At 72.6% G+C, this 57,671-nt stretch carries 25 protein-coding genes (2 of these 25 only partly in view); 18 read left to right on the forward strand and 7 right to left on the reverse strand.

The annotated features are described in order from the left end of the window. A protein-coding gene (locus tag ACG83_RS00890) for an NAD(P)-dependent oxidoreductase (RefSeq protein WP_054564256.1) crosses the window boundary here: on the forward strand, positions 1–391 show its final stretch. It extends 686 nt beyond the left edge of the window; 391 of the gene's 1,077 nt are visible here — the last part of the coding sequence; the start codon falls outside the window, past its left edge; it ends in the stop codon at positions 389–391. 210 nt (positions 392–601) lie between these two features. Continuing rightward, a complete protein-coding gene (locus ACG83_RS00895) occupies positions 602–1,429 on the forward strand; it encodes a TetR family transcriptional regulator (protein WP_235497488.1) in 828 nt (275 codons plus the stop codon). A 120-nt stretch (positions 1,430–1,549) separates the two neighbouring features. On the opposite strand, the gene ACG83_RS00900 is transcribed toward ACG83_RS00895, so the two are convergent. After that, positions 1,550–2,029, reverse strand: coding sequence for an Rrf2 family transcriptional regulator (locus tag ACG83_RS00900; protein ID WP_054564257.1), 480 nt, complete (start codon positions 2,027–2,029; stop codon positions 1,550–1,552). 73 nt (positions 2,030–2,102) lie between these two features. Between ACG83_RS00900 and ACG83_RS00905 the strand changes: the two genes are divergently transcribed. Further along, a complete protein-coding gene (locus tag ACG83_RS00905) occupies positions 2,103–3,365 on the forward strand; it encodes a CynX/NimT family MFS transporter (RefSeq protein ID WP_083472948.1) in 1,263 nt (420 codons plus the stop codon). A gap of 69 nt (positions 3,366–3,434) precedes the next feature. On the opposite strand, the gene ACG83_RS00910 is transcribed toward ACG83_RS00905, so the two are convergent. Next, positions 3,435–4,298 carry an SDR family oxidoreductase gene (locus ACG83_RS00910; protein ID WP_235497490.1) on the reverse strand — a complete coding sequence of 288 codons (864 nt, stop codon included), beginning with the start codon at positions 4,296–4,298 and terminating at the stop codon, positions 3,435–3,437. A gap of 269 nt (positions 4,299–4,567) precedes the next feature. Between ACG83_RS00910 and ACG83_RS00915 the strand changes: the two genes are divergently transcribed. After that, complete coding sequence (locus ACG83_RS00915; protein ID WP_054565323.1) at positions 4,568–5,290, forward strand: alpha/beta fold hydrolase; 723 nt, start codon at positions 4,568–4,570, stop codon at positions 5,288–5,290. A 75-nt stretch (positions 5,291–5,365) separates the two neighbouring features. On the opposite strand, the gene ACG83_RS00920 is transcribed toward ACG83_RS00915, so the two are convergent. The 3 genes from ACG83_RS00920 to ACG83_RS00930 form a co-directional block, all read right to left on the reverse strand. Continuing rightward, positions 5,366–5,593, reverse strand: a complete 228-nt coding sequence (locus tag ACG83_RS00920) for a type II toxin-antitoxin system HicA family toxin (protein WP_054564258.1) — start codon at positions 5,591–5,593, stop codon at positions 5,366–5,368. Further along, positions 5,593–5,799, reverse strand: coding sequence for a type II toxin-antitoxin system HicB family antitoxin (locus ACG83_RS00925; RefSeq protein WP_054564259.1), 207 nt, complete (start codon positions 5,797–5,799; stop codon positions 5,593–5,595). Before ACG83_RS00925 ends, ACG83_RS00920 begins: the two co-directional genes overlap by 1 nt. A gap of 97 nt (positions 5,800–5,896) precedes the next feature. Then, complete coding sequence (locus ACG83_RS00930) at positions 5,897–6,505, reverse strand: TetR/AcrR family transcriptional regulator (RefSeq protein ID WP_054564260.1); 609 nt, start codon at positions 6,503–6,505, stop codon at positions 5,897–5,899. Positions 6,506–6,669: 164 nt separating this feature from the next. On the opposite strand from ACG83_RS00930, the gene ACG83_RS00935 reads away from it, so the two are divergent. From ACG83_RS00935 to ACG83_RS00960, 5 genes are all read left to right on the forward strand, one after another. Continuing rightward, complete coding sequence (locus tag ACG83_RS00935; RefSeq protein ID WP_054564261.1) at positions 6,670–6,852, forward strand: hypothetical protein; 183 nt, start codon at positions 6,670–6,672, stop codon at positions 6,850–6,852. 542 nt (positions 6,853–7,394) lie between these two features. After that, positions 7,395–8,516: an RICIN domain-containing protein gene (locus ACG83_RS41825; RefSeq protein WP_054564262.1), complete on the forward strand. Its 1,122-nt coding sequence runs from the start codon at positions 7,395–7,397 to the stop codon at positions 8,514–8,516. Positions 8,517–10,139: 1,623 nt separating this feature from the next. Further along, on the forward strand, positions 10,140–11,309 hold the full coding sequence (locus tag ACG83_RS41830) for a ricin-type beta-trefoil lectin domain protein (RefSeq protein WP_054564264.1): 1,170 nt from the start codon (positions 10,140–10,142) through the stop codon (positions 11,307–11,309). A gap of 96 nt (positions 11,310–11,405) precedes the next feature. Next, positions 11,406–12,557, forward strand: coding sequence for a hypothetical protein (locus ACG83_RS00955; RefSeq protein WP_054564265.1), 1,152 nt, complete (start codon positions 11,406–11,408; stop codon positions 12,555–12,557). 185 nt (positions 12,558–12,742) lie between these two features. Continuing rightward, on the forward strand, positions 12,743–13,393 hold the full coding sequence (locus tag ACG83_RS00960) for a response regulator transcription factor (RefSeq protein ID WP_054564266.1): 651 nt from the start codon (positions 12,743–12,745) through the stop codon (positions 13,391–13,393). A gap of 1,291 nt (positions 13,394–14,684) precedes the next feature. Here the strand turns inward: ACG83_RS00960 and ACG83_RS47835 are convergent. Together ACG83_RS47835 and eccCa are read right to left on the reverse strand one after the other, a co-directional pair. Beyond that, a complete protein-coding gene (locus ACG83_RS47835; RefSeq protein WP_054564268.1) occupies positions 14,685–15,866 on the reverse strand; it encodes an ATP-binding protein in 1,182 nt (393 codons plus the stop codon). Between the two features lie 9 nt (positions 15,867–15,875). Then, positions 15,876–19,952: a type VII secretion protein EccCa gene (gene eccCa, locus ACG83_RS00975; RefSeq protein ID WP_054564269.1), complete on the reverse strand. Its 4,077-nt coding sequence runs from the start codon at positions 19,950–19,952 to the stop codon at positions 15,876–15,878. Between the two features lie 62 nt (positions 19,953–20,014). Between eccCa and eccD the strand changes: the two genes are divergently transcribed. The 9 genes from eccD to ACG83_RS45195 all read left to right on the forward strand — a co-directional run. Continuing rightward, entirely contained in the window at positions 20,015–21,475 is a 1,461-nt protein-coding gene (gene eccD, locus ACG83_RS00980) for a type VII secretion integral membrane protein EccD (RefSeq protein ID WP_054564270.1), read from the forward strand. Between the two features lies 1 nt (position 21,476). Next, entirely contained in the window at positions 21,477–22,967 is a 1,491-nt protein-coding gene (gene eccB, locus ACG83_RS00985; protein ID WP_083472950.1) for a type VII secretion protein EccB, read from the forward strand. 22 nt (positions 22,968–22,989) lie between these two features. Then, a complete protein-coding gene (locus ACG83_RS00990) occupies positions 22,990–23,304 on the forward strand; it encodes a WXG100 family type VII secretion target (protein ID WP_054564271.1) in 315 nt (104 codons plus the stop codon). A gap of 55 nt (positions 23,305–23,359) precedes the next feature. Then, complete coding sequence (locus ACG83_RS00995; protein ID WP_054564272.1) at positions 23,360–23,656, forward strand: WXG100 family type VII secretion target; 297 nt, start codon at positions 23,360–23,362, stop codon at positions 23,654–23,656. 1 nt (position 23,657) lies between these two features. Continuing rightward, the gene (locus tag ACG83_RS01000) at positions 23,658–24,095 is read left to right on the forward strand and encodes a hypothetical protein (protein WP_054564273.1); all 438 of its coding nucleotides are present in this window, start codon (positions 23,658–23,660) and stop codon (positions 24,093–24,095) included. 4 nt (positions 24,096–24,099) lie between these two features. Further along, the gene (locus ACG83_RS01005; protein WP_054564274.1) at positions 24,100–27,075 is read left to right on the forward strand and encodes a hypothetical protein; all 2,976 of its coding nucleotides are present in this window, start codon (positions 24,100–24,102) and stop codon (positions 27,073–27,075) included. Positions 27,076–27,157: 82 nt separating this feature from the next. Then, the gene (locus ACG83_RS01010; RefSeq protein WP_054564275.1) at positions 27,158–27,598 is read left to right on the forward strand and encodes a YbaB/EbfC family nucleoid-associated protein; all 441 of its coding nucleotides are present in this window, start codon (positions 27,158–27,160) and stop codon (positions 27,596–27,598) included. Then, complete coding sequence (locus tag ACG83_RS01015) at positions 27,595–27,936, forward strand: hypothetical protein (RefSeq protein ID WP_054564276.1); 342 nt, start codon at positions 27,595–27,597, stop codon at positions 27,934–27,936. Before ACG83_RS01010 ends, ACG83_RS01015 begins: the two co-directional genes overlap by 4 nt. Positions 27,937–27,975: 39 nt before the next feature. Further along, positions 27,976–57,671 carry the 5' portion of a hypothetical protein gene (locus ACG83_RS45195; RefSeq protein ID WP_054564277.1) on the forward strand. 5,476 nt of this gene lie beyond the right edge of the window, so only the first 29,696 of its 35,172 coding nucleotides appear in the window; its start codon is at positions 27,976–27,978; its stop codon lies beyond the right edge, outside the window.

Below are 57,671 nucleotides of genomic sequence, written 5' to 3' on the forward strand. Positions count from 1 at the left end.
CGTGCACCCCGACGGCCCCAGCCGCTACCAGCTGATCCACGACGACGACATCGTGGCGATGGCACCCGCGCTGCTCGCCGCGGCCGACGTCCCGGCGACGCTCGTGAACTGGGCCGGCGACGAGGCCGTCAGCGTCGAGGAATGGTGCGCCGAGCTGGCCGCTCTCACCGGCCTGACCCCGGTCATCGAGCCGTCGCCGGAGAACCTGCGCGGGGTCGTGCTCGATCTGACGACCATGCACACCCTCGCCGGGCACGCCCGGGTCGACTGGCGGGAGGGGCTGCGCCGCAGCGTGGCCGCGCGCCGCCCCGACCTGCTGCGCCCCGAGCTCGAGTCGTCGGCGCACCCCGGTCCTGGCCCCGCACCCGCTGACCGGCCCGCGGCCACCTGATCCGGCATTCGGCCCGTTGATCCCGGCGTCGCCCCCGGCCCCGGGCGCGTCCGGCGTGATCCGGCCTCCCGGCGCCGTCGCCGGCCGCCCCGGAGCACGAGATCGGCGCACAGGGTGGCTGGCGTCACAACACGAATCTGACGGGTCGCCAGAAACCGCCAGTACGCTTGCTACGTGCGCAGAGCTGACGCTGCCGTCGCGGTCCCCCCGGTGGTCGAGACCCCGGTGCGCGAGACCCCTGCGGTCGCCACCGCGGCGATCAGGACCACACCGGCGCCCATCGCCGACGCGAGCACCGGCACCGGCATTGCAGGCGTCGGCGCTGCAGTCGTCGACACCACGGGCATCGGCACCACGGGCATCGACACCACGGGCATCGGCACCGCGGTGAACACACTTCGCGCCTCGGACGGGCGGGTTCCTGGCCGGCGCGGCATGGCGACCCGGCAGCGGCTGCTCGACCAGACCTACGAGCTGCTGCGCACCACGCCGTACCGGGAGCTCACGGTCGCCGACATCGGCCGCGCCGCCGGCACCTCGGCCGCCACCTTCTACCAGTACTTCGTCGACATCGAGGCGGCCATGCTGACGCTGGCCGACCAGGTCGCCGCCGAGGGCGCGAAGCTGTCGGAGCTCGTCGACCAGCGGCCGTGGCGGGGCGCCGCCGGCTGGCAGAACGCCAGCACCCTCGTGGACGGCATCCTCACCTTCTGGGCCCACCACCAGCCCGTGCTCCGCGTCGTCGACCTGCTCACCGAGGAGGGCGACCAGCGCTTCCGCCGGGTGCGGGTGGCCATGCTCAACGAGATCACCCGCGCCCTCGCCGCGGTCATCGCCGAGGCGCAGACCCGGGCCGGCCGGGTGACGGAGGTCGCCCCGATGGCGATGGCCGGGGCGCTGGTGTCCATGCTCGCGCACGTGGCCTCGCACCGCGCCGGCTTCGAGGCGTGGGAGATCCCGATCGACGAGATGCGGGAAGCCATGACCAGGCTGGTCTTCTGGGGCGTCACCGGCCCGCGCGTCCCCAAGCACCTCTGACCACACTGCACCTCTGACCACGCTGCACCTCTGACCACAGCGCCGCCGACCAGCACGGGCGCCTCCGACCGCACCGGGCCACGGCGGGCCACACGGCGCCGCCGACCGCACTGCATCCGGCTATCGCGCGTCGGCCAGCCACTCCCGTACGGCGCGCATCGCGGTGCCCGAGCTGTCCTCGTCGATGCCCCGGCCGAGGTCGTCGATGGTGACGCCGGCCAGCGCGTCACGCCACGCCTGCTCCGCGGCTGCCATCGCCCGGGCGATGGCGCACTGCCCGGAGCACTGATCATCGGGCACGGCCAGCGGGCCGTTCCGGCGGATCTCGGTGCAGCGGAACGCGGGCTCGGGGCCGTCGATGGCCTGCACGACCTGCAGAACAGTGATCTGCGCGGCGGGTCGGGTGAAGGCGTACCCGCCGGTCGGACCCGGAGTGGATCTCACGATGCCGGCCCGTGAGAGCGCCTGGAGATGCTTGGCGAGGTAGGCCGGCGCGACGCCGTGCAGCTCGGCGAGCCGTGCCGCCGGCACCGGGGCCTCGCTCTGCCCGATCGAGACGCAGCAGTGCAGCGCCCACTCGACGCCGTTGGACAGCTTCACGGCAGCCAGCCTACCTATCCCGGATAGAAACCATCCGCGACTCTGCTATAAACGCGGACAGGAAATATCCGAGATGGAGGTCCAGCTGGTGTCCGAGATCCAGGATCGGCCGAAGGTAACGACCGCCGCCCCACCTCGACAGACCCGGAACACGCTTGGATTCACGGTGATCGCCCTGTTCGTGGCCGCGGTGAACCTCCGCCCGGCGATCGCCGCGCTCTCCCCCCTCGTCGACCGGATCCGCACCGATCTGGGCCTGTCGGCGACGGAGGCGTCGCTGCTGACGACCATCCCCACACTGGCCATGGGGCTGTGCGCACCCCTGGCCGTCACCGTCGGGCGCAGATGGGGGCTGCACAGGGGCGTCCAGCTTGGGCTGGCCGTCGTCGGCCTCGCCACCGCGGCCCGCGGGCTCAGCCAGTCCGCCTGGCTGCAGCTGGTCTGCGCCGCCGCGGTCGGCATGGGCATCGCGCTCTCCCAGACCCTGCTGCCGGCCGTGGTGAAGGCACGCTTCGCCGACCGACCCGGTCTGGTGACCGGCATCTACACCACCGGCCTCGGCCTCGGCGGCGCGGTGGCGGCGGGGGTGAGCACACCGCTCGCCGACGCCTTCGAATCGTGGCCGGCCGCACTGGCCTGCTGGGCCGTCCTCGCGGTCGCGGGCCTGGTCCTGTGGTCCGCGGCAAAAGGATCGCTTCAGCTGGAGCAGGCGGGTGACCCGAGGCGCATCGTCACCTCCGGCCTGCCCTGGCGCTCCCCACTGGCGTGGCGGATCACCGCCGTGTCGGCCGGTAACTCGGCGCTGTACTACTGCGAGCTGGCCTGGATCGCACCCCTGCTCCACGACGACGGCGGACGGAGCGAGTCGCAGGCCGGCCTCATGCTGACCACCATGATCGCCATTCAGGTCGCGGCGATGCTGGCCGTCCCGGCACTGCACGGCGAACGGCAGGACAGGCGCGCCGGCCTGGCCGCCACCACGGTGCTCACCGCGATCGGCTTCCTGGGTTTCGCCCTCAGCCCGGGAGCGGGCGCCTGGCTCTGGATCGTCGCCATCGGAGTCGGGCACGGCGGCCTGTTCACCCTGGTGATGACACTTCCGGTGGCTGCCAGCCGGGACGCCACCCAGGCCGGGCGCTTCAGCGCCATGGCGTTCTTCATCGGCTACGCCTGCGCCGCCGCCGGCCCGGTCGTCGTCGGCGGTCTGCGTGACGCCACCGGCGACTTCCAGCTCGGCTTCGGCCTGCTGGCCGCCGTCGCGACGCTGATGCTCCTGCCCATCGCCCGCCTCTCACCGAGACGGATCGCCCAGGCCCAGCACCACCCATCCGCCTGAACGACGCGCCGCACCACGCTCCTGGCGTCCTTTCGGGGCACAGGACCTGCGAGAACAGCGTGCGAGCGGTCAGTCGGCGGGGTAGGCGGAACGGCCCTGGCGGAGAAGGTCGGCTAGTGAGGTCGCCGGATGGCCGGTCAGCTCTGGCACGTCCGAGGTGACGGTGGCGAGTTCACCCGCGGCGATGGCCGTGTACGTCGACACCCAGGCGTCGACCTGCCACCTGGGTGCCCCGTAGCTGGCGCGGGAGGCGTACGCCTCGCCGACTGTCTCGGGACGGTAGACGATCCGCCGACCGGCTGCTTCAGAGATGACAGCGGCCACTTCATCAAGGGTGAGTGCCTCCGGGCCGGTCAGTGAAAAGGTCCGGTCGGCGTGTGGGAGCGGGTTGAGCAGGATCGCCGCGGCGGCGTCGGCGATGTCGTCCTGGGCAACGGGGGCCACCTTCCCGTTCCCCGCCGGGCCCCGTATGACGTCGTCCGAGCCGACCAGCGCGGTCATGAAATCGGCGTAGAGGTTGTCGCGCAGGAAGGTGAACCTCATGCCTTTGCCCGCGTCGCGGATGTACTGCTCGGTGGCGGCGTGGTCACGCCCCAACGTGAACGTGCAGGTCGGCGTCGCGCCGTAGAACGAGACGTACACCAGGTGCTCAACGCCGGCGGCGGCCGCCGCGTCGACGAACGTCTGATGCTGCCGGAACCGGTCCGAGGTCTCCGCGGCGGACACCATCAGCAGCGTCGTGACCCCGGCCAGCGCGGCGCGTGCGATGTCCGGCTCGTCGAACGACGCCCGGGCGACAGAGGCCGCGGGCAGACTTGGTGCGCGCGCCGGATCCCGGACCACCAGGCGCTGCGCGACACCTGCCGCGGCCAGCCGGCGCGCGACGCGACCGCCCAGCCGCCCGGACGCGCCGGTCACGGCGATCAGGCCCACGCCGGCTGTGCCTTCGGCGTCGGTTGGCAGCTCTGCACCGACCCAGCCAAGCACTGTGCGACGAGGTCCGCATGGAGGTCGGATGAATTCCGGGCGATGGTGGCTCCCGCTCGGGTGCTTAGGTGGTCATCGCCTGGGTACGGGGCGACCTTCTCGCCACGCGCCCCATCCACGCCCGATTTCCGACTTCGCCGCTCCGCACCGATGATTCGCGCCCCCAGCAGGGGTCTGACAGATGAGGCGAGGAAGGTGTGGACAACATGGCGGAGATGAGCGAGATGACCGGGATGGACGAGCGGGTGCCGGGACGGCGGCGGACGTTCGCGCTGATCCCCGGGGCCGGTGGTGCGGGGATCTACTGGCACCGGGTCGTGCCGTTGCTGCGCGCGGCGGGCCATGAGGTGGTCGCCGTCGATCTGCCCGGGGGCGACCCGGGCGCCGCTCTGCCGGAGTACGCCGCCGTCGTCGAGGCGGCGATCGGCGCGACGGTAGAAGGGCGACCTGACGTGGTGCTGGTCGCGCAGTCGCTCGGCGGGTTCACCGCGCCGCTGGTCGCCGAGCTGGTTCCGGTGCGCGCGATCGTGTTCGTGAACGCGATGATCCCCGTTCCCGGCGAGACCCCGGGCGCCTGGTGGGACAGCACCGGGCAGGCCCAAGCCCTCGCCACCGCAGCCGAGCGCGGCGGCTACAGCCCCGAGTTCGACCTCGAGACGTACTTCCTGCACGACCTGTCCGCTGACGACGCGGCAGCGATCTCGGCGGATCCTCGCCCCGAGGATGACGTCGTGTTCGGTTCCGTCTGCGAATTCGGCGGATGGCCACCGGTCCTGATCCGCGTGGTCGCCGGCGCCGACGACCGGTTCTTCCCGGTGGAGTTCCAACGCCAGGTGGCGCGGGACCGGCTGGGCATCGATGCCGACGTCCTGCCAGGCGGCCATCTGCTCGCCCTGTCACAGCCAGAGGCGCTCGCGCACTATCTGCAGGAGATTTGATCATCGGGCAGCGAGTCGCGACCGACTGGGGTCGAGGCGTTCGAGCTGGACTGACGTCGTGGTCACGCTGGACCTTCAGAGCGCGGCGACGAACTCCTCGACCGACAACCCGGTGTCACGGATGATCCGACGCAATGTCCCGGCGGCGACGTCGCGACCTGGGTGAACGGGCACAACCGTGAAACGCCCGTCTGCCGCGCTCCGCATCATGTGGTGGCTTCCCCTGACGCGGATCACCTCGAAGCCGAGCTTCTCCAGAGTCTTGACCACATCCCCGCCTGGTAGCACGGGAAGAGGTGGCATCAGGCGACGTCCTGCACGATCGTCAGGACCGGTGGAACACCGAGCTCCTCGATGACCAGGCTGACCGCCTCGTAGAGATCAGCGACCGCCTCCTCGGGAGAAGCACCGAGCCCGTGCGCACCACCGCTGGGGAACGACGCGTGCGCGGCCCAGGTGCCGTCCTCCTCCTGCTCCAGCTCATAAGGGATCTGGACCATCCGCTTCATGGCGCTCACTGTACGCCGTAGGCCACAGGGCTCGCAGTAGTCACGATCACGTCCCAGATCCACGACTGGGGGTGTTCGCCTCGGGGATCAGGCTGGACTAGACCAGTAGGCCGGCCCAGCTGTCGACTAGTTCGTCGAGCATCTGGTCGCGGGTGATCTTCCAGTCGGCGTCGCCCCAGTTCTGGGCGACATAGTCGAGCTGGGCCATGGCCAGGACCCCTTTGAAGTGACGCCGGTGCGGTGCGAAGCGACCGGCCTGCGCAAGGCCGTCGGCGACGTCACTGATGGCCTCCTCCATCCACTTCTCCACCAGGTGGGCGAGCTCGGGTTCGATCACCGCGGCGTCGCGGCCGATGCGGATGATCGGCCGGATGTCGGGCCAGGACTGCGCGGTGCGCCGGACCCAGGCGTCGATTGCCTCGCGGGTGCCGGCGGCGACGGTCGCCACCAGGTCGTGGGCGGTCGAGCCGTGCTCGGAGGACCGTTCCCGCGCCAGCGCCTCGTTGAGCTGCTCGTCGATGAGCGCCTTCATCAGCGCTCCCCGGGACGGGAAGTAGGCGTAGAAGGTCACCCGGGTCGTGCCGGCCGCGTTCGCGATGTCGTCGACGGTCGTCGCGGCGTAGCCCTTCGCCTGGAACTGCTCGAGGCCGGCACCCAGGAGCAGCTGACGGGTCAGGCGCTTCTGTGCTTCCCGGAGCTTGGCCATGACCGAAGCCTAGCGTGGTCGTTCGTTATCCGGCCGTCGACACCGTTTTTTATACATCACGAACAAAAACTTGATCCACCATAAATCTGGCGCGAGCATCCCTACCCGCAGGCGACAACGGGCACAGTGATCACCATTGCAACGGAGCACTGACGAGTGCCCCAATGCGGGCGCAGGCGCCGACACAGGCGCCGACACAGGCGCCGACACAGGCGCCGACCCGCTTCGTCCTCACCCTGATCGCCGGCTGTCTCGGAGTGCTCGTCGCCCAGGTGGCGTACCCCCTCCCCGCGTTGATCCTCGACATCCCGAACTTCGGGCTGCCGTTGCTACCGAGCAGGACGTGAACAGCCACGCCGCCGATCAGGCCACGACACCCGGGCGCGACAAACCAGAGGTGAACCCCATGGAAAACTGTGGCGTCACCGCCGGAGGCCGACCGGACGCCTCAACCTTCATGCTTGCCGTTCGACCTGGTCAGTGCTTTCAAAAGCCGGCTCTCAGTGGCCGGCCTCAGCCACTGGCAGCTCGCGGGCACGGATCCACTGCCCGTAGGCCCACGACACACGGTGGGCTCGGCTATTCTTATCCGCGCACATCGGGGAACGAAATCACCCGAAATCAGATGTACCGCGCTGGCTCCGTGGCGCCGGGGAACACGACAGGACCGTCAAGGAGGTCTCCGCGTGATCTCCCGACGACCCGCGCACCCGGCTCCTCACGGCGACGACGAACGACGACCAGTCATCGAACAGCGAGATCATCTACCCGGTGCACCGGGCTCTAAATCGGTGGTCCGCCTGACCGCGAACCACCGCAGGCTGCCCCGCTCCGCGGGAACCCGGATTCCTCCCCTGCCTGCGAGCCAGGGTCTCCTCCGGGATTCCCGATGAAACTCACGGCCGCGGATCATTCGACTCCGCACGGGCAGAACCCGTCAGCTGAACAGGCCGACACGGATCGGCCGTCGTCGCCAGACAGTCACAGGCCGCCAGACGGTCACGGCCGGTCGGATGAGATCGACCCGATCGACTCGTCGGACGAGATCATTCCGCCGGAGGAGGTCATCCCGCCGGACAGTGGGACACCACCCGGCGAGGGCGTGCCCGGCGGCCAGCGGTCGGCGGCGCGGCGGCGACCACCGGGGCGGCCGGCCCTGCTGCGGTGGTGGCCGAACTGGCCAAGGCGGCGCTGGTTGACCCACGTGCTGGTGGCAATCGCGTACGGGGCCGTCGCCGGACTGCTCTTCCTCGTGTCCTCCGAATCGGTGCAGAGTATTGCCGGCCGCACCCAGTCACCCGGCGCGCGTGCCGTCGGGCAGGAGGAGACGAACCCGGGCGCCGGCGCCCTTCCCACGGCCGGGATGACGGGCCCCACCAGCACCTGGCTGACATCGACGCCAGCACCCGGCGAGACAGCCGCGACAGATGAGCCCGACGCCGGCGCGCAGGCGCTGCCCGAGAACGACCAGGCGGAGACGGGGCGCCCGAGCCCATCGCCTTCCCGGCCCACCAGGCCGACGACCGCGCCCGCCCAGACCAAGCCGGCCCAGGTATCGCCAGCGCCCGCCCCTCAGAGCGCACCCGCCGCCGCGGCCGCGCCCGTCACCCAGGTCCCACCCGCAACGCAGCAGGCGCAGGCAGCTGGCGGCCCGACCACCCTCGTGAACTACGTGACGGGCGAATGCCTCGACAGCAACGAGGACGGCCACCTCTACTCGCTCGAATGCAACGGCGGTCCCTACCAGCTGTGGACGGCCTCCGGCTCCGGCGCCGTGGCGCTCACCGATTCCGCGACGGGCCTCTGCCTGGACAGCGACGGATCGGGATCGGCCTACACGAGGACCTGCAACAACGGCTCAACCCAGCAGTGGCAGGTGGCATACCAGTCAGGCACGCGGACGTTCGTCAACGTCGCGAGCGGCAAGTGCCTGGACACCGACTCCAGCACCACCTACATCTTCACGGGGACCTGTAGCGGTTCCGGTGGGCCCACCCAGCGGTGGCGGTGAGACCGAGCGGGTCGCGGTGAACCAGGTCGGGGGCGGCAGCCGTTACACGGGTTGACCGTCGGCTCGACGAGCCGACCGGACCCGGAAGGCTCGCCTGTGACGGACAGGCTGACGAACAGCACCGCGCACGGTGCGGCGGCGCCACCACCGCCACCGCCGGGCGCGCCGCCACGGATCACCACCGACGCTCGGGCGCAGCCACCTCCCCCAGAGGATTTCCACCTCCAAGGGACTGCCCATGCCGGGCGCACAGCGTTGAGGATTTTGGTCGCCAGAACACCCGAGATTCTCAACGCCCGCTCACTACTCACTCCTCAGTCCTCACTCGTGCTCGGCCGCGGCCGGGGCCGGGGCCGGGGAGCCGGCGTACTCACGGGCTCCGAGCTGTTTCGGCCATGGTCACTGGCGTCCGGTCACCCGGCCGTCCGGACCCGCTCCCGGCACATCAGCAAACTGACAGAGGTGCCAGAAAAATGAATCGTCACCATCCGGTGGATGAATTGCGGGTCTCCGGTAATCGGTCATCGCGGGCGAATCGCCGCCACGGACAGTCCGCGCGTCCGACATCGCCGGCCCGGCACCGCGCCAGGACGGCCGGCGAGACCTGAACGGCCCCTGCGACCAGTGGTTTCAGGGTTCGTCGGCGGCGTCCACGGCTCCCTGGGCGGACGAAATCCGACCCCCGCGGGACCCGGCGAGGTGCGCGGGATCGGCAGCTAAAGGGCTCTTCGTTGCTCTTCCACTATCCACCCCCAAAAGCCTTGCAAAACCGACAAGAAAATGGATGTCAAGAGACCCGAAGAAAGAGGTACACGTGGCCCTTTAGTCGCGCAAACAGAACAGTCATGGGCCCGTCGAATGCTGACCAGTGCTGTCAGAAATCCGGAAGGTCGACCACACGTTCAACCCAACAGAGCCCACAGAGCCCACAGAGCCCACAGAGCCCACAGAGCCCGAAATTTACCCTTGACAATTGACAAGAACTGAGGATTTCGGTTGTTTCGGCAGCCAACATTCCCACCTCTTGCTCGGCAGTAGCGAAAGTCCGAGGCCCGGGATTCCGCGACGGGCTTTCTGGAGCCCGCATTCGGATGGCCGCACCCTGGGCCGCGCTGACCACTGGTGGCTCGGCCGAGACACCCACCGAGGCGCGGGTCGTCGAGACGTCGAAGCGGTGGGCACCGCAAGGTCCGGTATCCGCCGCGCCGGCTGTTCCACCTTGGGAGGCGGCCGGCTGGCAGCCTGGGGACGAGACCACGAACAGCCCTGCCTCCGATCGGGCCGCCTCCGGACGCGACAAACCAGAGGTGAACGCCACGTGAAACTGTGGCGCCATGGCCGGCTATCACCGCCGGAGGCCGACCGGACGGCTCAGCCTTTATGTTCACCGTTCGCCCTGGTCAGCGCCTTCAGAAGGCGACTGTCACCGACTGACCTCAGCCGATGGCGGCTCGTGGGCACGGATCGCGTGCTGCCCGCGGGCCCGCGACACACTGTGGGCTCGGCTATCCTTCTCCGCGCACATCGGGAACGAAATCGCTCGAAATCAGATGTACCGCGCCGATCTCGCGGCACCGCGGAACATTCATGCCCGGTGGCGGCCAGGGAAAGGGCCCAGACGCCATGAAACTCGAGGCCGCGGATCATTCGGCTCCGCACGGGCAGCACCCGTCAGCCGACCAGGCCGAGGCGGATCAGCCGTCCTCACCAGATGGTCACAGTCCACCAGACGGGCACAGTCCACTGGACGGTCGCAGCTCGTCGGACGAGATCATCCCGCCCGACGAGATTGTTCCGCCCGGCGAGATCATCCCGCCGGGCAGTGGGACACCGCCCGGCGAGGGCATACCCGGTGGCCAGCGGTCGGCGGCGCGGTGGCATCCACCGGAGCTGCGGGCCCTGTCGCGGTGGTGGCCGAACTGGCCGCGGCGGCGCTGGCTGACCCGCGTGCTGGCAGCGACCGCGTACGGCGCCGTCGCTGGACTGCTCTTCCTCGTGGCCTCCGAATCGGTGCAGGGCATGGTCGGCCACACCAGGCCGCCCGGCGCGCGTGCCGCCGGGCAGGAGGGGACGAACTCGGGGGCCTTCGCCGCCGGCCCTCCCACGGCCGGCATGACGGGCCCCGGCAGTGCCTGGATGACATCGCCGCCGGCACCCGGCCAGACAGCCGCGACAGACCCGACAGGCGAGCCCGGTGCCGACGGGCAGGCTCCGCCCGAGCTCGGCGGGGCGGTGTCGTCGGGCGGAACGGGGCCGGGGCGCGCGGGCTCGTCGCCCTCCCGGCCCACCACGCCGACGGCCGCGACCACCCAGGCCAAAGCGGGTCAGGTTTCCGCCGCACCCACCGCGCAGGCCGCACCCACCGCCGCGGCCGCACCCGTCACCCAGGCCGCGGCCGCCTCCACCGGGCAGGCGCAGGCGGCCGGCGGCCCGGGCACCCTGGTGAACTACGTGACGGGTGAATGCCTCGACAGCAACGGGGACGGCAAGATCTACACGATGGACTGCAACGGCGGTTCCTACCAGGTGTGGAGGACCTCCGGCTCCGGCACCGTGGTGCTCACCGATGCCGGGACGGGCCTCTGCCTGGACAGCGACGGAGCGGGATCGGCCTACACGAGGACCTGCAACAGCGGCTCGACCCAGCAGTGGCGGGTTTCAACACAGTCAGACGCGTCGAAGATGTTCGTCAACGTCGCGAGCGGCAGGTGCCTGTCCACCAACGCCACCTCCTACGTCTTCGCGGGGATCTGCATCTCCGGCGGTGGCGGGACCTACGAGCGGTGGTGGTGAAACCGAGCGGGTCGCGCTGAACCATGCCGGGGGCGGCAGCCGTGACATGGGTTGACCGTCGGCTCGACGCGCCGACCGGACCCGGAAGGCTCCCCCGTGACGGACAGGCTGACAAACAGCACCGCGGACGGTGCGACAGCGCCGTCACCGCCGGGCGCGCCGCCGCGGATCACCACCGTGCCGGCCGGGCTGTGGATCCGCTCTGCGCAGGACCCGCAGACCCAGCCGGATGACCCCGCGTTCACGACCGTTCCGCACGCACCGGACGTCCGGACGCTGATCGTCGGCGCGCCCGGCTGCCAGCCACCCGCGCTGCCGGACGTCAACCGTGCGTTCGACGACCTGTCCGCGCAGGCGACGGTGATCGTCTCGATGTACGGCTGCGAGCCGGGTGACGGTCCGGGCCTCGCCCAGCGGCTCGCCGTGGCCGCCGGCCGGCCTGTCGTCGCCGAGTACGGCCTGCTGATGCCCGGGCAGGACGGGGTGTCGCGGGTGCTCGCCACCGACACCGGCCGCCGGGAGTCGTGGGCGCCGTTCGCGCAGCGCGTCCTCCACCCGCCGGACGGGCCGCCGCGGCTCGTGCACTGGCACCCGCCGGTGGCCGGGATGGTGCCGCACGGCAGGGCGGGCTACCGCCTCGTCGGCCCCTGGTTCGTCCGGGTCGTACCGGCAGGCCTGGCGCTACGCCGGGTGGGGCTCACCCCGGACGCCGCCACCGACCTCGCGCCCTTCGACCCGGCCCGTCTCGATCTCGCCGTCGACGGCCCGGTGGCGGAGCTGACCGACAACGTGCTGACCGCGTTGAGCCGGTTCGCCGACGCGCTGCCCGCCGCGGCGCGGGTCCGGCTGCGGCTCGTCCTCTCCGCCGGCACCGACGACCTGGCGGCACGGCGCCTGCGCCTCGCCGTTCCCGCTCCCCAGCATGTCCGACGCGCCACTCCCGCCGCGGCATCATCCGCCGGCGCCGTCCCGCGCGAGTCGACCCAACCGACCCAACCGGCTCAGCCAACCCAGACGACCCAGCCAGCTCAGCCAACGCTGACGACCCAGCCAACGCAGACGACCCAGCCGGCTCAACCGGCTCGACCGGCTCAACCGGCCAGGCCGACCGGGAGGGCCAGCCCGGCCAGGCCTGCGAACGCCCGGCCGACGGGCGGGGCGCCACGCAGGCACGCGGTCGGCCGCGCCACGGCGCTGACGTTGGTTGTCACCCGATCAGGCCGGATGTGCTTCCAGACATCCGGGTGACGTCCTCCCCCGCGATCGCTTGGCGCGCCCCACACATGGCGGCATCATTGGCGCATGCTGTGCAAAAGCGGTTACGGAATGACAAATATTCCGTATCGGGAGGATGTCGGCGCACCTGCCCGCGGCGTCGGCCACGGCCCGGGCCACCGCGTCGGCCGCCGTCTCGGCCCCGGCGCCCTCGTGCCGTGCGGGTAGCGCTCGCCGAGGACGGCGCGCTGTTCCGTGAGGGGCTCCTCCTGCTGCTCGGCGCGGCCGGGCACCAGGTCGTCGGCAGCGTCGCGGACGGGGACGCGCTGATGGGGCTGCTGGGCACCGAGCCGGCTGATGTGGCGATCCTCGACATCCGCATGCCGCCGGGTACCGAGGGCGGACTGCGCGCGGCGGCACGCGTCCGGGCCGCGTACCCCGAGACGGGGCTGCTGCTGCTGTCGCACTACGCCGAGACGCACTACCTGATGCGGTGCCTGGAGATCGGCACCGAGCGGATCGGCTACCGGCTCAAGGAGCGGGTGGCCGGTACGCAGGTACTGTCGGACACCCTGGACCGGATCAACGCGGGTGAGCTCGTCATCGAGCCGTCGCTCGCCGGGCGGCTCGTCAACCGCCCCGCCGGGGTGTCCGGGCCGCTGGCGCTGCTGAGCCAACGGGAGCTGGAGGTTCTCCGCCTGATGGCCGAGGGGCGCTCGAACGCCGGGATCGCCGGCCTGCTGTCGCTGTCAGCCAAGGCGGTGGAGAAGCACATCGCCAGCATCTTCACGAAGCTGGACCTGCCCTTCGACGCGACGACCCACCACCGCCGGGTCCTGGCCGTTCTCACCTACCTCGGCGCGCGATGACGGACGTCCGGCGAGAGCCGGCCGGCTCGCCGCCCGCCCCGGCGGAGGTGCTCGCCCCGGCGGAGGTGCTCGCCCCGGCGGAGGTGCTCGCCCGGGAGGTTTCGCCGATGCCGGCCGAAGCCGGTCTGCGGCAGCGGGTCATGCCACTCCTGGAGAATCTCGGGAGGGCGGGCGAGGGCTGTTACGCGGCGTTGTGGGCCGCGGTCACCCAGGAAGAGGCCACCCCGGTGGATGGTGTGGCGTCCTGGGTTGTGCTGGGCTGGGCTCAGTCGCCGTCGTGGCTGCCCGCCGGAATGGAGCCGATGGCGGTGCGGGCGGGCGCGGCGGGGCATCTCGCCGCGCTGCGGAGCAGGCCTGGAGTACGTCTCCTGCTGCGGATCCCCGGCCCAGGGCGCGGCGACAGTGCTGGCGGTGGTGTCGGCGATAGCAGTGGCAGTGGCAGTGATGGTGGCGATGGCGATGGCGATGAGGGGCGGACGCCGGCCGCGGCCCTCGTGATCGGCGGGTGGCCGGGCCGGGCCGTGGTCATGCCGCCCGCCGACCTGCTCGACCAGACCCGGGACTGCCTGGCTCTGGTGCTGCGCGAGCACGAGCTCACCCTGGCCGCGAACGAGCATGCGGCACGGGCCCGGCGGTGCGCGGAGGAGCTGGCCCGGGTCGAGGCCGATCTCGCCGCCGTCCGTGACGCGGAACGGAACCGGTTGAGCGGCAGCCTGCTGATCGGTGTCAGCCGGCGGCTGGGCGAGGTCACGGATCGCTGGCAGGCGTGCGTGGCGGCTGTCCGCGACGAGCCGGCACGGGCCGGCGACGAGCTGCGGGAGTTGCGCTCCGCCGTCGACGACCTGCTGGAGGACTTCCGGACGGTCGTGCGGGCCGTCCATCCCGTCCTGCTGCGCAGGGCGGGGACCGCCGTCGCGCTGACCGAGCTGGCATCCAGGCTGCCGCGGCAGGTCCGGATCGATGGTGATCCGGGACGTCGGGTCGGGTGGGAGGTGGAATCCGGCGTCTACCACGCCTGCGCCGCGGCGCTGAACCTGCTGGGCGAGGCCGGGACCGGGCCGCTGTCGATGCGGTTCGTCCACGGTGACGGCCGGTTCGGCGTGCGGGTGGACGATCCGTCCCCAGGTGCCGTCGCCCGGGCCCGGGACAGCCTGCGCGACGATGCCCGGCGGCTGTCCGCCCTCGGCGGCGCTCTGCACTGCACGGTGGCGGCGGACGGATCCGGCCGGATCGACCTGTGGCTTCCGGAGCGGCTGGACGGCAGGCTGCCCGAGGCCAGGCTGCCCGGGCCTCAGAAGGGCACGACCCCGCAGATCCGCGTTCCGGCGCCCGGCGTCGACGTGACGGACAGCGAGCCGCCCACCGAGGCGAGCCTGTCGCGCGGCCCGCGCAGCCACACCGCCCCGGAGAGGTTCATTCCAGGCCCGTCGTCCTCGACGGTGAACGCCAGCCCCTGGTAGATGCTGTGCAGGCGGACCCGGACGGACGCGCCGGACGCGTGTTTCTGCGCGTTGCTGACGGCTTCCAGGCAGGCGAAGTAGACCGCGCTCTCCACCGGCGGCGGATAGCGGCGTGAACGCACGTCCCGCCCGGCCTCCAGTGCCATCCCGGGCGCCTCCCGCAGGGCCGCGGCCAGCGCGGGCTCCAGGCCGGCTGTGCGCAGCAGGGGCGGAGTGATCCCGGCGGCGGTCTCGACCAGCAGGGTGTGCCCGCGTTCCAGCCGCGCGCCCAGGTCGGCGAGGGCCTCGTGCAGGTCCGGGCCGGGCAGCTCGCCGGCTGCCAGCCGGTGCTCGACCACGGCGGCGGCCATCTGCAGCGAGACGAGGTGCAGTTGCGCACCGTCATGCAGGTCGCGTTCCAGCGCGTGGCGTTCGCTCTCCATGTCGGCGGCGGCGCGGGTCCGCGCGTCGGCGATCCGCGCGGTGGCCTGCCAGCACGTGTCCGCGGCGGCGCGGCGGCGCTCCTGCGCGGCGGCGGCGGCGAGGACGGCACCGAGGGCACCGGCGATGTCGCCGAGCGCCCGGTGCGTCCTGGCCGGGACCGGGTGCTCGGCGCGGGTGCTGACCAACAGGCCGCCGATCTCCTCGCCCCGGTACACGATCGCCCACGCCGCGGCCGGACCGCCATCGGGCCCACCGCCGAACGCGACGTCCGCGAACGCGACATCCCCGGATGCACCGCCGTCGAACGCGGAGCCGTCGAACACTCCGCCGGCTGCCGCACCTCCGCCTGGCGCACCTCCGCCTGGCCCACCTCCGCCTGGCCCACCTCCGCCTGGCGTGCCGCGCCCGGCGGGCCAGGTGTGGTCGACCGGGCGGCCGTCGACGAACATCCGCAGCCGCACCGCAGCGAGGTCGAGCCGCCGGCCGATCAGCTCCGCGAGCGGCGTGAGGTCGCCGCCGCGGGGCCCGGTCACGGGGAGCTCGACAGCCCGCCGCAGCACCTGCGCCACAAGCTCCGATCCGATCAACACGCCCGCACGCTACCCGGCCGTCTCGGCGACAGGCTCCCCGATCGGGTCCGTCGCGACGAAGCCGGTCTGGATCAGCCGATTGCCGCGGCGGCTGCACAGCAGCGCGCGGCCCGGGGGCAGCTCCCGTGGCCGGGCGCCACCGAGCAGCGGCCCCTCCGACCGGGGGCAGGACAGCGCGATGTCGGGGGTGTTGAGCTCCTGCATCCGGCGCAGCAGCGGGTCCATCGACATGCGCATGACCCCGGCCGCGGCGCGGGCGAGGATGACGTGCAGGCCCACGTCACCGCCCTGCGGCAGGAACCCGACCAGCGGGACCAGCGGGTTCTCGGGGCCGGTCAGCAGGTCGTAGTCGTCGACGAGGACGAACAGCAGCGGCCCGGTCCACCAGTCCCGGCGGCGCAGCTGCTCGGGTGAGACGTCCGGGCCGGGCAGGCGGGGGGTGAGGCCCGCGACGGCATCGCGGACGGTGTTCTTCGTGCTGTCCGGTGAGACGGAGTAGCCGAGCCGGTAGGCGTCCGGGATGTCGTCGAAGAGGCGGCGCCGGTAGTCGACCGCCATGATGCGGGCCTGCTGCGGGGTGAACCGGCTGGTGATGGCGCGTGCCATCAGCCGCAGCAGGTTGGTCTTCCCGCTCTCGTTGTCGCCCAGCAGGGTCAGGTGCGGGAGCTGGCCGAAGTCGTGCCAGACGGGTTCGAGACGGCTCTCCTCCAGGCCGAGGGCGACCCGCAGATGCCCCCTTCCCTCGCTTTCCGGCTCGGGCAGCGACTCCGCTGGCAGGACGGCGGGCAGCGTACGGACGGGCCGCACCTTCGGCCCAGTCCAGGCGTCCACCACCGAGGCGACCAGATGGCGGGTGCCGTGGGCGAGATCAGCGACGGACCCGGCGCCGTCGATGCGCGGCAGGGCGGCGATGAAGTGCAGCTCGGCGTCGGTGAGGCCGCGCCCGGGCAGTTTGGGCACCGAGGCGGCGGCCCGCAGGTTGATGCCGGACTCGACCGGGTCGCCCAGGCGCAGCTCCAGCCGCGATCCGATCTTGTCCCGCATCGAATGGTGGACCTCGGACCAGCGACTCGCCGTGAGCACCAGGTGCAGCCCGTAGTTCAGGCCTCGCGCGGCAACGTCGCGGACCTGCTCCTCCACCGCCTCGAACTCCTGGCGCAGGGTGGCCCAGCCGTCGACGACGAGAAACACGTCACCGAACTCCTCCTCCGGTACCTTCCCGGCCGCGACGGCCTCGCGGTAGGCGGCCATCCCGGAGATCCCGAGCCGGGCGAAGCGCCGCTCGCGGTCCGCGAGCAGGGCGACGACCTCGGCGACGGTCCGGCCCACCCGGTCCGGGTCGTGCCGGCCGGTGACCCCGCCGACGTGCGGCAGGTCGGCGAGCGCGGCCAGGGCGCCGCCACCGAAGTCCAGGCAGTAGAACTGCACCTCGCGCGGCGAATGGGTGAGAGCAAGCCCCGCGACGAGGGTGCGCAGCAGCGTGCTCTTGCCGCTCTGCGGGCCGCCGGCGATGCCCAGATGCCCGCCGACACCGCCGAAGTCCAGCACCAGCAGGTCCCGGACCTGCTCGAACGGCTTGTCGATCACGCCGACGGGGACGGTCAGCCGGTCCGTGGCGTCGGCGTCCACCGGACGCAGCCCGTGGTCGAGGTCCGGCAGCAGGGGCGGCAGGACCTGATCGAGCGAGGGCGACTGCTCCAGCGGCGGGAGCCACACCCGGTGCGCGGGCGGTCCCTGGCCGACGAGCCGGTCGACCAGCGCCTTCAGGACCGTGTCGGCGGTGGTCGCCGCCCCTGCCCCGCCGTCCGACCCGTCCGACCCGTCAGTCCCGGCGGAACCGGTCGAGGTCGATCCGGTTGAACCGGTCGAACCGGTCGAACCGGTCGGCGGATCCGACTCGGCCGCACGGGAGGCGACCGGAACGTGCGTGGTGCCGTAGGGGACGACCTGGCTCTCGATCACGTCCGGGCGCACCCGCGCGGAGCGGGACCGATACGGCCCGGAGACGTAGGCCGCGCGGAACCGGGTGATCGTCGCGACGTCGGAGCGCAGGTAGCCGTTGCCCGGGGCGGCGGGCAGCTCGTACGCGTCCGGTACGCCGATCACCGACCGTGACTCCATCGCGGAGAACGTCCGCAGGCCGATCCGGTACGACAGGTGCCCCTCGAGCTGGTGGATGCGGCCGTCGTCCAGCCGCTGCGAGGCCAGCAACAGATGCACGGCGAGCGAACGCCCCAGCCGGCCGATCATGACGAACAGCTCGATGAAGTCGGTGTGCGCGGCGATCAGCTCGCTGAACTCGTCGACGACCACGAACAGGGTGGGCAGCGGGTCGAGGGCCGCGCCCTGCATGCGAGCGGCCTCGTAGTCACGCACGGAGCTGAAGTTGCCGGCCCGGCGCAGCAGCTCCTGGCGGCGCACCAGCTCGCCGCGCAGCGCGTCGCGCATCCGGTCGACCAGCGACGCCTCGTCGGCGAGGTTGGTGATGGTCGCCGACACGTGCGGCAGCCGGTCGAGACCGGCGAAGGTCGCCCCGCCCTTGAAGTCGACCAGGACGAAGTTGAGCGTCTCCGAGGAGTGGGTGGCCGCCAGGGCCAGCACCAGGGTGCGCAGCAGCTCGCTCTTGCCCGAGCCGGTGGCGCCGATCAGCATGCCGTGCGGGCCCATACCGTCCTCGGCGGACTCCTTGATGTCGAGCACGATCGGCGACCCGTCGGCGGCGAGGCCGATCGGCACCCGCAGGCGCTCGGCACCACGGCGGGCGGGCCAGACCGCGCGGGGCTGATAGGTCTCCAGGTCGGTGATGCCGAGCAGATCGGGCAGGTCCTGGCTGGTGGTCAGACCGTCGGAGACCGGTTCCGCGCTGGCGCCGGCGCTGTGCCGGGCCATCAGCCGCGCCAGCGTCGTCGCCCGCACGCGCGACAGCGTGTCGGGTGTCGCGAGCCGGGAACGCACCTCCCTCCCGACCCGGTCGGTCTGCACCATCTCGATGTCGCCGGGGGCGATGTCCAGGCACAGCACCTGCTGGCCGCTGCCGGCCGGGTGGGCGTCGAAGTCGAGCAGCACCGCGTTGCGGTAGCCGGAGACGAGGAAGCGGGCACCCGGGGAGATCCGGCCCCCGTCGACGATCACGACGACGAACGGCTCGGCGGTGGACGGGGCCGTCCCCGTCTCGAACCGCGCCCGCTCGCTGAAGGCGGAGCCCAGCAGCCGCTCGACCTCGTCGAGCGACTCCCCGAACAGCCGGACCGGCCCGGCGGCGTCCCGGTCGGTGACGTGCTGGGCATGCGGGAACCATTTCGCCCAGTCCCACTCGGCGCGCCCGTCGGTGTCGGTGCAGACCGCGATCCGCAGCTCGTCGGGGGCGTGGAAGGTGGCCAGGTGCGCGAGCAGCGCACGGGCCACGCCGAGGGCGGTCTCCCGGTCGCCGTCCAGCCGGACCCTGGCGAACCCGCGGACGTACAGGGCGACCGGCTGGGCGGGAATCGTCGTGTATGCGCGGGTGAAGCGGCGCAGCGCCTTGGCCGCGACGGGTTCGAGGTCCTCCACCGGGCTGGTCTGCAGCGGGGTGATGCGCACGGCGAGCCGCTGGCTGCCGGTGCCGACCCGAACCTCGCCGAAGTCGGGGTGCGCCGGGCGGCGTTCCCACAGCCGGCTGGTCATGGCCAGCGACCACAGCGACGCCGGGTCGGGGTGGCGCCAGGCCAGCGCCTCACGTTGCTGCTCGGCGTAGCCGCGGACCTGCCGGCGGGTGCGGGACAGGTAGCGCAGGTAGTCCCGCCGCTCCCCGCCGAGTTTGTGCTTGCGGTCGCCGGACTGCGTGAACATCTGGGTCACGCCCATGCCGGCCATGCCGGCGCCCATCATCGCCATCATGATCAGGCCGAGTGGGCCGTTCGTCCCGAAGCCGAAGAAGAAGAACATCATCCCGCAGGACATCAGCAGTGACGGCACGATCATCGCCAGGGTGCGCAGGCCCTGCCCCTGGGTCTCGGGGATGGTCGGCGGTTCCTGCAGGGTGATCTCGCCGTGCGGCAGATCCGGTCCGGAGCGGCGGGCCGGGCGGCGAAAGGCGACCGTGGACATATCCGCACCACGGCTGGCGGGCCCTCGGCGTTTCGACCGACACCAGACAGACCGCCGATGTGATGCGGGTCACTCCCGTGAACCCGATGGGCGGCGGACGCCGTGCCGAGGTCATGGGCCAGTCCAGCGTGGCGGAGGTATGCCGCCTGCTCGTCGTGGGGCCGACGAGCCAGGTCGAGCTGTCGGTGCCCTGCCATGTGCCGCTCGCCGACCTGATGCCCGCCCTGCTGCGCGGCCTCGGGCCGGATCTCGCCGACCGCGGCCTGGAGCACAGCGGCTGGGTGGCACAGCGCCTCGGCGAGCCGCCGCTGGACGAGGACGACAGTGTCGCCGAGCACGGCCTGCTCGACGGCGACACCGTGCACCTGCGGCCACGCTCGGAGCAGATCCCCCCGCTCGACTTCGACGACCTCATCGACGGAGTGTCCAGCGGTATCAAGGCCCGCTCCGGGCTGTGGCGCCCGCGCACGACCCGCCTCGCCTCCCTGCTGGCCCTCGCCGGCTGGCTGGTGGTCGCGCTGGCCGCCCTGCCCGCCAGTGGCTACCACTACCGCGCGCTGATCGCCGCGGAGGCCGTCGTGCTGCTCGGCGCGGTCACCGTGGCGACGTCCCGCCTCGTCGTCGACCGGTCCGTCGCCGCCCTCACCGGCGCCGCGATGGTCGGTTTCGTCATCGAGGCGGCGGCCCTCGGCGTGGCCGACGCGGGCGCGGGCGGGGACCCGGCGTCCACCGCCCGGCTCATGCTGATGACCGGCTCGGCCGCGGCCGTCGTCGGCGCCGGCCTCCTGCTGCTGCTCACCGCCGGCCACCCGTCGGCTCGCCCGCTCGCGCTGGCCGGGACAGCCGTCGCGTGCGGCGGCTTCGTCGGCTGCGGGCTGGGTACCCTCGCCGGACTCGACCGGACCCAGACGGCGGCGGTGATCGCGCTGCTGTGCGTCGGCGCCCGGCCGCTGGTGCCGGTGGCCGCCTTCACCTGCGCCGGGCTGGCGTTGCCGCCACTGCCCGTCGAGCCCGGTGAGCTGCAGGACGACATCGACCCGGAGCCCAGCGCGGAGGTGCTGGCGCGCGCCGCCGCCGCCGACGTCAACATGACCGCCCTGCACGCCGCGTGCGGGGTGCTGTCCGCCGCCGCGCTGGTCACCATGGCTCTCGACCACCACTGGATCCCCACCGCTCTCGTCGTTCTCGTCGGGCTGGCGCAGGCGCTGGCGTCGCGGCCGATGACGAGCACCTGGCATCGGGCGGCGCTGCTCCTCCCGGCGGTGGCCGGCCTGGTCGTGATCGTGCTGCCGATCGGCGCGCGTGCCGGCGACGGCTCGGAGCCCGGCTGGCTCGCGCCGGCGGTCTCCCTGGCGTTCGCCCTCGCCGCGGCCGGCTGCGCCCGCGTGCTGCCCCGCCGCCGGATGACGCCGATGTGGGGCCGGGCCGGGGACTTCGCCCACATCACGGCACTGGTCCTGGCTGTGCCGCTGGTCTCCTGGCTGCTCGGGCTGATCGGGCTCATCCGCTCGGTGGTGGGCTGACATGCAGTCCCGCCGCGACCAGGTCGACGCCCAGCGGTACCTGCTGACCCGCCTGTCGGCGGCGCTGGTGCGCGCCGACCCCGACACCCTCGACCCGCTGGGGCGCCGCGACGTCCGCGGCCTGGTCGGCGGCACGGTGCTGGCCGCCCTGACCCTGGGCGTCGTCGCGATCTGGGCGCTGGTGTCCGGCTCCGGGTCGACCGAGTGGCGGAAACCGAACACGCTGATCATCGAGAAGGGCACCGGCAGCCGCTTCCTGCTCATCGACGGCGAGCTGCGTCCCGTGCCCAACATCGCCTCGGCCCGGCTGCTGACCGGAGCGGTCGTCAACCCGCAGGTGGTGCCGGCCTCCCGGCTGAAGCACACTCCCCGCGGAGCGCCCGTCGGCATCGCCTCGGCTCCCGACCTGCTGCCCGCCACCGCGGCGCTGAACAGCGGGGTCTGGCGGATCTGCGCGAGCGGAGAGCCCGACATCGCCGCCATCCTCGACATCGGGGTGAGCCCAGCGAGCCAGCCGGACCGCCCCGGCGTCCGCGAAGGTGTGCTGGTCACCGCGGACAGCTCCGACGGCAGCGAGACCTACCTGCTCTGGCAGGGGCGGCGGCTGCGGCTGGCCCGGCCGTGGGTCGCCGACGTGCTCGGCTTCGGCGACGTCCGACCGACGCCCGTCGACCCACGCTGGCTGGAGGTGGTGCCGGCCGGCCCCGACCTCGCCCCGGTGCGCGTCGACCCCGGCGCCCCCGGCTGGCTGGTCGGGGGCGCACCGGCGAAGGTGGGGGACCTTTTCACCGCCGCGGTGACGGGCGGGGTGACGACGCACTACATCCTGCTGCCGGCCGGGCTGGCCCCGCTCACCCCCGTGCAGTTCGCGCTCACCCGTGCCGAGACCGGCGACACGCCCGCCCGCGAGCTGACCCCGGCCGACCTGGCGGCCGGGCCGCGGACCAGCATGCCCGCACCCTGGGACGGACTACCGGCCCTGCCGCCCGTCGTTCGCCACCTCGCGGCCGACCAGGCCGTCTGCGCCGAGTCGAGCGGAGAAGCGGAACCCGCCGCGCTGGCGGTCGTGACGGTGTCGATCCCGAGCGTGCCGGGCAGCGTCACGACGCGGGGAATCGCGGTGCGGGTCGCCCCGGGCCGCGGCGCGCTGCTCATGGAACAGCCCGTGCCGCCGGACGAGCTGCGGGTCGACGATCTGCGCGGCGTGCTCGTCGACGGCAGCGGCACGGCGTACCCACTGAGCGGGCGCGCGATGCAGGCCCTCGGCTACGACGCCCACCTGGCGGTGGCCAGCCCGTGGCCGCTGCTGACCCTGCTGCCCACGGGACCGCGGCTGACCACCCCGGCGGAGTCGGCCTCACCGACCGCGGCCTCCCCGCACCCGACCTCCCCGAACTCGGCTGCTCCGAACGCGGCTGCTCCGAACGCGGCCGCCCCGAGCACGGCACTCCTGAACGCGGCACCGCCACCCGGCGGTCCGTCCACATCCTGAACCGAACGGAAAGGCGGCCACCATGCCCGACCCGAGTCTCATCTCCGACGAAACGAGCACCGTCGCGATGATCAAGGCGTTCGACCTCTGCCAGGACGAGTGCGTCAACATCCAGAACACCATCGAGTCCGCCGCGTCGATGCTGTTCGTCCAGTGGGGCGGCGTCGCGGCCGCCAGGTACCGCGACGCGATCGCCAACTGGCAGAACGGTTTCAACAAGGTCCGCCAGGGGCTGGACCTCCTGAACGAGTCGATGGTCGTCTACGCGAACACCACGACCACGGTCGAGGACAACGCCGTCATGATCGGCTCGACCTGGGCCCAGGGCCTCACCTGAGCCCGTCCGTCGCACGCGAGCCCCACACCCGCCCCCCAACCTCCGTGAGGGAGACATGGCCACCTACCAGTTCAACCCGAACGGCGCTCTCGACACAGCGGCCGAGCTGCAGTTCGTCACGACCAAGCTCCAGGACTCGCTGGAGGCCCTGATCAACAGCGTCCGGGTCTTCGCGGACCGGAACTCGGGTGCCGCCCCCGACAACTACGTCCTCGCCCAGCAGCAGTGGAACACCGGCCAGCAGGAGATGGAGCTCTCGCTCGCCGTCGGGAAGGTGAAGCTGGAGGAGATCCACAACCAGTACGTGCTGGGCGACAACCGCGGCGCGAACGTCTTCGGCTCCCTGATCTGACATGGGCGAAGAACTCACGATCAGGATGGACGAAACCGCCCTCCGGGACCGCATGAAGGAGTACATCGGGCTGCTCGACGACATCGACCGCCGGTCGTCCACCTTCCAGTGGGGCCCCGATGCGGTCTCGACGCTGGCCCTCGGGGCTCCCTTCCCGCTGCGGCTCGGCGGATCGGGCTTCACCGAGGCGGTCGGCCTGGCGCAGAACTTCGAACGGGTGCGGCAGAACCTGGTCGAACGGGTCAACACCGTCTACACGAACACGTCCAACCTGCGCTGGGGCCTGGAGTACCTGCTGGCGGACTCCGACGCGGTCGAGAGCGCCAACGCCTCGACCCTCACCGGCACGTTGTTCGACTCGTTCATGCCCAGCCAGACGACCACACCGGACACGTCGTCGTCCACCTCGTCCACATCGTCGTCCACGACCGGGACCTGACGCCATGGCCGCTCCCGGAAAGATCGAGGACGTCCTGCACGACATCCTCGGCTACACCATCGGGTCAAGCACCGGCGCGACGCTCGACCTCGCCGCGGCCGGGGCCGCGACCGGCTCGACGACCTCGACCACCACGCCCGCGGCGGCCACCGGGGGCGCGATCGACGCGGGCCTGCGGCCCGACACGGTGCGGGCCTCCGGGCCGCCGTGGCTGATAGCCGATCCGCGCAAGGAGCAATACCACACCGGCGGCGGCTGGACGCCGCCCTTCCAGTACGGCGCGCTCACCTTCTGGCGGTGGATGTCGGACGACTGGGCCAGCAACACCGAATGGGTCACCGTGTGGGTGGGCAAGCGGGGCTCGTCGTCGACGCCCACCCAGAACTCGCTCACCCCGGCGGAGGACACCTCGAACCCGCTCATGGACGTGCGGAAGGCCTGGATGGCCGTCGAGACGAACATCCCGCAGCTCGCCGGTCTGGGCACCCCGTTCGACCCGGAGACACTGCGCGGGATCGGGCAGGCGCTGGACGGCATCGGGGCCTGGTCGGCCACCGTGTTCGCCAACCTCGGCGACGACATCGCCCGCATCGACACGAAGGCGGACAACTTCTCGGGCTCCGCGGCCCAGGCGTACCGTGCCCGGGTCCTCGCCGCCCAGGCCGGCGTCCAGGGCGTCCGCGAACAGTCGACGCCCTGGATCGATCCGATCAACAAGGCGTACCTCAGCGCCGTGGCCTTCGTCGAACAGCTGCACAAGGACAACGACTACTGGTCGGGCAAAGCCGGTGACCCCCGCGGGATCATCCCCGGGCCGCCCGGGGTGTGGTCCGATCCCTGGAAGCTGGTCGGCGAGATGTTCAACGGGTCGGTCGTGTTCGACCGGCCGACCACCGAGACGGAGAACTGGAACCATTCGGGCGGCCTGTGGGACAGGGGCTGGATCCGCGGCGGGCGCGGCCAGATGGCGGATCTCCAGTGGCGGGAGATGTACATCAGGTTTCCCGACTGGGTCGGAATACAGGGCGAGTACGCCGTGCTGCGGGAACCGACCTGGCCCGACGTCGACAACAAGCTGCGGGCCCAGTGGGCCAACCATGTGCAGGAGGCCTTCAGGCCGTCCGTGACGAAGGCACAGGAGATGATCACTGCCTTCGCCGCCGCCCAGGCCGCCGTCAAGCTCGGCCGGATGCCTCCGCCGCCGCCACCCCGCCCGGCCCCGGAGACCGCCCTCGCCGGCGGCAACGAGGAGCTCAACGAATACCTGGAGAAACTCAACGAGGAGCTCAACAAGAGTTTCGAGGGCATCAACAAGAACTTCGATGAAATCAACAAGGGGTTCGAGGGGGCCAACAAGAACTTCGAGGGCGTCAACGACTTCGGTAACGGGATCAATGCCAACCTGAACGAGCTCGGCAAGGGCCTGAACAACATCGGCGGAGGAATCAACGGCCTCGGCGGCGGCCTGAACCAGCTCGGTGAGGGCATCAACAACATCGGCGGGGGGATCAACAACCTCGGCGGTGGCCTGAACCAGCTCGGCGGTGGTCTGAACCAGCTGGGTGACGGGATCGGCGGCGGCCTGAACCAGCTCGGCGAGGGCATCAACAACATCGGCGGTGGCCTGGGCGACCTCGGCAACGGCCTGGGTGGCACCGGAGCCACCGGGTACGAGCTGGTCGACTACGTGCCGGGTGCCGAGACCGGCCTCGGAGCGGGGGCAGCCGGCCTCGCCGGTCTAGGCGGCCTCGGCTCGGGGGGGACCGGCCTGACCGGCGCGGCCCGGCGCGAGGCCGGCACCCTGCTCGGTTCGCTGCAGGCACTCGGGCGGGCGGGTGTGCTGGCCGACACACCGCTGACCGCCGAGCAGTCGGCGGCCCTGCGCGCCGCCGGCCTCGGCACCGACGCGGCGACCCTGGGCGAGCTGAGCCCCGACCAGCTGAACGTGCTGAGCGACGCCGGGCTGCTCGACTCCGTCCCGCTCAGCCCGGCCGGCCAGCAGGCACTCGCGGACGCCGGCCTGCTCAGCTCGCCCGCCAGCACCCTGAGCGGTGTCGGGGGCCTGGACAACCTGGGTGATCTCAGCCCGGCTCAGCTCGCCCGGCTCGACGCGTCCGGTGCCCTGGACGACATCCCGGTCAGCCCCGCCCAGCTCGACCAGCTGCGGGACAGCGGGCTGCTCAGCTCGGGTCAGGGCGTGGGCTCGCTGGGGGACCTGTCTCCGGCCCAGCTGAACGCGCTCAGTGACGCCGGGCTGCTCGACTCGGTGCCCGTCACCCCCGCCCAGCTCGCGGACCTGGGCCAGGCCGGTCTGCTCACCTCGGGTCAGGCCGGCCTCCCCGACGCGCTGTCATCGCTCGGCGCCCAGTCGGGTGCGGCCAGTGGCCTGACGATGCCCGACATCAGCACACCCAGCTCGGCCTTCCCGACGCAGATCGACGGTGTCCAGGTGGCGTCGCCTCTGACGACGGGCTCCGGCGTGACCATCGGGGACATCAGCGAGCCGATGGTCCGCACCCTCTCCGGCGATCTCCTCGGCGGGGTCGGCACGTCCGGCGTCAACCTGGGCGGCGCGCAGCTGACGAGTCTCGGCACGGGCAGCACGCTCGGTACCGCCGCGTCCCCCCTCGCCGCCGGGGCCGCCGGCGGCGCACTGGAGTCCGCAAGCGCGCTGTCAGCCGGCGGCCTCGGCTCGGCGGCCACTCCCGCCGTAGCCGGATCGACGGCGGGTGGGGGCGGCGGCATGCCGTTCATGCCGATGGGGGGGATGGGCGGCGGCGCGGCCGGCGGCTCCTCCTCCCGGGACCGTCAGCGCAGCACCTGGCTGACCGAGGACGAGGAGGTCTGGGGCACCGACCCGGACTGCGCACCCGCGGTCGTCGGCCGCGACGACACCTCCGCCGAGGCCGGCACCGAGCGTTCCACCGGCGTCGTGCAGCCAGCGGCCCCGGGACGGGACCGCGTCCGCCGCGGCCGCTGACCGCACCGGATCCGCATCCCCGGATCCGCATCCCGCGGCGTCATGACATCCGGGTCGCGACCAGTACAGAGAGGACAACGGCGTGGGGCTGTTCGACGACGACCTGATGGAGGCCGCGCTGGCCGAGCTGGCGCGCACCGAGGAGGTGACCGCCCGCATCCGGCGGGAGGGCGTCGCCGCCCGGCACAAGGCCAGCGACCGCGGCAAACTCCTGACGGTCACCGCGAGCGGGGACGGAAAGATCACCGACATCTCGTTCCGGGGGGACGCCTACCGCGAGCTGGCGCCCGCGGAGTTCGCCGACCTGCTGGTGAAGACCATCGAGCAGGCCCGATCCGGCGCCCTGGACACCGCGCTCGCCGGCATGCGGGACCTGATGCTGGAACTGCCCTCCTCGATCGGCCGGCTGGCCGAGGTGCAGTCCTCCGACGAACTCGTCGAGGAGCTGCTCGGCATGTTCACCCGGAACATCCCGGACGACGACGCCAGCCCCGCGCAGACGGAGAACGGGCACCGGGCATGAGCGGGGAGAACATCACCTTCGACGGTGACGAGCTGGCCAACAAGGTGCCGATCCTCGCCGAGTTCCGCGACGACGTGGTCGCCTTCGGGAAGGAGCTCGCCGACGGGATCACGCAGAACAACTTCGCCGCAGACGCGGAGGACGAGGCGTCCAAGCTGGCGTACGCCATGTTCCGGCAGGTGATGCAGGCCTTCGACAAGATCTACGGGGCGCTCGGCACGGCAATCGGTGTGCAGGGCGACCGGCTCGGGATCGTGCGCAACATCGGCGAGGCGACCGAGGCGGGTGCCGCCGACACCGCCGGGAACTGGTCGGGCGGCGGCGGGGCGCGCGGCTGACCACCGACCAACCGACCGACCCGGACGAGACGCGGCACGATGTCGAAGTCGATGGACGAGGCGATCTACGCCTTCACCGGAATGCGGCTGCCCAGGGCCAGCACCAGGATGATGCTGGCCCTCGCCGACATCCTGGACGCGGCCGCCGACGCCGTCGACCAGCTCGCCCTGGCCCTCCTCAAGGTCATCCGGGCGGTGCGGACAACCGTCGACAGCAAGGCCGGGCGGCGCTTCGTCGCCCAGACCGCGCAGTTCGTCGTCGACGAGCCGAAGGTGCTGCCGCAGGGCGGCAACCTGCTGCGCGCCGCGGCGGCGATGCTGCGCGCCCAGGCCCTGCAGATGGAGCTGACCCGCAAGCAGGGCTTCGTGATGTTCCTGTTCATGCAGATCCAGCTCGCGATCGCGGCGATCGAGGCGGCGTTCGGCGCGGGTCCCGAGGCCGCCGCCCGCGTCGCCGCGACCCGCACGTTCATCCAGCGGATCCTCTCGCTGGAGTTCGCCATGACGGTCGCCAAGATCACCGCGATGCAGATGCTGTTCATGCCCGGCTCGTCGATCGTGGCTCAGGTCTGGCAGATCATCGAAGGCAAGCGTGACGATCTGGACGGCGACGAGACCTGGCACATGATCAAATATGGCCTGGCGGCAGCGGCCACCTCCGTCGTCGCCGTACCGGGGCTCCAGGGCGCCATGAACAAGTGGAACCAGCTCCTGATCAATCAGGGCGTCCACGGCGGCGCGGCGAACCCCTTCGCCGACCTGTTCTCCTCCACCCTGGCGTCGATCCTGCTGGAAAGCGGCGGGGGCTTCTTCGCCGCCGGAATGGTGGACGGCGACTGGAGCGGCAAGAGCATGGTCGACGACATCATCTCCGGGACGACCGAGGGATCGACGGAGAGCGTCGCCCGCGGCGGCGGCCGCGCCGCCGGGCGCGGCATCCACGGACCCGGCGCTGATCCCAACATCGCCGCGATCCAGGAAATGCTGAACAAGCTGGACGTCTCCGGCCTGGACGGCAACGGCGGTCGCGACGACGGCGGCGACCCCCCCGGTCCCGGCGGCGACGACGGCCCCGGCGGGACGTCGGCGAACAACGGCTCCGCCGGGAACAACGGCGCCAACCCGAACAACGGTGCCAACTCGAACAACGGTGCGTCCTCGAACGGCGGGCCCGGGGGCGGCGGCGGTCTCGCGGGCGGGAAGGACACGCCCACGGTGAACGTGCCCCCGCTGGTCATCGCGCCGCTGGCCGGTGCCGCGGAGCAGGGCAACCACCCACCCCTCGCCGGCCCGGACCACCCCACCGGCGACGAGCCCGACGCCTCGACGGTCCCCCCGATCGGCGGGCCGCCGGCACCGGTGCCGATCCCACCGTTGACGATTCCACCGATCAACCTCGACCTCAGTGCCAGCGCGAGCTCCAGCTTCGACTTCGACGACGACGCCAGCTCCGTCGTCTCGGGGGTATCCGACACCTGGTCCGTGAACAGCGGAGCGTCGAACGACTCGGTGATCAGCCGGCTGACCGACCCCGACGACTACGAGCCGGCGGCGCCACTGATCACGCAGCCCGCCCCGGACTCGCCGCCGGCCTCCGCACCCGGCCCCGGCAGCTTCGACGGTGCCAAGCCCGGCGCGGGCACACCCGCCGCCGGGCCACCCGCGCCTGGAGCACCCGCCGCCGGACCCTCCGGCAACGACGCGCCGCTCTCGTCCAGCCCTCCCGGTCAGGGCGATCCGGTGCCGGGTCTCACCACCCGCCAGGATCCGCCCCCGCTGGAGCCGCCGGCACTCGACCAGCCGCCCGGGGGAGCGCCGAGCGGCTCCGAACCCCCGGCCGTTCCCCCCAGTTCCCCCAGTCCTCCCGGGCCACTCCCGGCACCCGGGCAGCCGATGCCCGCTGCCGGCGGGGCGCTCGACTCAGCCGTCCCGGCCGGCGCGCAACCACCGGGCGGTGCCCCCGATCCCCGTCCCGGACCATTGCCGCCGACGGCACCGCCATCCGCGAACCCGCTGCCGGACGTCCCCACCTCCGCCGCGCCCGTCCCGAATCCGACGCCGCCAGTACCCGCGGCGCCGGTGCCCCTGCTGGACGGACCGCCGGCACCCACGCCCGCGCCGGCCGTACCGCCAGTGCCCGCGCCGGCCCCCGCGGTTCCAGGGCTCACCCCACCGGCACCCGCGTCCGCATCCGCTGTGCCCGCGATTCCGGCGCCTGTCCCGCCGTCGGCACCGGCCCCGGCACCCGCCGCGCCGCCGCCGGCACCCGCCGCGCCACTCGGCGGCTGGGCCCGCGGCGCCGACCCGACACCGCGGGCGACCGCACCCGTGGACATCACTCCCGTGGAGACCCCGTCCGCGGACACGGTGTCCGTCCTGGGCACGCCAGAGGCGCGCGAACCGCACGGGTTGGTGGAACCGACCCCGGACCCGGACGCGATCACCCCGGTGGTCGGCGATCACGTCCCGGCGGCACCGCCGCGCCCGCCGGACGACCTCGAGCGCGACCTGCTGCGGCTGGTGCACATCGAGTTCCAGCGGAACCCGCTCCCGCGAACCGTCTCCGACGACGAGATCCTGACCGCGTTCCGGGAGCTCGGCGCCCAGTCCGCCGTCCAGCGGACGCCGGTCCGGACGCTGGCCCCGCTGGTGGCCGACAGGCTGCGCGGCGCACCGCCGGGCGGGCTTGCCGGTGGCGCGCCCGGTGACCATGCGGACGCTGCTCCGCCCATGGAGTGGCCGCGATTCACGGCGGTCTCGCCGGGCCCCTCCGCCTACGAGAGCGAAAGCTCGTCATCCGAGCCGCCCGAACCCCTGAACCACGTGACGGTGGACGGCCGCGGATACCGGGTGGAGCACACAGCGCCGGGCAGCGACTCGTTCATCAGCGCGCTGATCGCCAGCCTGCGGGGCCAGCGGCCGGGGCAACTCGGCTCGATGTCGGAGCCGGAGTTCCGGGCCTTCCTCGCCGACTGGTTCATGGGCCCCGAGGGGGCGTCGATCCGGCTCGGGCTGGACGAACCGACCGGTGACAGCCGTCTGCCCGTCATCAGGAATCTGCTGGCCGGTCTCGACGACGCGGCCCTCGCGACGGTCCTCGAAAGCCCACCGGACGGTCAGCTCGATCCCGACCACATCGAGGCCCTCGTCATCACCGCGATCACGAACGATCCGGCCGGCTTCGAGTGGCGCCGGTTGCTGCAGCTGTCTCCCGCGCTGGCGCCGGTCGGTGATCGCGACAGCCTGGCGGGAGCTCGGCTGAGCGACGTCGTCGCGACGGCGATCCGCACTCCGGGGATGGAGCACACCCCGCTCTTCGAGCCGGTGCCGTCCGTCGCGGCCGGCGCGCTCGGGGCCGAACTCGCCCTCGTCTCACCGACGTACGGCGGAGGCCTGGTCACCCGCACGATCAACCGGCTCGACACCCCGGAGACGACGCTGCGTCTGCTGTTCAACGGGGCGGCCCGCTACGACGCGCTCGTCCCCGCGCCGGAGCCGGCGCCGGCGCCGGACACCGGACGACCACGAACCGGTGACGACGAGGCCCGCCCGCAGACGCAGACGCCCACACCGTCTCAGCCCGTGGCGAGCCCACCAGGCGACGTCGGCCACCGGGCCGACGGCCCGCAGCCCGAGCCGCAGCCCGCACCCCTGGAGGCGGAATGGTCCGGAGACGACCACGTGATCGTGGACGGCCGCCGCTACCGGCTGAAACGGACGTCCTCGCTCGGTGGATCCTTCATCGACTCGCTGATCACCGGCGCCGGCGGCCTGTTCCCACCCATCCCACTCGGCCGCCTGACCAACGAGGAGATCCGGGATGACCTGATCAACTGGCTCGAGGAGCCGGGACCCGGCAGGCCGGCGATCCTGGACGCGCTGAACGACCCGCGGAGCGGCATCCACCAGGACATCATCCGGGGCCTGGTCGCCGGCCTCGACCCGGCGGGCCTGACGACCGTCCTCGGACCCCCGCAGGGCAACCAGGACGGCCGGGACGGTGCCGGCAGTCCCGTCGAGCCGGAGGCCCTGCGGGAGCTCGTCGTCGCCCAGCTGATCAGCGACCCGTTCGGCGCCGCGTGGGTCAGGCTGCTCGAGACAACCCCCGCGCTGGACCCCGTGGACCACGTCCGCGGCGACATGCTGGACTTCCGGATCGACCTGCTCGTGGCCGCGGCGCTCTTCACGTCGGCGCTGGGACAGAGCCCGTTCTTCGAGGTGGTGCCCGCCCTCGCGGCGCAGCGGTTCGGCGTCGAGCTCGTCATCGTCAGCCCGGCACCTGGCGGAGGCCTGACGACCGAGGTGGTCAGGCCGCTCAGCGGACCGCGAACGGCCTCGATCCCCCTCTTCTCCGACGGGGCGGGCCACTACGGCGCACTCGTCCCCGCGCCCGTGAGCGCGCGGACCGCTGCCCCACCGGTCGTGCAAACCTCCGGGAACGACGGCGTGCTCGTCGACGGGCGTGGGTACCGGGTGGAACCCGCGGCGCCGGACGGTCCCGGCTTCATCACCGCGCTGGTGGCCAGCGCACGCAGCCAGTTCCCGGACACCGCGCTCGGCCGGCTGACCGAGGAGGGGGTTCAGGCGGCGCTGACGGACTGGCTCGCGCGACCGGGGCCCGACGGGCGTCCGCTGGCGGGGATTCTGGACGATCCGGGGGGCGGTATCTACCTGGACATCGTCCGGGAGCTGGCGGCCGGTCTGGACTCCGCGGGTCTGACGTTCGCGCTCGGGCGTCCGCCGGACAGCGCCGGGCGTTCGCCGGACGGCGAGGCCGATCGGGCGATCGATGACGAGCTCGCGGCCGCGGATCTCATCGTCGAGCTGATCGGCGATCCCTTCGGGGCCGCGTGGACCCGGCTGCTGGAGGTGTCGCCCGCGCTGGCGCCGCTGGGTGACCGGCGCGGGGAGATGGTGGGCCTGTCGATCAGCGAGCTGGTGGCGGCCGCGGTCAGTACTCCGGAGCTGTGGCGGACGCCGTTCTTCGGCCCGGTACCGGCCCTGGTGGCGCGCGCCCTCGGCGTCGATCTCACCCTCGTCATGCCGGCACCGGTCGGTGGTCTGACCGCAGAGACGCACCACGGGCTCGACGGACCACCGGCGGACCAGACCCTCCATCTCTTCTACGGCGGGCGGAACCGCTACGGCGCGCTCGTCCCCACCCCCGTCCCCGCAGCCGCCCAGGCACCCGGCGGGTCCGACTCCGCGACGCCAGCTCCAGATCAGCCCGAAGCCGCAGAGCAGCCCGAAGCCGCGGGACGGCTCGAAGCGCCCAGTACCGTGGCGCCGTCGCCGGGCGACCCGGACGTGATCACCGGCGCGCCCGCGGACGAGCCCGCGGCGCCGCCGTCACCGGTGCCGGACGAACCGGGCCCGCTGTCCGCCGGCGAGGAGCCCGGTTTCCGGCCCGCCGGCGCACCCGGTGACCACAGCGGCGACCGCCGGCCGTGGGAACAGATCCGGCTCACCCTCAACCTCGGCGAAGGCGTCCTCACCGTCACCCTCGCCGACCTCAGCCCGGCCGAACAGGCGCTGCTCACCGCGTTCGCCGACCAGATCGCCGCCGAGGCCGTCCACCGGGCCGACAACGGGCTGCCGCCGCTCACCGTCCACCTCGAAGGCGGTGCGAGCAACGAATCCGGCGACATCTTCCGCGCCTACATCGACGGCAACGAACGGGCCGACGCCACCATCCGGATCCTCACCCCCCTGATCGCCGCGCGCCTCGCCGACGCCGGGCTGCCCGCCGCCCTCGTGACCTTCGAGGGCGGCAGCCGCGGCCCGTTTCCCACCCGCGCCCCGGGCCACGCCCCCGACGGGCCGGCGGCATCCGTGTCGGCGGCGGAGCAGCGGCAGGTCCTCGGCTGGCTCACCGAAACCGGCGCGTTCCCGGCCGGCGGCGCGTCGACAGCCAGCACCAGCACCAGCAGCAGCAGCGGCCCAGGACAGTCCCCGCCAGAACAGCCCGGATCGGAACGGTCCGGGTCAGAAGGGTCCGGGTCGCAGCAGTCTGGATCCGAGCAGTCCGGGGCCAGCCGGAGTTCGGCCAGCGGCTCCGGTGAGCAGCCCAGGATCGGCAGCCTGACCATGGACGGTCACACGTTCCTGGTGGAGCGGACGGCCCCGGACGGCCCCGGCTTCATCGACGCGCTGGTCACCAGCGCGCGCAGCCAGTTCCCGGACTCCGCCCTCGGCCGCATGACGGACACCGAGATCCAGGGCCTCCTGACCGACCGGCTCCAGGGGACGGGACCCTCCGGGCTGCCGATGCCGCACCCGCTGGACGACCCGCGGAGCAGCGTGCACCAGAGCATCGTCCGGGGCCTGGTGGACGGCCTCGACACCGCGGGCCTGACGGCCGTCCTCGGACGCGCGCCGGGCAGTCAGGGCAACCCGGCGGTCCTGCGGGATCTCGTCGCCACCCGGCTCACCATCGAACCGTTCGGCGTCGCCTGGAACCGTCTGCTCCAGCTTTCCCCCGCGCTGGACCCGCTCGGCGACCTCCGTGGCAGGGTTCTGGGTTCCCGGATCAGTGAGATCGTGGCGGCCGCGACCAGTCTGCCGGGGCTGTCGCGGACACCGTTCTTCGAGCCCCTGCCCGCGATCGTGGCCGGCGCGCTCGGCGTGGAGCTCGTCCTCATCGAGCAGAGACCCGACGGCGACCTGCGCGCCGCCATGCACAACGGCACCGGCAGGCTGGTGCCCGACCGCAGCCTCTACCTCTTCCGCGACGGACAGGGCGGCTACGACGCGCTCATCCGCCCGCGCGTGCGCCTGGGAACCGAAGACCTCCCGGTCGTGGAACGCTCCGGGGACGACGCCGTGACCGTCGACGGGCGTGGGTTCCAGGTGGAGCCCACCGCGCCGGATGGTCCGAGCTTCGTCGACGCACTGGTCACCAGTGCGCGCAGCCAGTTCCCGGACACTCCGCTCGGCCGGCTGACCGGCGCGGGGGTCCAGCAGGCGCTGACGGACTGGCTCGCGCGACCGGGGCCCGACGGGCGTCCGCTGGCGGGGATCCTGGACGACCCGGAGGGCGGCATCTACCTGGACATCGTCCGGGAGCTGGTCGCCGGTCTGGACTCCGCGGGTCTGGCGTCCACGCTCGGGCGTCCGCCGGACAGCGCCGAGCGTTCACCGGACAGCGCCGAGCGTTCGCCGGACGGCGAGGCCGGTCGGGCGATCGACGACGAGCTCGCGGCCGCGGATCTCATCGCCGAGCTGATCGACGATCCGTTCGGGGCCGCGTGGACCCGGCTGCTGGAGGTGTCGCCCGCGCTGGACCCGCTGGGTGACCGGCGCGGCGAGATGGTGAGCCTGTCGATCAGCGAGCTGGTGGCGGCCGGGATCAGTACTCCGGAGCTGTGGCAGACACCTTTCTTCACGCCGGTACCGGCGCTCGTGGCGCGTGCACTCGGCATCGATCTCACACTCGTCGTGCCGGCACCCGTCGGCGGTCTGACGTCCGAGACGCACCACGGGCTCGACGGAACACCGGCGGACCAGACGCTCTATCTCCTCCACGGCGGACCGGGCCGCTTCGACGCACTCGTCCAGGCATCCGGCGGGTCCGGATCCACCACGCCAGCCCCAGGACGGCCCGAAGCGCTCGGCACCGTCATGCCGCCGCCGGACGACCCGGACGTGATCACCCGCGCACCCGAGGACGAGCCCGCGGAGCCGCCGGCACCGGTGCCGGACGAATCGGTGCCGCCGACACCCACCGAGAACGAACTGATCAGCCGGGTCCGGGTCCACCTCCAGAACCGCCCCGCCGGGCGCAGCATCACCGACCAGGAGATCCTCGAGGTCTACCGCCCTTTGACCCAGCAGACGGAACACCACCGGACGACGGCTCCCGAGTTCGCCACTATCGTCAACGCCCGCCTCCGCGGCGAGGAACCCGGCTTCCTCCATGCCGGTGCACCCGGCGACCACAGCGACAACCGCCGGCCGTGGGAACAGATCCGGCTCACCCTCAACGTCGACGAGGGCGTCCACTCCTTCACCCTCGCCGACCTCGGCGCGCAGCAGCGGGCACAGTTCATCGCCTTCGCCGACCAGATCGCCACCGAAGTCATCCACCGCGCGAACACCAGGGAACCGTCCTTCATCCTTGACCTCGAAGGCGGTGGGAACGGCCGCCCCTTCCAACCAGCCCGCGCGATCCGCAGCGGCGACCGGCGCGCCACCTCCAGTGCCGCGATCCTCACCCCCCTGATCGCCGCGCGCCTCACCGCGGCGGGCCTGCCCCCCACCCTCGTCACCATCCGCACCACCAGCCGCGGCGCCCGCCCCACCCACTCACCCGTCCACGCCACCAACGGTCGGGCAGCCACCCCGTCCGCGGCCGAACGACGCCAGGTCCTCGGATGGATCACCGAGGCCCCGGCCCCCGGCCCAGCCCCGGTCAACGCCGCCGAACCGGCCAGCGGCCTCGAACCGGCAGATGCCATCGCCGCGCCGACCACCGGCCCCACTCCCGAGACGACCGACGTACCGCAGACCGGTGAGGGCGGGCCGCGCCACCCGGAGCAGACCCAGCCCGAACCAGGGCCGCGCCACCCGGAGCAGACCCAGCCCGAACCAGGGCCGCGCCACCCGGAGCAGACCCAGCCCGAACCAGGGCAGACCCAGCCCGACCCGGGCCAGCCCCAGCCCGACCCGGGCCAGCCGCGGCCCGCACCCGAGCGGACCCGGCCCGGCCCGCACCCGTCAGACGGTTCCACCCAGCAAGCCGAGAACCCGCCACCCGGGCCCGCATCACCGGCCGCGGACCAGGCCGGAGACGGTCACATCACCGTGGACGGCGTCAGGTACCGGATACATCCCACCGCCCCGGACAACCACTCCTTCATCCACGCGCTGATCACCAGCGTGCGCAGCCAGTTCCGGAACTCCTCGCTCGATAACGCGACCCGGTGGAGTTTCCAGCGCGACCTGGCCGGTTGGCTCGCCTCGCCCGCCGGGGAACCGGCGCGAGCCACGCTGAACGACCCAGCCGGCCAGCAGTACGTTTCCATCATTCGGGAGCTGGTCGCCGGTCTCGACGACGCCGCCCTCACCACGGTTCTCGGCGACACTCCAGGCAATCAGACCAGTCCGGACCACCTCCGGTCCCAGGTGATCGCCGGGCTCACCGCCGAACCGCACGGCGACATGTGGAACCGGCTGCTCCAGGTGACCCCCGCGCTGGCCCCCCTGCGCGACCGCAGCATCCTGACCGGCCTGCGGATGGGCGACGTCGTGGCACTGGCGATCGGCACCGACGACCTGTGGCGGACACCCTTCATCGCCGCGGTACGGGAGCTCGTGGCGCGGGCCTTCCGCATCGACCTCACCCTCGTCGGGCCGGATGGCGGGACGGTCACCTTCCACGGGCTCGACGAGCCGGCGCCAACCCGGCCGCTGTACCTGTTCCACGACGGTGCTGGCCACTATGACGCCCTCGTCCAGCCGCTCGCGGAGAACCCGGACACCGAGGAACCACCGGTCGCCCAGGAGAACGGCGACAACCACGTCCTCGTGGACGGTTCCCGGTACCGGGTGCGTCCCACCGCCCCGGGCGGCGGCTCCTTCTTCGAAGCGCTGATCACCAGCACACGCAGCCAGCTGCCGCACCTCCCACTCGGCCAGCTGAGCCAGGACGGCGCCCGCGAGTGGCTGAACTCCTGGTTCAGCCGGGGAGGAAGCGATGGCTGGAGACCCAGGATAACCCTGGACGACCCGCAGAACAGTTTCCACCAGGACATCGTTCGGGGGCTGGTCTACGGCCTCGACGACGCGGCTCTGAACACAGTTCTCGCTCTCCCGCCGGACACTCCGGCTAATACGGCTAATACGGCCGGTCCGAACAGCACCTCGCGGGATCTCGCTGTCTCCGCGCTCATCAACGAGCCGTACAGCGACATGTGGCATCGACTGCTCCAGACAACCCCGGCACTGGACGACCTGGGCGCCGACCGCAGCCTGTTGGTGAATCACTACCGGATCGGCGAACACGTTTCCGTCGCGATAGCCATGACGCCGAGGTACCGGACGCCGTTCTTCCGGCCGGTACCCGCGGTCGCGGCCGGCGCACTCGGCGTCAACCTCACCCTCATCAGCCCGGCGCCGGGCGGAGGCCTCACCACCAGCAGCATCACCTGGCCCACCAACGGGCCACGGCCGAGGCAGCGGCTCTACCTCTTCGACAACGGAAGCGGCAGCTACAGCGCCCTCACCCACGAACCCGCCGACCTGAACGCCCCCGGGCCTGCTCCCGAGGCGGCGCAGCCCAGCGCATCCGGACCTGCCGCGCCGGGCCCAGAGCGCCCGGACAACTCCCGCATCAGGATCAACCCCGACCAGCGCACCGTCTTCACCGCGGACACCGCCGAACTCGCCGCCGGCCTGACCCCCCTGCCGCACGTCACCACCCTGTTTTTGCCTCGAAACCCCGACGGCCGAATCGGCCTTCCCACCCCGGCCGAAGAAAACCCGCAGGCTCTCACCGTGACCGCTCTGCGGGAACTACTGGAAATGGCTGGCTGGCAGGGCGGACCAGTGCAGTTCTGGATTCCGCCGGAATCCTTCTATGCAGAATCCACATACAGCACCGAATCATCGTACTCGGAATCGTCCTACGCCAGATCCTCAATTGCGGGATCCTCCACCGCTGAATCGTTCCGCACAGATCCAGCCGACCTGGGGCTGTCGGACGGGGAACCAGTCCACGTCAACCCGGACGGCGAGGAGACAGCCGGCCCGGAAGAGACCCGGGAAGAAACCCGGGCGGAGGCGCTGGACGGACAGCTGGCATCGTTCGCCGAAACGCTGCGCACCGAGATCTGGGTACCCGCTCCGGGTGCCCAGCCACGTGTGGAGAACGGCGCGCTCCGTACCGACGGAAGCCCCTTCAGCTGGCGCGCCAGTGTTCCCAGCTTCCGCCGCGAGCCACTGGTCACCCCGGCGATCTGGCTGACCCCCCACCAGGACGGGAGCCTGGCGCCCTCCGGCGACGGCCTGGTCCGCTGGCAAGAGGGCATGGCGCTGATGACACTCGACGCCTACCTGGCAGCCCTGCCCGTCCTGCAGCACCTGGCGCAACGGCACGAGCCCGGAATCTTCGACGTCGTCTTCGCCAACGGCTCCGCGGGCGCCGGCGCACTTGCACCCGAGGGGGACCCCAGCAGCCCGGAGGAGCGCATCTTCGGCACGCTGCGACAGGCCGGCTATCAGGGCGAGGACCTGCGAATCTGGGTGACCGGGGGCCTCGGGGAGACCCAGCCCGCACTGCGGGCACTCGCCAACGGGCTCAACATCGAGGTCCTGTTCCCAGCTCCCGGCAGTGCGCCGTCCTTCCACGGCCCCGCCGCCCCGCCCGCCGGGAGCGGGCGGCCACGGCTCGTCACCGCCGAGGGAGCTCCGGGCACCTGGCAGAGTCTGAGCCGGGCGGACGACCACGACGCCAGCAGATGGCACTCCGTCAACGGTGTGACACGCCGACGTACCGACCCCGCGGTCGTCCACCTGCCCGCCGGGTTGATTCTGCTCCCGCCCGGCGGTCGCGGAAGGTTCCCGGTACCCGAGGACATCCCCACCCGCCCAGACACCTTCGAGATCCGCGGCGACACCTTCAGTCTGAATTCTCGCGGCACGGCGCTCGAGGTCGGCCGCTTCGACGGGTCGTTCTTCGAACTGCCCGCCGCCGACTTCCCGACCTTCCTCGCCGCACACGGCTGGAACGGCCAACCACTGGTCCTCACAAACCCTCCCGAAACCTTCGACCAGCGGCGGATCTGGGCCCAGATCGGCGCGGCCGCCGGGGTACACGTGTTCGCGCCGTCCCCCACCGCCGGGCTGGCAAGGACCACCCTGAACGGCGCCACGTTCCTGACACCCACCCAGACGAACCGGTCCCCGCGCTGGCAGGTGCTCCACAGCCCGGACGACTCCCCGCCACCGCTGGTGACGGAGCCCCTCGGACGACTGTGGCCACCGAACGCCCCCGTCTGGTTGCACCTGGCCGCCTTCGGCCTGGCCTCACCCACCCCGGCGCTGCTCAACCAGCACCCGCTGCGAAACCCCGAGCTTCCCTACTCGCCCTCGGTCTTCGTGCTGGACCTCCCGGTGCTGCCCGACGGCCGGCTGGGCCTGATGTTCAGCGAGGATCCGACGGATTCAGGACCACCCGTCCACCATTTCGAGCCGTCGTTCCGCGACGGCACGGTGCGCCCGCTCTTCCCGCAGCTGGCACCCACACTGGCCACCCGGATCCACAGCACACCGGCACCCCGCGGCAGGACGTCGCCCGGCGGCACGACACCGCCTGGGAGCACGACACCGGCGATCACAGCGGTGATGCTCTGGTCACAGCCCCCGAACCCCACGCCCCCGACCTCCGCACCCCCGAACTCCGCCGAGGCAGCGCGGGTGGCCCGGGCGGCCCGGGCGGCCATCGCCACCTTCGACCGGGATGTCCAGGCACTCGCGAACCTGCTCGGGCTCCCGGTCATCCGGATCGCCACCGGAGCCGACCCGTTCCTCAACGGGCACGTGCCGAGCAGCGAGGTGCAGCCGTCCGGCCCCCAGCGCCGGGCACCGCAGACCGAGCTCGTCACACCGCAGCGGCGCAACGAGCCGCCGCAGCCAATGGGACCGGTGCAACCAACGGAGCCGGCGCAGCCAACGAGACCGCCGCAGTCAACGGGACCGGTGCAGTCAACGGGACCGGTGCAGCCGCTGCCCCACCAGCGGGTCATCACCGGCTCGGGCGGCCGGCCACTCGCCCTGGACCTGACCGCCACCCGCAGCATGAATCCGTTCGCCCAGGCACCTGCCCACATCAGGAGGACGGTCCGGGACGGCGGCTACGTGGTCATCGTCGACAGTTTCCCGGACGGCCGGATCGCCGTTCGGGTAAACGGCGTCCCCACTCCCGCCACTCCCGACGTCGTCACTCGCCTCATCGTGGAGTCGACCAGCCAGAACCAGAGCGAGCGTCAGAACCAGAGCCCTTCCCTGCCGGCGATCGAGTTCTGGGTCAGGACACCGGAGGAGAGCCAGGCAGGCGCACAGCGCGAAGCCGGTTACGACGAGCTGGTCGCCCGATTCCAGGAGGAGGTCCGGGACCTTCTCGGCGTAGCCCCGAGCCTGGTCACACCGCCCAGCCCGGACGGCCCCCCGGCACCGTCCGGCACCGTCACGCCGCCCCCGGCGCAGGACGAACTCGACGCGATCACCCGTGCGCCCGCGGACGAGCCCGCGGCACCACCGTCACCGGTGCCGGACGAGCCGGAACCGGTGACCCGCATCGAGACCGAGCTCATCAGCGGTGTCCGCGTCCGTCTCCAGAACCGCCCCGCCGGGCGCGCAATCACCGACCAGGAGATCCTCGACGTCTACCGCCCGCTGACCCTGCTGACGGAGCACGAGCGGACCACGACCCACGACCTCGCCGGCATCGTCGACGCCATCCTTCGCGGCGAGGAGCCCGGCTTCCTCCACGGCGACGGACCCGGACCCGGCGAGCCGGCCGTGGCGCGGGCCGGGCAGCCCGCAGCACCGGTCGTGGTCGGGTCCGGGAACGACCGCGTGCTCGTGGATGGTCGCGGGTTCCGGCTGGAACGGGGAGTCCCCGGCGGCGGCTCCTTCGTCGAGGCGTTGATCGCGAGTGCGCGCAGCCAGCTCCCGAGTGCCCCGCTCGGGCAGTTCTCGGACAAGGACCTCCGGCTGGCCGCCTTCGAGTGGCTCCTGGGCGCCGGCGGACTGTCGACCCGGGTCATGCTGGACGACCCCCACAACGACACCCACCAGGACATCATCCGGGAACTGGTGGCCGGTCTCGACGCCGCCGGTCTGATGACCGTCCTCGGGAATCCGCCGGGCGGCCGGGCCGACCTGGAGATCCTCCGGAACCTCGCCGTCGCCGAGCTCACCGCCGACCCGGTCGGCCCCGTGTGGGAGCGGCTGCTGCGGACACATCCGGCGCTGGCCTCGCTGGGCGGACCCGATGGCGGCCTGGCGTCCCTCGGAATGGGCGAACTCGTGGCGCTGGCGGTCCGCCTGCCCGAGATGTGGCGGACGCCGTTCTTCGCGCCGGTCCCGATGGTGGTGGCTCGGGCGCTCGGCACGGATCTCGTCCTGGTCAGGCCCGCTTCCGGCGGCGGCCTGAGTGCCTTCACCCTCGACGGTTCCGGCATGCCCGACGGTTCCGGCAGGTCGCGGTCGGGCCAGGGCCAGGCGGTGTACCTGTTCCACGACGGCGGCGACCACTTCGACACGCTCGTCGACGAATCCGCGGACCCGAGCACGCCCGGCCCGGCGCCCCGGGACCACCCCGGGGTCGAGGTCCGTCCCGAAAACCGCACGGTCTTCACCGCGGCGACCGCCAGGAGGGCCGCCAGCCTGCGACCCCTGCCCGATGTGACCACGGTGTTCCTGCCACGGGCCGCCGACGGCCGGATCGCCCTGCCGGCCCCGGCCGGCGCGGAGGACCCGCAGGCTCTCGGCGTGGACGGCCTGCGCCGGCTGCTCGACGCGGCCGGCTGGCGCGGCGGCCCGGTGCAGTTCTGGGTTCCCCCAGAACCGCTCGGTGCGGACCCGGTCCGCCTCACCGCGCTGCGCAACCAGCTCGCGTCGTTCGCCGAAGCCCTGCGGACGGAGATCTGGGCGCCCCGCCCCGATGCCCGGCCGCACGTGGAGAACGGCGTGCTGCGCACCGACGGGAGCCCGGACAGCTGGTTCTCCGCCGTTCCCCAGCCTCAGCCGCGCGGCGGCCGACCGCTCATCACCCCGCCCACCTGGCTGACGCCGGATCCGGACGGCAGCCTGACGCCGCTGATCGGCGGCTCGGTGGTCTGGCCCGGCGGCATGGCGGTGATGACGCTGGAAACCTACCTGGCGACCCTGCCCGCGCTGCCCATGATCGTCCGGGATGAGCCCGGGATCTTCGACGTCATCCTCCCCAGCGGACCCCTCGGTGCCGGCACGCTGACACCCGACGGACGGTTCAAGCCGTTGCAGGCGAGCACCGTGGGCACTCTGATCCGTGGCGGGTGGCGACCCCCCGAGGACCTGCGGATCCTGGTGGACGGGGGTATCGGGGAGGCCGGAGCCGAACTGCGGCAGACGGCCGACGCCTTCCAGATCGAGATCCTGGTCCCGGCCTCCGGCAGCCGGGTGTCCTTCCCCGATCCGACCAGCCCGCCGACCGGCGGCAGCCAGCCGCGCCTCGTCACGGGCCAGGCCACGGCCCCAGCCACTGCTGCGGCCCCGGCCCCGGCGACTGCTGCGGCTACGGCTACGGCTACGGCTACAAGCACACCAGGCACCTGGCAGGCCCTGGGGCGCCCCGGCGAACTCGGCGCCGGCAAATGGGCGTCCGTCGACGGTGAGACACACCGTCGCACCGACGACGCCGTCGTCAACCTGCCCGCCGGCCTGATGATGCTGGGGCCCGGCGGGCGCGGAGCGCTCCCCACCCCCGGCGACGTCCCCAGCCGCATCGACCGGTTCGAGATCCGCAACGCCGAGGTCCGGCTCGACGACGATGACGAGGCGGTACTCGTCGTCCACCGCTTCGACGGCACCACCCACGACCTGCCCGCCGCCGACGTCCCCGCCTTCCTCGGCGCCCACGGCTGGACCGGCCAGCCACTGGTCATCGCCGGCAACGGCCTGGACTCCACCGCCCGGAATGCCTGGGCGCGGATCGGCGCCGCCGCCGGCGCCCACGTCTACGCGCCACCACCCGGAGTCAGCCTCGGGCTGTCGACCATCATCGGCGGCGACTCCCACCTGTGGCCCAACATGGTCCACCCGAAGCCGCGCTGGCAGCTGCTGTACCGCCCACCCGGGACCCGACTGCCCCTGGTGACGGACCCGCTCGGACGGCTGTGGCCGCCGGGGGACCCCGTCTGGGTCCAGATGGCCTCCTTCGGTCTGGCGTCACCGGCCTCAGCCCGCAACGACCATCCGGTGGCGGACGGCGGCATCGCCTATCCGGACGGTGTCTTCGCGCTGGACCTCCCGGTCCTGCCCGACGGGCGGCTGGGACTGGCCTTCAGCGACGGCACGGCCCGACCGCTCTTCGCGGGCCTGTCCCACCGACTCCGCACCCAGATCCGCAGGACGACCGGGCCCGACGGCACGACGGCGACGATCGGCGCGGTGGCGCTGTGGTCGCAGCCGCCGGCCCCGGCCGCCGACCAGAACCCCGGCGATCTCGCCACCATCACCTTCGACCAGGACGTGGAGGCGCTCGCGGACCTGCTCGGAGTTCCGGTCATCCGGATCGTGCCCGGCACCGACCCGTTCTCCTACCGCCAGGCTCCGGGCAGCAGCCTGCTGACCGGCCTGGCACCGGGTGGCCTGCTGTACACACCGGACATCACCGTCGTCATGCCACATGGCCGGGAGGGGCTCCCGGCCTACGTCCAGGTGGGGTCGGACGGCAGCCTGGCCAGGATCGACGAGGTCGACGCCCACGGACCGCGCGCCTACGACAACGGCTCCTACATGTTCGGTGCCCGCGCGGACTCGCCCGCCGGGAACATGGACGTGGAGCAGTGGGACGCGGCACTGCGCTGGCCGGCGGATCTCCCGCTGCTCGTCATCCACACCGACGAGGACGGACGGCCCTCCTGGGAGTCGGAGCGCCACGTCCGGATCACTGCTCGGGAAGTCGTGAGCGTGCTCCGGTCCCATGGCCGGCCGGCGAACGCGGCGCGCGGGGGGAAAGCGGCCCCGGCGGTCCCGCTGACGCCGTACCGGCTGATCACGCCCCGGATGCTCGGCCCGGAAGGGCGGGCCCGGCTGGAGGGTTTCGCCCGGAAGATCTCGGAAGGGCTCGGCGGCCTGCCGATCTATGTGGGCCACGACGCGACCCCGGTGGCCGATCTGGCCGACATCCAGGCCGTCGCCTGGGTGCCCGTGGCCGCGTCACCGGCCGGGACCACCCCGCGGATCGACCGGGTGCGGGACAGCCTGACCGGCCAGCTCGTCCCCCTCGACCACGGCTTCACCAGCGACGGCCTCGACTACGCGCACTGGTACCAGCTCGAGGAGCCGTTCGCGGACGTGCTCATGACGGTCCATTCCGACGAGCACGGCGTCTACGCCGTCGACCTGGCCGGCCCGACGCCCGACGAACGTGACGCCCCGCAGACACCCCGGCGGATCCCCGGCGTCCTCCAGGTGATCGTCCAGGGCGGGCTCGACTCCGTGACCGTGCACCTGGACGACGGCCGGGGACCCGTCATGATCCCCCCGCCAGCCCTCGCCGCCATCATCCGGCGGAACATGCCCACCCCCGCCACCCCGGGTGCCGGTGCCACGAACAGCAGTGCCCCGAACAGCGGTGCCCCGGAATCCGTCGCGCTGGTGACCGCACGGCCGCTGCCACGGGAGGACCTCGGCCTCACCTCGTTCCCGGCGCTGCTCGCCGTCGCGCTGGACCTGCCGGTGCGTGTGCGCCCCGTCCGGCCTCAGCCGCCCGGACAGTGGCCCAGGATCACGCGGCTACCCCGCCGGCAGACCATCACCGACCGCGGCGGACGGCCGACCGCGCTCAACCTGGCCAGGCCGGACAGTGCGACCGCGCTCCGCCAGGCACCCCCGCACATCAGAGCGGCCGTCGCCGCCGGCAGCCAGGTGATCATCGTCGGGAGCTTTCCGGACGGCCGGATGGCCGTGTACTTCGACGGCGCTCCGGTACCCACCGAACCGTACGTCGTCGCGCTTCTCATCGCGGCCCACGCCGGCCGGACCGCGAACCGCGGAAACCTGCCGGCGGAAATCAGGTTCCTGGTCAGAACCCCGGAGGGAACACAGCCGGGGAACCCCGCCGAAGCCGGATACACCGAGCGGCTGAACCGCTTCCAGAACGAGGTCCGGCGACTGCTCGACGGCCTCCTGAACACGGAGCAGATCGCCGCGCCCGGACCGGTCTACCCCGGCCCGGGCAGCCTGGTCACGCTGGGGGACGGGTCGACGGCGCGGACGGTGCGTCTCGCGAACACGAGTCCGAGCGATGTGGACGAGCTGCTGGCCGCGGTCGTCGCGAGTGCCGCCGCGCAGCATCCCGGCTCCGATTTCACGCAGATGCTGCACGATCTCGCGGTCGCTCCGACGAGGTTCCTCGCCGGGCTGCGCACCGGTCTCGCGGACCTGTACCAGCACCACCTCGGCCCGCTCGCCCACAACGGCCAGCCCGGCCAGGCCTCGCCGCTGCTCGACGAGGTGACCGTCCTCCGGGACGCCGACAGCATCCCCGCCGACCGGTCTCGCAGCGTTCTGCCGCGTGTTCTCGCCGATCTCCTGGGCGTCCGGCTGGTGATCCACACCCCGGCCAGCACGGGCGGCGCCACTCCCACCATCACCGGCCGGCTCGAGACCCGGCCGGCACCGTCAGCGCCACCCCACACCGACCCGACCCAGCCGGGACCGTCCACCCCGGTGTTCGACCTGCCCACCGTCGCCGTCTTCGAGGACACCGCGGCGCCCGACGGCCAGGGCCGGTTCTACGCACTCCAGCCGCACGGAACGGACACACCCCTCCCGGCCTTCCGGGACGACGCGCCGCCGAGCTACGACGGCACAGCGGAGTACACCGCTGTCCAGGACAGCCTCCGGCTGGTGGAGAACCGGATCAACCAGCGGTTCCCCGGCACCGTCCCCGCACCCCAGCCCACGGCCGAGCCCCAGCCCACGGCCGAGCTCCAGAGCACAGCCCAGCCCCAGACCGCACCCCAGGCCCAGGGCCTCCCGCAGGCCCTGGCCACACCACCCCCACAGAACCCGGCGGCGGCGCTTCCGGCGGCTCCGGCGGTCGAGGACCCGGACCTGATCAGTGCCGCGACCGACAGCCCACCCCAGGCCGAGGTACCGCCGGCACGTGGCATCGAGGTCGACGTGCTGCGCTGGGTGCGCGACGACCTGCGGGACCGGCCGGTCGACCGGGTGATCAGCGACGAGGAGATCCTGACGACCTACCGGGAGCTGCGGGTCCTGACGGCAAACCTGCGGATACCGGCCACAACGCTGACCGACACCGTGATCTCGACGCTGCGCGCCCAGCCGCGCGGCCGGCTGGGCGGCGGCGCGCCCGGGGATCACAGCGACGCCCGTCAGGCCTGGGAGCAGATCCAGCTCACGCTCGACCTCGGCGAGGGCGTCCTCACCTTCACCGCCGCCGACCTCACCCCCGACCAGTGGGCGCAGCTGGCCGGCTTCGCCGAGCAGATCGCCACCGAAGCCATCCGCCGCGCCGACGCCGGGCAACCACCCCTCACCCTGCACCTGGAAGGCGGGGCCAACGGCATCCCCTTCCTCCCCCGCCGTGCCGTCACCAACGGCAACCAGCGCGCCGTCGCCACCGCGCAGGTCCTCACCATCCTCATCACCGCCCGCCTCACCGACGCCGGCCTGCCCGGCGACCTGGTCACCATCCGCACCAGCAGCCGCGGCGCCCAGGCGACCAGCTCACCCGCCCACGGCCACACACCTTCCGCCTCCGCCGCGCAGCGCCGCCAGGTCCTCGGCTGGCTCACCGAAACCGTCACGCCCGGTCCCGCCGCCGGCCCCGTCCGCCACGCCGGCCCTGTCCACCCCGCCGGCGCCGTCCACCCCAGCGCCGGCTCCGCCCAGAGCGACACCAGTCCCGCCCAGAGCGACACCGGCCCCGCCCACGGCGGCACCACCGTCACCGGCTCCCGGCCGCAGGCTGAGAACAGGACGTCCGAAGCCGCGCCACCGGTCGTGGAACGGGCCGGGAACGACGGCGTGATCGTGGATCGGAACAGCTACCAGCTGCAGCGCATCACCCAGGACGACGACCGGTTCTTCAACGCGCTGATCGCCGGCATGCGCAGCCAGTTCCCCAGCTCCGCGCTCGGCGCGGCGACCAGCGGGCAGGCGCGCGGCGCCTTCGTCGAATGGCTCACGGGGCCGGGCGGCAGTGCGGCACGGCACCTGCTGGACGACCCACAGAGCGGCAGCTACCAGCACATCATCGGGGAGCTGGTGTCGGGCCTCGGCGCCGAACGCCTGGAACTGGTCCTCGGAGGCACGTACGACGACATCGATCCGCAGGCCCTCCGGGCGATGGCCGTCGCCGAGCTCGTCGACCATCCGTTCGGCGTCGCGTGGACCCGGCTGCTCCAGGTACACCCCGCACTGGAGCCGCTGAGCGACCGCGACGACCGCGGCGACCTGCTGGGCCTGCGGATGAGCGACCTCGTCGCAGCGGCGATCGCCGAACCGCGGATGTGGCGGACACCGTTCTCCGACCCGGTGCCGGAGCTCGCGGCGAAGGCGCTCGACCTCACGGTGACCCTCGTCAGACCGGCGCCCGGCGATGGTCTGACCACCGTCCCGCTCAACGCCCCCAGCATGCCGCGGCCAGGCCGGACGCTGCACCTCTACCACGACGGTGAGGAGCAGTACGACGCACTCGTCCGCGCACCCGGGGACCTGACAGCCGAGAAGCCACCTGCCGGGCCGACAGCTCCCGGCCCCGACGCCGCGCCGCCCGTCACACCCGAAGGGGCCGCTCCCGAGGCGACGGCTCCCGGATCCTCCATGCCGGGTCCGGAACGCGTGGTCCACCCTGGCGTCGACATCGACGCCGCTCAGCGCACGATCTTCACGGCAGAGACCGCCGAACTCGCCGCCGGTCTCACCTCCCTGCCCGACCTGACCACCGTGTTCCTGCCACGGGGCGCGGACGGCCAGATCATCCTGCCGGTCCCGGCCGGCCACGCCGCACCGAGCGCGCGGGCGCTCACCGTGAGCAGCCTGCGCGAGCTGCTGGACGCCGCCGGCTGGCGGGGTGGCCCGATCCAAATCTGGGTCGCGCCGGAACCATCCGGAACGAACCCAGACCGGCTGGCGGCACTGGAGAGCCAGCTCGGATCGTTCGCCGACGCCCTGCGCACCGAGATCTGGGCACCCCACCCCGGAGCCGGGCCACGGGTGGACGGCGGTGCGCTGCGCACCGCTCCAGGCGGCACTGCTCCAGGCGGCACCGGCAGCCCGGGCCGTCGCGGCTGGCTCTCGGCTGTTCCCCGGACCCGGCCGCGCGGCGGCGAACCAGTCGTCACCCCACCCACCTGGCTGGCACCCGACGAGGACGGCGGGCTGAAACCGTCGATCGGCGGCCCGGTGGTCTGGCCCGGCGGGATGGCCCTGATGACGCTGGGCACCTACCTGTCGGCCCTGCCCGACCTGCAGCGGCTGGCGCAGCGGCAGGACTCCGGCATCTTCGACGTCATCCTGCCGAGCGGGCCCGCCGGCGCCAGCACGCTCACCGCCGGCGGAGACCCCGCGGCGATCACGAAGGACATCGGCGCGACCCTCGTCCGCGCCGGCTGGCGGACGACGCGCAACCCCCAGGACCTGCGAATCTGGGTCGCCGAGGGCCTCGGCAGCGCCGAGCCCGAACTGCGGCGGCTCGCGGACGTCCACAGTGTCGAGGTCCTGGTCCCGGGCCCCAACAGCCTGCCGTCCTTCCAACGCCCCGGCGGCCGGCCGGCGCAGGGCAGCCGGCCCCGGCTCGTCACCGCCGCGGGTGGGCCGGGCACCTGGCGGGCGTTGGGCCGGCCCGGGGATCGCGGCGCCAGCAGATGGAACTCGGTCGCCGGCGAGGCGCGCCGCCGCACCGACGCCGCGGTCGTCGACCTCCCCGCCGGGCTGACCATGCTGAAACCCGGCGGCCGCGGTCAGTTCCCCCTGCCCGAGAACATCCCCACCCGCACGGACCGTTTCGAGATCCGCGACGCCATCGTCCGGGAGATCGACGGCGAGCGGATGCTCGTCGTCGGCCGGTTCGACGGGACGTCGTTCAACCTGCCCGCCGCGGACGTCCCGACCTTCCTCGGCGAGCACGGCTGGAAGAAGGGCCAGCCGCTGGTCATCGCCAGCAGCGATCTGGTCACCGCGGCGCGGGACTTCTGGGCCCGGGTCGGCACCGCCGCGGGGGTGCACGTGTTCGCCCCGCCCTCCCGGGTCAGGATCGCCCCCGGCACCCGCCCCGGCGGCGACTCCTACCTGTCACGCAGCGGCGCGAACCAGAACCCGCAGTGGCAGGTGCTGTACAGCCCGATGGGGCTCGCGCCACCACTGGTGACGGACACCCTGCGGCGACTGTGGCCACCGGGCACCCCCGTGCTGCTCCGGATGCCCGGCTTCGGCCTGGCCTCACCCACCGCGGGAAACCAGCACCCGATCACTGCTCGCAAGCTCCCCTACCCGCCCTCGGTCTTCGTGCTGGACCTGCCGGTACTACCCGACGGCCAACTCGGGATCGCCTTCCCCGACGGCACCGTCCGCCCGCTCCTCCCGGAGCTGACACCCACGCTGATCACCCGGATCCGGGCCACGCCGGCACGCTGGGGCCAGCCACCCCGACCAGGCGGCGAGGCGCGGCAGGGCGAGGCGCAGGAAGGCGAGGCGGGGCAGGCCGAGCCACAGAAGATCGAAATGGTGATGCTGTGGTCGCCGCCGCCGAACCCCGACGACCAGAATCCCATGGCGAAGGCGGCCGACTGGGCGCGTCGACACTGGGCGTCCCAGCCTGCGCGCCCGGACCCGGCCGCCGTGTTCGACCAGGATGTGCAGGCGCTCGCGAACGAGCTCCGGCTCCCGATCATCCGGATCGGCGCCGGAGCCGACCCGTTCTCCTACCGCTACGTCCCCGGCAGCGACGAGCAGCTGGACCCCCGCGCGCTCCTCGCCACCGCCAGCACGGGCACGCAGGAGATCACGCTGGTCACGCCGAGCGTCGGGACCGAACTCCCCTCCTACGTCCAGGTGGGGGAGAACGCCCTGCTGACCGACGTGACCAGGGTGTTCAAGGACGGGCCACGGGCCCACAACAACGGCTCCTACCTCTTCGGCTCGCGCGCGAACTCCAACGACGTGCTCAGGGAGCTCCTGGCGTGGGACAGCGCGCTCGACTGGGCGGCGGAACTTCCGGTGCTCGTCGTGCATCTCGACGAAAAGGGGCAGCTCACCTGGCGGATCGACGGCTCCGTCCCGCTCGCCGTGGAGCAGATCGTGACCGTGCTCCAGGCCGACGCCGAGACGCAGGCCAGGGCTCGGCAGCTCCCCGGCACCCCGCATCCGGCCGGGCGGGCACCGTCCGCTCCGACGGGACCGTTCCGGCTGATCGCCTCCCGAGACCCCGCTCCGGAACTGCGGACCAGGCTGGAGGGCATCGCCCGGCAGATCTCGTCGAAACTCGGCGGTCTGCTGATCTACGTGGGCCACAACGCGGAAGCGGCGTCCCACCTGCAGGACATCCGGGCCGACGTCTGGATTCCGGTGAGCGCGTCACCGACCGGAACCACCGCCCGGCCCGACCGGGTGCGCGACAGCGTGACGGGCCTGCTGGTCACCTTCGACAGCACTTTCGACAGCTACCAGAACCTGGACTTCGAACAGTGGGACCGGCTCGGCGCACCGATCGACGACGTGCTCATGGAGGTCCACTCCGACGAGCACGGCGCGTACGCACTCAATCTGGCCACGCCGAGGGCCGATCGTCCCGGCATCCGGTGGGTGCCCGAACGGATCCCGGGAATCCTCCAGGTGGTTCTCTGGGGCGGCCTCTTCTCCGCGACCGTGCGGCTGGACGACGTCAAGGCGGGCAACGTCCGCATTCCCCCGACCGCGCTCGCCGCCATCATCGCGCGGAACATGCCCACCACCGGCACCCCGACCAGCGTCGCGCTCGTGACGCCGGAGCCGGTGGCGCATTCCAGCCTCCACCCGGCCACGTTCCCGGTGATGCTGGCCGTGGAACTGAACATGCCCGTCGTCCTGCGGCCGGCCAAGGACACACCTCGCGAGCCGACACCCGTCGAACAGTGGCCTCCGGTGGAGGCCCTCCCCCACCACCAGGTCATCTCCGGGAGCGGCGGCCGGCCGATCGCCCTGAACCTGACGGGCACCCGCAGCGTGAACCCGTTCGCCCAGGCGCCCGCCCACATCAGGAAGGCGCTTCAGGACGGCGCTCTCGTGGTGATCGTGGACAGTTTCCCGGACGGCCGGATGGCTGTCCGGACAGGCGGGACACCGGCCCCCGCCGCGCCCTACGTCATCGCGCGCCTCATCGTCGAATCCACCGGCCGGGCCCAGAACCAGGACCAGGACCAGGACGTTCCATGGTCGGCGGTCGAGTTCTGGGTCAGAACGCCGGACGAGTCACAGCGGGGCGCGCAACGCGAGGCCGGCTACGACGAGCGGATCAACCGGTTCCAGGAGGAGGTCCGGGACCTCCTCGACGGCGCCCGGAGCACGGAGCAGATCGCCCGGGTCGAACCCGTGTATCCCGGCCCGGGCAGTCTGGTCACGCTGGCGGATGGATCGACGGCGCGGACGGTGCAGCTCGCGAACACGAGTCCGAGCGACGTCGACGAGCTGCTGGCCGCGGTCATCGCGAGCGCGGCCGCGCAGTATCCCGCGTCTGATTTCGTGGGGATGCTGCGGAGTCTCGCAGTCGCTCCGACGAGGTTCCTGGCGGGCCTGCGTACCGGACTCGCCGACCTGTACCAGCACCACCTCGGCCCCCTTGCCCACACCGGCCGGCCCGGCCAGCCCGGATCAGCCGCACCGCCCGGCACCGCCGGCGCCGGTACTCGCGATGCCGGGATTCTCGACGAGGCGAACGACCTGCGGGACGCCGACAGCATCACCGGCGACCGGACTCGCGGCGTTCTGCCGCGCGTTCTCGCCGATCTCCTGGGCGTCCGGCTGGTGATCCACACCCCGACCAGCACCGGCGGGACCACCCCCGTCGTCACCGGCAGGCTCCAAACCCAGCCCAGCCCCTCCGCCCCGGCGTTCGACCTGCCCACCGTCGCCGTCTTCGAGGACACCGCGGCGCCCGACGGCCAGGCCCGGTTCTACGCACTCCAGCCCCACGGAACGGACACACCCCTCCCGGCCTTCCGGGACGACACCCCGCCGAGCTATGACGGGGCGGCGGAGTACACCGCTGTCCAGGACAGCCTCCGGCTGGTGGAGAACCGGATCAACCAGCGGTTCCCCGGCACCGTCCCCGCACCCCAGCCCACGGCCCAGCCCCAGCCCCTGTCCACAGCTCAGCCTCAGGCGCAGACCCTGCCTCAGGCGCAGACCGTGCCTCAGCCCCAGACCGTGCCCCAGGCCCAGGGCGTCCCGCAGGCCCTGACCACACCACCCCCGCAGAACCCGGCTCCGGTGGTTCCGGCTGCTCCGGCGGTCGAGGACCCGGACCTGATCAGCACCGCGACCGACAGCCCACCCCAGGCCGAGGTACCGCCGGCACGTGGCATCGAGGTCGACGTGCTGCGCTGGGTGCACGACGACCTGCGTGACCGGCCGGTCGGCCGAGTGATCGGCGACGACGAGATCCTGACGACCTACCGGGAGCTGCGGATCCTGACGGCGAACCTGCGGATACCGGCCACGACGCTGACCGACACCGTGATCTCGACGCTGCGCGCCCAGCCGCGCGGCCGGCTGGGCGGCGGCGCGCCCGAAAGCGCCGGCCCCGTCACCGACGCCGGCACCGACCCGGAGCCGACGCCGCGCCCGGAGACGGAGTCGACCAGCCCGGCGTCGCGGACCACCTCGGTCCTGGGACGCTCCGGCACGTTCTCCTTCTCCTTCCCGCGGCCGCGGTTCGACCTCTCGCGGTGGTCGTGGCTGCCGCGGCGGACGACCGCCGCCTCGCCGGCCGGCAGCGGGCAGCCGACCCGGATGAACGGCCGGGTGGTCGACGGGCCGCCCGGCCAGTCCTTCGTCGTGCGGGAACTGGCCGGGCCCGCGGACCAGTTCGTCGAGGCGTTGCAGACGAGCCTGCGCCACCAGCTTCCGGGCGGGCAGTCGGACGTCCCGAGGGTCGAGGCGCTGCGGGAGTTCCTGGTGACGCAGCTCCGCGCGCTCCCGCCGCCCGGCGGTGGCCTGGACGTGGTCCCGCTGCTGGTCGACGCGCTGAGCGACACCGCGGTCGACGTCATCCTGCGGGCGGCACCGCCGAGCGCGGGCGGGACGGCGGGCCAGGGCGTGGGCAACCCCGGTGACGCCGCCCCCCGGACGCGGCTCGGGGCGTGGCTGCGGGCGGATCCGCGCACCGCGTTCCTCGTCCTGCAGCCGTGGCTGCCGGTCGCCCTGCGCGGGCTGATCCCGCATGTCCACGCCGTTCTCGACGAGCACGGCCGGCTGCCCCACAACTTCGAGCTGGCCGCGGCGGCCATCATGGACCCGTCGCTGATGACCACCGCGTTGGGCGCCGCGGTCCCGGCGGCCGTCGCCGAGGTCGTCGGCGTCGACATCCGGGTCATACTCCGCCACGGATCGCCGCGGCTCATCGCCGGCGGCCCCGGCAGCACCACCGGCACCGGTGACGGTGACGGGCGTCCGGTCATCTGGATGATGCACCGGGACGGCCGCTACCTCGGGCTGAGCCCCAGAGTCACCGGCCGCGCCGCCGCGCGGCCGGTGGAGCCCCCGTCGCTCGCGGCGTCCGCGTTCTCGCTCCCGCCGAAACCGACAGTGTTCACCGGGAACACGTCGAGCAACACCGGGCCGGATCCGTCCGCGCCGCGGCCCCCGGACCGGATCACCCAGCACGGGCGGATCGCCGCCTCGGACTCGGTCGTCAGCATGTACCCGGGCGAGATCGCCGTCTACCGGTGGCTCGAAAGCCAGCTCAGAGAACCGATGGGGGCCGCCTGGCCGGAGATCCAGCCGGACGTCGAGAACTTCGCCAGGGCATCCGTGGTGAAGGGCCGGCTCTCCGGGATGACCCGGGGCGACCGGCGGAAGCTGATGATCAGCCAGCGGGGCTGGCAGGGCTCCATCACGCTGGACGCGACCGTGCGCGACCTCCACCACGTCCGGAACGTGGACAAGTTCGAGTTCGAGGGCGGGAGCGAGTCGCAGGGAATCGGCGGCGAGCTCCACGACGGGCGGTGGCGGTGGCTGCTGTCGCTCCCGCTGCGGGCCGCGCGGGCCGACCTCGCCTGGACGGGGATCTTCGGGCGGAACTGGGACCGGCTGCGCGGCCGGCTGGAGTCCTCCGGCGGGCGCACGGTCGCGAAGGTGAAGATCGTCGAGACGGCCGCGCTCTACGACGGGTTCGCGGACATCCGGGCCACCATCGACCTGCGTTCGGGCGGCCTGCGGGGGGCTGCCGAGTCGGTCCCCGGGGTTCCGGAACGCCGGATCGCCCCGCCCCCGGAGCTGTTCGAGGTCGGGACGCGGATCGCGACCCCACTGGCGGAGAGCCCCGACGCGACCGGTGTCGTCCCGCCGCCGGCGAAGCACTTCGCCCCACCGGAGCGGGTCACCCGCGACCACCGGCTCGGGTCCACCGACGTCGTGCTCGACCTCTACCCGCTCACCGCGGCGGACGGGCTCATGCGCGACACCCGCGGCATCGCCGGTCTCCTCGACGGCCTCGACGAGTCCGGGCGCCAGGTGTACGGGCGGATGTGGCCGCGGGTGAAGGAGGAGATCCTCGGCGAGGTCGATCTGGACCGCATCCAGCAGCACCTGCGGGGCATGATGTCCGGTCAGCCGCTGCCCGTCCGGCTGGAGTCCGTCAACGAGTATCTGGAGATCTCCGCGGAGCTGGTCGAGCTCGCCCACCAGCGGGCCGTCGGCCAGACGGAGTTCAACGCCGGCATCGAGAACCACAACTCGACCTCCGTCCAGAACATCACCGGGGACGCGCTGCAGGTCCCCGCCGGCGGGCAGTTCCTCGGGACGATCGACGGCACCGTCGATCTCGCCGGCACCGGCACCGCGCAGGTCGGCCGGGACACGTTCACGCTGCACGACCAGAGCACCAAGGCCGCCATGACGACGAAGACCAGGGACAAGGACGGGCAGAAGTTCGGCGGCCGGGTCCGGCTCACCTTCGCGATGAGCCACCAGCCGGCTGTCGGCACGGTGCGCACCGCGAGCCCCACGGCCGACCTGGGGATCGACGCGCTGATCGAGACGGCGGAGGCCCGGCCGGTCGACCAGCCGGTCACCTGGTCCGCGGCGGACGCGGCGCCCCCGGCGACCGCGCCCCCGACGCAGGTCGCCGGCCGGAATGTGCTGATCCCGCCGGAACGGATCTGGGGCGGCGAGCCCGGAACCGGCATGCGCGACACCGACACGGTCCGCGACCTGCACGGGATGGAGCAGGTGCGGGCCGCGCTCGACGACGAGGGCCGGCGCTTCTTCGGCGAGCAGAGCTGGACCCTCATCCGCCAGGACGTGCTCGGCTGGTTCGACCGGGACCGGCTCATGGCCGGCCTGCCGGCGATGACCAGGGGGGCGGTGCTCGACGGTCCGGAGCTCAACCAGCGCGCCGTTCCGCCCGGCGCGTTCATCCAGGCGCGGGCGACGCTGGCCTCGACCACCTTCCGGCGCACGGCATCGACGGAACTCTCGCCGCAGGGCGACGTGACGAACCAGATCGCCCGGCGCCGGCTGAACTGGTGGAGCCAGCAGATCACCTCCCTGGTGGGTGGCACCCCCACCTGGCCCGACGGGCAGGTCACCGTACAGGGCCTGGGCGGGGTGGAGTTCCGGCGCCGCACCGGCTGGCGCATGCTGCGCTCCGGGAAGGTGGTCGTCGGCGGGCGGTTCCCCACCCGGGTCGGGATCTACGACAGCGGTGTCGCCCTGACCTTCACCTTCGGCGCCGCCGCGAAGAACACCGTCCCGGTTCCGGCCGCGGCGAAAGCCGAGATCACCATCCCGCTGGGCGAGGGCCTGCTGTTCCGCGGCTCCACCCGGCCGACGTCCCGGCTCACCCCGGCGAACTACGACGCCCAGGTGGCGGCCCACCAGGCGGAGGTGGCCGCGGGCAGCCCCGGCGCGGAGCCGGTCCAGCCCACCGGCAACCTCATCGAGCTGACCGAGGAACCCACCGACACCACCACCACCGGCACCGGCACCGGCCCCACCACCGGCCCCGAGATCCGGCCGCCGGCACGCCTGACCGACGAGCACCGCATCAGCCCGAGCGACGTCGTGACCCGGCTCGGCGTCGACGACCACGCGGTGATGCGTGAGATCACCCGTGTCGTCCAGCCGCTGGCCGGCTACCGCTGGCGGTCGAACGAACGCCGCCTGAACCGCCGTTTCGGCGGCGACCCGCTGCGGGCGCAGCTTCCCGCGCTGTCGGCCGGCGAGACGGTGAGCGCCAAGGTGGGCGGCCTGTTCGTCCGCGGCAGGGTGACGGTGGCCGCCGAGGTCGGCGACCTGGGCTACCGCGAGACCGTGCCCGGCATCGAGATGGAAAACGGCACCGAGACCGCGCAGGTCGTCGGCGGCAACGTCGACAACCGCTGGCGCCGGATCATCCCCTTCGCCGCCCGGTTCCGGCTGGGCGACGTCAGGGTCAACGTCACCGGCTCCGACAACCGGGACACGACGACCTCGCACACCGGCCACGGCGGCGGCCGCACCATCGCCCGGGGGAAGACCACCGAGGACGGGGCGCTAGTCACCGGCCCGGTCCGCTTCGTGGTGACCTACGATCTGCGCCGGTTCGGCTTCCGGCTGCGGCGCCCACCCGGGATGGTCGACCTGCCCGACACCGGCGTCATCGTCCCGATGCGCGACACCCGTCTCACGGACGACGACGGGCAGCCGGTGGACCGCGTCCCCGACAAGGCGTTCGCGCCGCCGGCGCGCATCCGCGACAGCCAGCGCCTGGGCTCCTCGGACATCGTGCAGGACCTGCGCGGCAACCCCGCCAGGCCCGA

Source organism: Frankia sp. R43, from assembly GCF_001306465.1.
Taxonomy (GTDB): Bacteria; Actinomycetota; Actinomycetes; order Frankiales; family Frankiaceae; genus Parafrankia; species Parafrankia irregularis.

Coding starts and splice junctions, on each gene's coding strand:
- ACG83_RS00930 (WP_054564260.1), bottom strand. CDS start 6,505: ATGGCCAAGCTCCGGGAAGCACAGAAGCGCCTGACCCGTCAGCTGCTC.
- ACG83_RS01015 (WP_054564276.1), top strand. CDS start 27,595: ATGAGCGGGGAGAACATCACCTTCGACGGTGACGAGCTGGCCAACAAG.
- ACG83_RS00905 (WP_083472948.1), top strand. CDS start 2,103: ATGGAGGTCCAGCTGGTGTCCGAGATCCAGGATCGGCCGAAGGTAACG.
- ACG83_RS00995 (WP_054564272.1), top strand. CDS start 23,360: ATGGCCACCTACCAGTTCAACCCGAACGGCGCTCTCGACACAGCGGCC.
- ACG83_RS00920 (WP_054564258.1), bottom strand. CDS start 5,593: ATGCCACCTCTTCCCGTGCTACCAGGCGGGGATGTGGTCAAGACTCTG.
- ACG83_RS41825 (WP_054564262.1), top strand. CDS start 7,395: ATGAAACTCACGGCCGCGGATCATTCGACTCCGCACGGGCAGAACCCG.
- eccD (WP_054564270.1), top strand. CDS start 20,015: ATGCGGGTCACTCCCGTGAACCCGATGGGCGGCGGACGCCGTGCCGAG.
- ACG83_RS00915 (WP_054565323.1), top strand. CDS start 4,568: ATGAGCGAGATGACCGGGATGGACGAGCGGGTGCCGGGACGGCGGCGG.
- ACG83_RS41830 (WP_054564264.1), top strand. CDS start 10,140: ATGAAACTCGAGGCCGCGGATCATTCGGCTCCGCACGGGCAGCACCCG.
- ACG83_RS01000 (WP_054564273.1), top strand. CDS start 23,658: ATGGGCGAAGAACTCACGATCAGGATGGACGAAACCGCCCTCCGGGAC.
- ACG83_RS00935 (WP_054564261.1), top strand. CDS start 6,670: ATGCGGGCGCAGGCGCCGACACAGGCGCCGACACAGGCGCCGACACAG.
- ACG83_RS01005 (WP_054564274.1), top strand. CDS start 24,100: ATGGCCGCTCCCGGAAAGATCGAGGACGTCCTGCACGACATCCTCGGC.
- eccB (WP_083472950.1), top strand. CDS start 21,477: ATGCAGTCCCGCCGCGACCAGGTCGACGCCCAGCGGTACCTGCTGACC.
- eccCa (WP_054564269.1), bottom strand. CDS start 19,952: ATGTCCACGGTCGCCTTTCGCCGCCCGGCCCGCCGCTCCGGACCGGAT.
- ACG83_RS00990 (WP_054564271.1), top strand. CDS start 22,990: ATGCCCGACCCGAGTCTCATCTCCGACGAAACGAGCACCGTCGCGATG.
- ACG83_RS00925 (WP_054564259.1), bottom strand. CDS start 5,799: ATGAAGCGGATGGTCCAGATCCCTTATGAGCTGGAGCAGGAGGAGGAC.